Genomic DNA, 56,949 nt, shown 5'->3' on the forward strand with positions numbered 1-56,949 from the left:
TGGCCCGCCAGGCGCATGCCGTCGGTCGCCTGGGTGAGCCCGTAGCCGCAGTCGGCCTTCGTCCAGTCGATGTCCCAGTCGTCCAGCGAGGTGGCGTTGTAGATGTCGCGCCCGTAGTAGTTGCCCATCAGTGGGTTCGCCGGCACGCCGGGCAGCGCGAACTTCGACGCCTGCCACATGTTGGATTCCTGGGTGATGATGCCCAGCATGATCTGCGCCGGCACCCGGCCGCCGTTCGCCAGTGGTGGCGCCGGGAACAGTGTCTGCGGCTCGTACGCCGGCATGCCGTAGCCCTTCCAGTTCGCCGGGCGCGAGGCCGCGTCATTGAGCCGGCCGAAGACCGCCTGGTCGACCGCCCACTCGACGTTGCGCGGCTTCGGCTGCACGGCCTGGTTCGCCGGGTCGTTGCGCGGCACCGAGCAGTAGCGGTCCGCCTCGACCGGTTCGGCCGAGGCGTCGGCCGCGATCCGGAAGCGGGGCGTGGTGGCCGTGGCCGTGGCGCCGAGCTTCGGATGGGTGGCTCGGCCGGCGACCGCCTCGGGTCCGACCACCTCGGGGCTCACCTCGAAGGTGAGCGACTTGCCGGTCTTTGTCACCGTCGCCGTGACGGCGACGTCGCGGGCCACGCTCGGGTCGCCGCCCTGGGTTCGCGGGTCGCCCGCGCCGGCCGCCTTGACCTGGGTGAGCGCCAGTTCACCGCGGGTGGACAGCTCACTGTCGCGGGGAACGGCGATCCGGCGCACGGTGGCGGGCAGCGCGGACATGTGCGCCGGCCGGCCGGTGATGAAGGACCGGCCGCCGGCACCGCGGGCCAGGCCGACATCGGCCGCGCGGCCGCGTGCGAGCTCCCGCACGGACCGGCCGACCGCCCGCTTCACCCGGGTCTGCCGGCCGTCGGAGTCCATGAAGACGACGCCGCCGGCTGCGTCGGGCGTCAGCCGGAACGGCACCCCGGTCGCCGCGGCGGACCGGGTCACCTTGCCGGTCCTCGCCACCGAGACCAGCCCGCCGGCGGCCGCCGCGACGATGCCGTCCTTGACGGGTACGGGGGAGCTCAGCTCGGTGTTCAGCAGGATCGGCTTGGACAGCGTGCGTGCCGCCGCGTCCACGGTGAACAGCCGGCTCCGTGGCGCGGTGGACGTCGGGTCCTCGCGGTTCTCGCCACCGAGCTGGGAGAGCACCGCCTGCTCGCCCGCGCCGCAACCGGGGTTGAAGTAGGCGAGCGACGACTGCACCGGCAGCTTGGTCACCTGGCGCGTCTTCAGGTCGACGAGCGCGGTGAACCCGCCACGGTCGAACAGCTCCGCCTTGTTGGTGAAGGTGCGGGGTGCGTACACCACGACCAGCCGGCGACCCGAGCCGGTCACGCAGGCGTTGCCGATCCACAGGTCGACGTCGAAGCCCGGCTCGGCGAGGCTGGCCGCGGTCTCCCAGGTGTAGCCGGTGGCCGCCGTGGCGGTGAGAATGTGGAAGCCGTTGGCGTCGCCGGAGGTCGTCCAGATCCGGTCCGCGGAGCCGCGCCACCCCTTCGGCAGGACCCTGTCCCGGTCGCCGGGTGCGACGCGATCGGCCGGCCCGACCGGGCCGGCCGGGGCCGCCGCTGCCGCCGGCGCGGATGGCGGGGTCTCCGCCGGTTCGGCCCGGGCCACTGCGGACAGTGCCGGGCCGGAAAGCAGCGCAACAGCGGCCACGGCGGCAATCATCGCCTTGCCAGGCGTCGATAACGTTCCTATCTTCACGGGTCTCCGTCCATGACGAGCGTGGTGAAAACAATGGAGGGACCATGTTCTGGCCGTACGCCGACGGCGGACCACACCTTTAACCCGAGCGCGAAAGGTATGCCCGGCGGGTCTCGGATGTGTCAGACGGCAAGGCTGATCGCATTCTCGAGTAACTGCGGGTCACGGAGGTGGTCGTGATCGGCGGTTGGCTTGTCGGGTGGCGCGGGCGATGTCCGACCTGGGAGGTCACGACCGCTGTCGCGGCGTACCGGGCAGCGCTCACCATCAGTGATCGCAGCGGGTGGGAGAACGGCGTGGGGTGTCGTGACGGCCGGCGAGGTCCTCGGGGCTTTTTGTGGCGTAGAAATTTTATGGTCACGATGGGATCTCACCCGCTACTTCGGCCTCCACATGGTCCGGCTGCATTTCCGCTCGCTTAAGCCTTGGCTAAAACCTCTTGCCGCTGCCGTGTGCCAGTACCGAGGATCTGCACGTGCCGACCGGTGAAGGCATTTTTCTTCCGCCGACCTGAAGGTTGCATCCGCGCGAGTGGCATTCCACCTCGCACTACGAAACGGAGTCAGTTCATGCGCGACACGACCCGCCGCTGGATCGGCCTTGTGGCCGCTGCCATCACCGCGACCACCGGGCTGGTGGCGATCACCACCGCACCGGCCCAGGCCATCACGTTCTACGAGGGGCACTCGCCCGAGGATTACTTCACCGGCAACAACGGGATCAGGTACCGGTGCACCGACGACGCGAGGACGGTCCGGGAGGCGTACCTGCCGGGCGGCGGGCCACTGATCGCCGAGTTGCGCTACAGCCCGCGCTGCCGCACGGCGTGGGCCCGCGGCAAAGCGAACTACGACGTCCGGGTCGACGGCTTCTACTCGAACGGGCAGTACCGCACATACGCCGCCGCGGGCCGCAATCCCGGTGCGCCCTCCACCGACGTGCACTGGACCGTGATGCTCGACGACGCTGGCCTGCTGGCCCGCGCCTGTACCGCCTGGGGCTACAACAACGAGTACGAGGAGTACTGCACCAGCCGGTACTGAGATCCACCGGACAACGGCGGCGGCCCGCACACCGACTACCGGGTGCGGGCCGCGTCGGGGATACCTGTTTCGCAGCCGGGCGGTGCCGGCACCGCCCGGCGACGGACGTCCAGGCCCGGTGACCGGCGGGGCGGAGCCTACGTCGCAGGACGCGCGGCGACGTCGATCGGAGCGCGTCGAGGCGGAGCGTCGCCGAGCATCGCCGCGCCGAGTGGGGTGATCGTGTGCAGCACCGCCTTGCCGATGCGGGTGGTCCTGATCAGCCGGGCGTCGCGCAGCACGGCGGTGTGCTGGCTGATCGACGCCGCGCTCACTCCGACGCGTCCGGCCAGCTCCGAGGTGGTACGGCCATCGCCGATGGCCTCCAGCACGTCCGCCCGGGTCGGCCCGACGAGGGCGGCGAGGGCGCCCGGTCCGGAGGGCCGCGCCGCGTCCAGGTGCCGGGTCAGGTCGTGTTCGACCGGATATACCAGCACCGGCGTGAGGTCCGGGTCCCGCAGCGTGTCGGGCGTCTTCCAGGACAGGTAGGACGGCACGAGCAGCAGCCCGCGGCCGTTGAGGTGGATCGACTGGGTGGACGGCACATCGACCACGAGCGCCGGAGGCTCCCAGCGCATCATCGGCCGGAAGCTCTTCAGCAACCCCTCACCGCCGTGCTCCAGCAGCACCCGTGCCCGCCGTGCCCGGTCGGCGTCCACGTGCGCCCGTGCCTCCGCCCAGAACGGGGCGACAGCGACCGCGAACTGTGACCGCATCGCGCCGGCCAGGCGGCCCAGCACGTCGCCGTCGCCGTCGGCGAGGCGCCGCATCCAGGACGGCAGTGGCCCGCCGAGGCGGGCGAGCTGCTCCATTTCGGCGCGGAGCCGGGCCGTCGGAGTGCGTAGCAGGGCCTCGATCGCGTCCGGCAGACCGAGCCCACCCTCGGCCGGCGTCAGGAAATCCGGATAGTAGGCACCGTTCACCAAGGGCCGGAGCATTTCCAGATCGGCGGGCCGCATGGCCGGCACGGCCCGCCGGCGCCAGCGCCCGAAGACCGCCGCCGGCCCCGGGCGGCCGAGGCGGAAAACGCTGAAGACCGTCTCCCACATCGGATCGGGTGCTGCGGCCACGCGAACCCGCCCGAGATCCTCCGCCGTGAAGTAGATGCGCAACGAGGCTCCCGAAGACGCATGTGAATGGCGTGAGCTCGCGGCAGTCTAGCCTTGGAATATCGGAGCGCGCCACTCTCTTACGCGGGTGCGAATCGAGCTTCATCACCTTCGAGGTGATTGTGTCGATACCGTGCCCCGAAACGTCAGCTCGGGCGCGTCTCCGCTTCGCCGACGTTGCCGTACGGCGGTCGCTGCGACCGCCGTCAGCCGACGAACGCGGAGCGACGCGGGTCGGCCAGCACGGCCGCGATCTCCTGTCGCAGGTCGCCCAGCATCCCGCTGAGCACCCCACCCGGGCACTCCGTCGGCCCCCAGTCTTGATGGCCCGCGATCGTGGGTACGCCGCGGCGGAGGCCGCTTATCGGATTGACGTAGGTCACGCTGGCCAGCGGATCGACGTGGCACCAACCGGTCAGGGCGGCGAGCAACAGAGTGAGGCTGCGCCGCGCAGCCGCCGTCGGTTCGCGTGTCACGAAGGTTCCGAGCAGGACGACACCCACGTTCCCCGCGTTGTAGCCGCCCACGTGCGAGCCGTTCACCATCCAACCGGCCGGGTCGAAACCGGGCAGCACGTCCCCGCCGGAGCGCCGGCCCTCGTAGACCCGGCCTGCCTCGTCGATCAGGAAGTGGTAGCCGAAGTCGCCGTAGCCGAGGTCGATCGCCTGGTAGCGGTAGATGGCGCGCATCCGCGCGGCCGGATCAGGATCGTCGTTGCCGGTGGCGGTGTGGTGAACGGTGAACGTCTGCACCGGCCAGAACGTGGGTGGGTACTTTTCCACGCCGGCGGCGTCGAACCGCAGGGACTCGTCGGCGCCCCAGGCGGCACGGCTCAGGAAGGGCAGCCCCGCCAGCCGGGAGCGTTCCGACACCTCGGCGGACGCGGGCCGCAGGGCCGGGCCGTCGGTGCCGTTGAGGACGACCGCCCGGCTGCCGGTCGGCAGGTCGAGGTCGACTGCCGGAGCGTTGGGTACGGTGACGAAGGCCAGTTGCTCGGTCGCGGGCGCGGCGTCGCCCGCGCCGGCCGGGCAGCCGCCGGGCGCCGGGGCCCACCGGCTCCACGCCCCCGACCGGTCGGCGGAGCGCCACCGTGCCGGGGCCGAGCCGGCCGGCGACCGCAGGGCAACGACCTGGGCGTCGAATCCAGGCCGAACGGTCCCGCTCCGCAACGGCCTGGTAGCCAACGTCCGTGGAGCCGGGGCACGGCCGGACGTCGGGGTGCCAGCCCGTGCCGGTCGTGGCGTGGCCAGGACGGTTGCCGCCCCCACACCGGCACCGAGCGCGCCGAGGAGGGTTCGCCGGTCGAGGCCACCGACTGCCGGCGTCTCGACGTCAGGACGATCGGTATGCACGATTCCTTCCCTTCGCCCGCAGTGCACATGCGTACGACAGGCATCGTGAATTCCGTCTATGCGCCGCGGCAATTCCTTTCAGCACAGCCTTCAAGGATCGGGACGTGCCGCCCGAACCGGTGCCTGAGGTCAACCCGTAACGATCTCGACGGCCAAGCGTGGGAATGCCAGGCCGAGTGCGCGTTGGTCGGCAACGACCAAACGCCGGTTACGTCTGGGGTGCCGGCAGCGGCAAGACCGAGAGCGACGCGGTCAAGAGCGCCAAGGAGGACGCGTCAAGCCAAGCGCCGCGAGGCTGTCGCGCCCAGCGCTGTCGGGCGGTGGACTGAACGAAGAGTCGGACCGCCAATTCTTCGACGGCAACTTCACGCCACGCGTCATTCACCAGCGCAACCCACCGGACTGGATGAGCCGCTGGAACCGGTGCGGATGCGGGCCCTGATCGGCCTCTCCGTCTAGACTGGCCCGCCTCCACGCCCAACATTTGGAGATGTCACGTATGACCAGTCCTGAGGCAGATGGCGTCCGGGCTCAACTATGGCGGATCACCATCCCTGTAATCGCCTCCGTCAGTGAGGTCGATGCCCTCACTGACCGTATGGTCGAGACGCTCTGTCCGGACACCGCCCACGAAGCCCCCTGCCCAACACCGTGGGCGCTACACGTCACCGACGGCAGTTCGCTGAGCAAGGCCGAGCAGCGCCGCCTCCGCGAAGAGATCGCAGACACCAACTGCTGAGCACCTGAAGGCCAGGCTGGGCCAGACGGGCGAGGTGAAGCACTACGCAGAAAGCCACCCTCGTGAGAGGGTGGCTTTTGCTGATTCCATTGTCAGTTGTCGGTGGGAGTCAGCGGATCGTCAGCGAGCGCTCCCGGAAGCGTTGACCCCGGCCGTCCGACCGGTGGGTGTAGAGATGAGGCAACCCCTGCTGCCGCTTCCGGATGACCTCGGCCGTAGGTCCGCCATGGTCCCGTTCCGGCAGCGCGGCCTGGCCGAGTACGCGGTGACGGAGTTCGGTCCCTCTCGCGCCGCCGCAGGCCTCGAACACCTCGTTCCCTGGCCCGGACCGCTCGGAGGGCACCCGCGCGACGCGGACACCCTCCGAGGGCTGGCAGTGCCGGCTCGCCCTCAGCCCGTGGGGCCGGACACCGCCCCACCGAGGGTCACCTTGAGGATCTTCTCGTTGCTGTTGTTCGGGGTGCTGTCCTTGTCTCCGCCGGTGCTCGTGGTCAGCCACAGGTTGCCGTCGAGGGTCGGTTCGACGGTACGCAGCCGGAAGTACGTCCCGACGAAGTACTGCTGGACGTTGGTGAGCGTGTTGCCGCTGATCTCCGCGCGGTACATCCGGTTACCACGCAGGCAGGCGAGGTAGAGCACGTCCCGGACGATCGCGATGCCGCTGCACGAGGCCTCGGCCACCGGGTACGTCCGGATCGGGGCCCTGAAGTTCGGGCTGGCGCAGTCGCCGGAGGTGCCCTCGCAGGCAGGCCAGCCGTAGTTGCCGCCCTTGACGATGATGTTGGTCTCGTCCATGACGTTGTTGCCGAACTCCTGCTCGAAGAGGCGGCCCTGGGAGTCGAAGGCGAGTCCCTGGGGGTTGCGGTGGCCGTAGCTCCAGACGTAGTTGCCGAAGGGGTTGTCCGCCGGCACGGTGCCGTCGGGGTTGAGCCGCAGCACCTTGCCGCCCAGGTTGTTGGTGTTCTGGGCCACGTCCGGGTTCTGTCCGTCGCCCGTGGCGGCGTAGAGCTTGCCGTCGGGGCCGAAGCGCAGCCGGCCGCCGTTGTGGTACTTGTTGCGCGGGATTCCCGTGACGAGCACCTGCTCGGTGCCGGTTTGCAGCGTGCCGTCGTAGCGGATCCGCACGATCCGGTTGTCGGTCGTGGTGGTGTGGTAGATGTACAGCCAGCGGTCGGTGGTGAAGCTGGCCGAGACGGCCAGCCCGAGCACGCCGCCCTCGCCGTTGGTGCCGGCCACGTTCGGCACGGTGCCGATGCTGTGCTTGTCGGTGCCGTCCGGGTTCATGGCGACGATGTCGAACAGGTCGCGCCGGCCGTAGAGGACCGTGCCGTCGGGCAGTTGCACCAGGCCCCAGGGCAGGTCCTTCTCGGTGGTGATGACCGTGGAGCCGCAGACCGGGCTCGTGCAGCCCGAGCCCGTGTGCGCGGTGACCGCGGCGCTCGCCCCCGAGACGTTGCCCTGGGCGTCCCGGGCGGTCACCGTGTACCGGTAGTCGGTGCCGGGCGTCAGCCCGGTGTCGGTGAACGTGGTCGCCGGCGGGTTGCCGGCGGTGCCGCTGGTGGAGCCGACCGCCGTACCGTTGCGCAGGATCGTGTAGCCGGTGACCGCGACGTTGTCGGTGGAGGCCGACCAGGTGAGGGTCACGTCCGTGCCGTTGACCGTCGCGGCCAGGTTGGTCGGCGGGCTGGGCGGCGACGTGTCCTGCTGGCAGAACGGCGGGGTGACCGAGAGCGTGGAGCTGGCCTGCGAGACGTTGCCGGCGGCGTCGCGGGCGTTGACGTACCAGCCCCAGGTGACACCCTGCACGACGCTGAGCGTGGCGGTCAGCGTCCGTCCCGGGACCGAGGTGACGAGCTGGCCGTCGTGGTAGATGTCGTAGAAGGCGACGCCGATGTTGTCCCGGGAGGCGTACCAGGAGAGCGTGACGGACTGGCAGGTCAGCCGGGTGCTGCGCAGGCCGGTCGGCCGGGTGGGCGGGCTGGTGTCGGCGGCGAGCTGGGCCACTTGCCGGCTCCCGGTCGCCGGTGCGGCCGGCGCGGCGTTGGCGGGTACGCCGGTCAGGATGGTGCCGGCGCAGATCAGCAGGGCGAGCGGGACGCGGTGTCGGAGCTGGTGGGGACTAATCCGCACGGTGGTTTCCTTCCCGGGGTTCTTGGTCAGTACGGGTAGCCGGGGACGTTGAGTCGCACGCTGTACAGGCCGGAGTCGTTCGTTCGGCCGGAGGTGATGTAGAGGGTCTGCCGGTCGGGTCCGCCGAACGCCGCGTTGGTGGTGCCGGTGCCGCCGGAGCGGATCGTGCCGAGCTGCGCGCCGGCTGGTGAGTAGACGTGGACCAGCCCGTCCGAGCCGGAGGCCCAGTACACGTTGCCGGCGCAGTCGACGGTCACCCCGTCGGGACCGCCGAGGTAGTTCACGAAGACGCTGCGGGCGCCGGTGCTGCCGTCGGGCTGGACGACGTACTTGTAGATCTTGTTCTCGGCGTAGGCGCCCACGTAGAGCGTGCTGCCGTCCGGGGAGAGCGCGATGCCGTTGGGTTGCCGCAGCCGGTCGTCCACCAGCGACACCTGGCCGCCGGAGACGCGGAAGACGCTGGTACGTCCGCTCATCTGGTCGGGTCGGTTGCCGCGCTGGAAGGTGGGGTCGGTGAAGTAGGCGACGCCGTCGGAACGGACCGTGACGTCGTTTGGTGAGTTGAACGCCCGGCCCTGGTAGCCGGCGGCGACAGTGCTGCGGGCCTTGTCGCTCAGCCGGTACGCGGAGACGTTCCGCTGATCGTGGGTGGCGGCGATGATCTGCTGGGCGTCGGGGCTGAGCGTCAGGCCGTTGCTTCCGGCGTCGGCGATGAAGGTGTCGAAGGTCGCCGGCGGGGTGAACCGGCGGATCGTGGAGGGCTGCACGTTGTTCGGCCCGGTGCCCGCGGCCATGTCGGACATCAGCAGGTAGCCGCCGTCGGCGATCCAGACCGGTCCTTCGAGGAACGAGAACCCGCTCTGGATCTTCGTCGCGGACACGGAGGTGGCCGGCAGGGGCGGGCCGTATCCGGTGCCGCCCGGGCAGACCCCCGGGGGCGCGCCGGGTGGGCCGTAGAGCGGGACGCCTCTAATGTGAGCGTTAACATGAGTGGCGTCCCGAGGTGCCGGGGGTGCGGCGCCGGCGGGGCCGGGTGCGGTGGCGAGTGCGAGGCACAGGCCGGTGAGCGTGGCGATGGTTGGACGCCGGGTCATCGGGTACTCCAATCGAAGCCGGTGAATGCGAAGCCGGTGGTTGCCGGTGGGCCGACCCCGGTCGCCGGCATCTGCTATTGATTAGTGTCGATGCGTATGTGACGCAGCTTAGGCGAGGAAGCAGCGCCCCGCATCAGTTCCCCACGATCACCTTCGGAGCGTGCGCGGAGGCTCCGTCCGTCCCCTGTACCGCGCCGGCCCCACCACCTCCCGGGTGCTGACGACCCACGCGGAGTGCCGGCAACTACCGACAGCAACCGTTCAGGGCGAGGGCAGCCGGGACGACCAGCGATGGACGGTGGGTTGCGGACACCCGACACCCTGAACCGATGGGATCCCGAGGACGTAACAGCCGCCAGAAAGGCGCACGGAAGCGACGCCCGCCGACCCCGCGCCACGCGCACATTCAACCCGCACAACGGGCCACGACGGTCCCCGCGGAGCCGGCGAATCAGGTCCCGGCGGCCGGGCCGGCCCCCACGATGTCACCGGTGCGGACGCAGCAGTGGGATCCTCTGCCGTCGATCGGCAGGTTCATCGCCCGGTTCGCCGCCGGCAGGCTGGTGGGTTTTCTCGCCGGGCTGTTCCTGCTGCCGATTCTGGTCGCCGCGGCACGTGCGACAAATGGGTGGCCGCACCTCGTACTCGGGCTTTGCGTGTTCTCCGTCTTCATGGGACTTTCTCAGTCAGCGGGGGCTCTGCTCGCGTCGCGGGGAAGAGCGGCGGTGGCTCCGCTTGCGTTGACAGCTAAGTTCTGGCTGGTCCTACCGTTCCTCGCACTATGGCCCCTGCTGAGTGCGGCCGGCATCTCGGACGACGACAAGCAGCCGATGCTGACCGGCGTGGCGGCCGGCTTGGCCGTGGTCGTCGTGGCGTGGACAGGCTGGTTCCTGGTCGCGCACCGGATGCACGCCCTCACGTACCACCCGGGCCGGCTCAAGGGATGGCAGTGGTACCTGCGCTTGACCATGCACGCGGGCGGATTGCTGGGCGGTCTCGCGGCGATCGGCATCGCCAACAGATAGCGACGGAACGGCTGGGGAACCTGCCGAAGGGCATCGCCGGACGCCCGGCGTCACCTCCGGCTCAGGCCGAGCGCCTCGTCCACCCGGTCCAGCACCGTCACGTCGTCGTGGCCGACGCCGCGCAGCAGGTCGATCGCGGTCGCCCGGATCTGCCCGACGATCATGGTGACCGGCAGCGGCGGATCGGTCCGCAGCAGGCCGGCGGCGATCCGGACCGCCTCCAGGGCCGCCGCGTCGGCCCGCTGCGCGTGCCGGTCGGCGTCGGCGCCGGTGAGGTCGTGGGCCATGGCCTCACCAGCCGACCGTACGGCAGAGGTCAGCGCGCCGATCGCGGCGGCCAGCTCCGGCGGGGTGGCGGTGTGCCGGCGGGTCAGGGTCACGCCGGCGCGGGCCAGCACGCGGATGTTGCGGGCGGCGTAGTCGAGCTGCCGCAGTGTGGCCTCCACCTCGACGAGCTTGCCCAGGTGCCGGCGGCGCAGTCCCAGTCGCAGCGTCTCACCGGTGGCGAGCATCGCGGCCTGCATCTCGGCGACGCAGTCGTCCACCTGGCGCGCCCGCTCCAGGGCGGCGCGGGCGGCGTCCTCGTCGCAGCCCCGCAGCGCCGCGTTTACCTGGTCGAGCAGGTCGGCCAGGTCGGTGTAGCTGCGGCGGGCCTGGGCAACAAGTGGTGCCAGCGGGTCGCGGGCGGCCATCAGCTGGCTGGCGGCGAGCGCCACGGCGCCGCCGATGAGCGCGTCGACGAAGCGAAACGGCATGAGCGTCCCGTTCGGCGCGGACACCACGACCAGGTACATGGCCGAGACGGTCGCCTGCACGACCAGGGCGCGGCGGGCTCCGATCACCACGAGCGTCGTGGTGGTCAGCAGCAGCACCAGCAGGACCGTGTCGGTGCCCGGGCCCAACGCGTACACCAGTAGTTCCGCGACGAGCACGGCGGCGGCGACGGCGAGCAGGATCTCGACGGTCTGCCGTAGTCTCCGCCCGCGGGACTCGCCGAGCACGACCAGCGCGGCCGTCGGTGCGAAGAACGGGTCCGGGTGGCGGATCACCACCGCCGCCACGATCCAGGCGACCACGGCGGCGGCGGTCAGCTCGACCACTGTCATCCCGTCGCTGCGCAGCCGCGCGGCGGCGCCGCGTACCCAGGTCCGCACCGGTGGTGCCCCTCTCGCCGGGCGGACCGGGACCGGCCGCCGATCGATCTCCGCGAGGAGGGCCACTACCCCGGCTGTGACCTGCTCAATCGCTCGGTTGGCAGGCAGCGTGACGAGGATTCCTCGAGAGGAGTGGCGAGGCACCTCGGCGACGGCTTCCCATTTCTGATGCCCGTGACCGACGCCCGTGACGACCCGCACGTGCCCGGGTCAGCGGCGGATGAGGCCGAGTTGGGTGGCGGTGGCGACGGCGGCGGTGCGCGACTCGACGCCGAGCTTGGCGTAGACGCGGGCCAGGTGGGACTTGACGGTGCCTTCGGTCAGGTGGAGGCGGGTGCCGATGCTGTGGTTGGACAGACCGTCGGCGACCAGGGCGATGACCTCGGTCTCGCGTCGGGTCAGGGCGGTGCCCGGCGTACGCAGGCGGCTCATCAGCCGGTTCGCGACGGTGGGCGCCAGCGTGGTGCGTCCGGCGGCGGCAGTACGGACGGCGGCGGCCAGGTCCTCGGGTGGCGCGTCCTTGAGGAGGTAGCCGGTGGCGCCGGCCTCGATGGCGGGCAGGGTGTCGGCGTCGGAGTCGTAGGTGGTGACGATCAGCACGCGCGGCGCTTCCGGGCGGGCGGTGATCCGGGCGGTGGCTTCGGCACCGCCCATGCCCTTCCCGAACTGGAGGTCCATCAGCACGACGTCGATGTCGCCCGCGTCGGCGCGGGTGACGGCCTCCTCGGCGGTGGCGGCTTCGGCCACGACGACGAGGCCGGGTTCGGTTTCCAGCACGGCGCGCAGTCCGGCCCGTACGACGGGGTGGTCGTCGGCCAGGAGGAGGCGGATGGCGGCGTCGTCGGTCACGGGCGGCCCTCGGGCTCGGTCCTGGTGGGCGGGGTGAGGGGAAGCTCGGCGGTCAGGGCGGTGCCGTGGCCGGGCGCGGATTCGACGGTGAGGGCGCCGCCGAGGGCGTTCATGCGGGCGCGCATGGCCGCCAGGCCGAAGCCGCCGCTGTCGACGTCGGGGACGGGCAGCTGTTCCGGGTCGAAGCCGCGCCCGTTGTCGACGACGTGAAGGGCGACGCGGTCGCCGAGATGGCTGAGGGTGACGTCGGTCGTGGTGGCCTGGGCGTGGCGGACCGTGTTCGCGACTGTGGACTGGGCGATACGCAGGAGAGCCACCTCATGGGCGGTCGGCAGCGACACTGGGTCGCCGACGAGGTGAAAGCGGGCGCTGAGGCGATGGCGGGCGCTGGTGGTGGTGCACAGGCGTTCCAGGGCCCCGGCCAGGGTGGTGCCTTCCAGGGTGGGCGGGGTGAGCGCGGCGACGAAGCGGCGGGCCTCGGCGAGGTTGTCCACGGCGACCTGACGGGCCGCGTCGACGTGACCCGAGGCGGCACCGGGCCGGCCGGGCAGGGCGCGCTCGGCGGCGCGCAGCAGCAACTGGATGCTGGACAGGCCCTGGGCGAGGGTGTCGTGGATCTCGCGGGCCAGACGCTCCCGCTCGGCGAGCACGCCGGCGGTGTGCTCGGCCCGGGCCAGGTCCGCCCGGGTGGCGGTGAGTTCCTCGATCAGCTGCCGGCGCTGCTCGCTCTCCCGATACAGGGCCTGGTATCCCCAGACCACCCCGACGGCGACGGCGGCGCCGAGCGCGGGACCGATCACCGTGGCGGGGGTGAAGGAGCCGGTGTGGGCGCCGAACCCGACGATGGCCGCCACGGCGGTCACGATCACGGCGGCCAGGCCGGCGCGGCGCGGCAGCAGGTGGAGCTGGAGGAAGTACAGCGGGAACGCCACCCAGATCGCGTCGGGGGACAGGCCCAGCAACACCAGCCACACCGCGCCGACGGCGGCCAGCCACCAGGCCGCGGCCCGCCGCGAGCGCCGGATGCGGGGAAGGAGCGGCCCGATGGCGTACGCCAGACCGCACGCCACCGCCACGCCGACGATCGATCCGGCGTGGGGTCGGTCGTCGGCCACCGCCCGGCCTGCGGCCAGGACGAGCAGGCCGATGATCAGCAGGTGCAGGCACCAGGCCAGGGCTCGGGTGGTCGGGGTCAGGGCAGGGGCAGCGGTGCTCACAGTGCGTCCCACGTTACCGGCGCCGGCGCACCCGGGGCCTCTATCGAAAGTTGGAACCCGGGCGCCGTCTTTCGGCCTCTGAAGTGCCGGCCTACGCCAGACGCGGACGCCGGCACCGGCCGCGATGGTGGAGTCGTACCGCTTCACCGCCGAGAGGACGGGCCACTGCCGTGTTTGTCGCCTGGAGAGATCTGAAGTTCGCCAAGGGACGCTTTGCCCTGATGGGGGCCGTCATCGTGCTGATCACCCTGCTGGTCGGGCTGCTGTCCGGGTTGACGGCCGGACTGGGCCAGCAGAACATCTCCGCCATCACCGGCCTGCCCGCCGACAGGATCGCCTTCCAGGCGCCCGGCGAGGGCCAGGACGTGTCGTACTCCAACTCGACAGTCACCCAGAAGCAGTGGCAGCAGTGGGCCGAGGCCCCCGGAGTCACCGGCGCCGAACCGCTGGGCATCACCACGACCAGGGCCACCGCCGGAAACAGGAGCGTCGGGGTCTCCGCCTTCGGCGTCCAGCCCGGCTCCCGTCTGGCCCCCGACAGCGGCCGGATCGACGACCGCTCGGCAGTGCTGTCCACCAAGGCCGCCGACGACCTCGGTGTGCGGGCCGGCGACTCCGTCACCCTGGCCGGGCAGCAACTCACCGTGGCGGCCGTACGGGGCGACGCCTCCTTCAGCCACACCCCTGTGGTGTGGATCAGCCTGGGCGTGTGGCAGAGGAGCGCGCCTCCCACCGGCACCGGTGACGGCAGCCCGACGGCCACCGTTGTCGCCCTGACCACCACCTCGGGGGCCGATCTGGCGGCCACCGACCGGCAGGCGGGCACCAGGACGGTCTCCGTCGCCGACTCGCTGTCCGCGATCGGCTCCTACACCTCCGAGAACGGCTCCCTGCAGCTGATGCGCGGCTTCCTGTTCGCCATCTCCGCCCTCGTCATCGGGGCCTTCTTCACCGTCTGGACCATCCAGCGCAGCGGCGACGTCGCAGTGCTCAAGGCCCTCGGCGCCCCCACCGCCAACCTTCTCAAGGACGCCCTCGGGCAGGCCGTCGTCCTGCTCGCGGGCGGCACCCTGCTCGGCACCGGCCTCGCCGCCGTACTCGGTGCCCTCGTCGCCGGGTCGACGGTGCCGTTCCTCCTCACCCCGGTAACCGTCGTCCTTCCCGCGGCCGTGACAGTCGTCCTCGGCGCCCTCGGCGCCGCTCTGGCGATCCGCCGCATCACCTCCGTCGACCCGCTGACCGCCCTGGGGAGCGCCCGATGAGCCTGAACCTGACCGACATCACCCTCACCTACCCCGACGGCGAGGGACGGCTGACCGCCCTCGACCGCGTCACCCTGGACGTACCCAAGGGCAGCCTGACTGCCGTGATCGGCCCCTCCGGCTCCGGCAAGTCCAGCCTCCTGGCGGTCGCCGCAACCCTCATCACCCCCGACTCCGGCACCGTCACCATCGACGACACCCCCACCGCCGGAATGACCCGGGGCGAACTCGCCGACCTGCGCCGCCACAAGATCGGCATCGTCTTCCAGCAGCCCAACCTGCTGCCCTCCCTCACCGCCGCCGAGCAACTCCAGGTGATGGCCCAGATCGACGGCCGCCCACCGGCCAGAGCCCGTACCCGCGCCGTGGAACTCCTCGACGCGGTCGGCCTCGCCGGCCAGGCCGACCGCCGGCCGCACCAGCTCTCCGGCGGTCAGCGCCAGCGCGTCAACATCGCCCGCGCCCTGATGAACGACCCCACCGTCCTGCTCGTCGACGAACCCACCAGCGCTCTCGACCACGAACGCGGCGCCGCCGTCATCGAGCTGATCACCCGCCTCACCCACCAGCAGGCCACCGCCACCGTCCTGGTCACCCACGACCGCACCCACCTCACCGCCGTCGACCAGGTCGCCGAGGTCCACGACGGCCGCCTGCACCTGCCGGCACCGGCCCGTTGAGGCTCGGAACTCATGGTCCGCCGATCCCGCGACGACGAGCTGCGTGGACAGTCCCAGTCATACCGGGCCGGGCGACCGAGGGTTTCCGGCTGGGGATGGTCAAAAAGGTAACGGGCAGGAAGCTGGCCCGACGCCATCGATGGGACCCATCGGCGACTGCACAATCGACGCGTCTCCGAGAAGCCGGGGAATATCAAGGTCTCTACAATATCCCGGGCGTTTCACAGTGCGATACGGGCGGCGAGGAGTCGTCATGCATCGATCATCACGACCCCTGCCGCCCGCGTCGAGCACAAGCCAGCGTGTACCGGGCCATCCGTCGCACAAATCTGGCGGACGCGCCCAGGACTGACTAGGCGGGAATCTCGGTCCGGCCCTTGTAACTAGCGGTGGTGCCCGACGGGCAGTAGCCGAACGAGCCGCGCCGGTCTCCAGCCCATCGAGTGACGCCGTTGTACGTCTTGCCGTTTGAGCAAATCACGAAGAAGCGGTAGCTGTCCGGGCCGTTGCCGTCGACCCAACCCCCATAGCTGGTTGGGGTGTTCAGCGTCACATGGACGTCGCCGAACCATTCCGCCTTAGCGGAGCCAGCCGAGGCCGGAGCGGCCATGACGGTTGCTGCGGTAGCGGCGCTCGCGGCCAAAAGGGCTGCGTTGACTGCCAGCTTACGAATCACTTTCGCCTCCTGGAAGTTGCTGCTCTGGTTAGGCTCGGCGTCCGCCTGCGGTAACTGCCCAGAGCCCGGACGGGCACCACACGGAGGCGCCCCGACGATCCCCGAACCAAGGCTTGGAGGCGCTTACATAGGTCTTGCCGTTTTCACACTTGATCCAGATTTCGTAGCGCTGAGGACCAGTGCCGTCGCACCATCCCCAGGCGTTGCCGGTGACTCCGGGTTCGGTAATCTGGACCTGACACGGCTTGCCGTTCCAGTCTGCCGAGGCAGGCGAGCCGACAAGCGCGGACCCGCCGATTGCGGCGAGAACGGCAGTCGCCATTCCTAGAGTTCGCATCCACTTCATCCCCCGTGCACTCCTTTACGCATCGCGTGGCAACTGAGGCCACTCGTTTATCGGTCATCCGCCCTTAAGAAAGCGTCTGACGCTGTGAGCGTATAGGCGATTCTCTCCGTCGTGGGGGCCGTTTTGGCGGGCGCCATTGATGCGGCGCTATGCGGTTCGCTACGCAGCGTTGCCTTGGTGTCTGGTTAGACTTGTTGCTCCGTATATGTTGCGAAGGCGGATGTGAAGCATCCTCACTCAGCGCGAAAGGTAACGGTCAGGTAACGCTGCGGGTGGCCGGGTACCTGACAACCGCACGAGCACTCCCGGCCGGGTTCAGCTCGGGGTAGCCACCCGCCGCGATGAGCTGGTTCTTGATCACCGATCCGAGCCCGAGCGCGAGGAAGCCGACGATCAGCAGGGCGTACCAGCGGTCACGGCGCACCTCGACGGTCATGCCTGCGATCCTCTGCATCCGGTAGCGGCGCCGCTGGCCCGGTGCGCACGCCCAGGTGGCGGCCGTCGGCAGGGAAGGGGCGTCCAGCCGGCAGGAGCGGGCCGCCGCCGCGCGGCTACCTCGTCCCGGCCATCACGGATGCTGCCAGGCGAGCGCCCGGGTCGGTGGTAGCGCCTGCTGTACCGGGATCGGGCAGTCCGCTGGATGGTTGTCGTTCCTCCAGGTCAATAGCGTTTCTGGTGCGTGCAGCTGCCGCCGATGACACGGAGAGAGGCCACCAGAATGGGACAGACCATCGAACCGGCGGTACGCGTCGAACAACTCACCCGCGTGTACGGCACCGGCCGCAACCAGGTGACCGCGCTCGCGGGCGTCGATGTCGGCTTCGGCCGGGGGACCTTCACCGCCGTGATGGGGCCCTCGGGCTCCGGCAAGAGCACGCTGTTGCAGATCGCGGCCGGGCTCGACCGCCCCACGAACGGCCGGGTGGTCCTCGGTGGCACCGACCTGTCCGGGCTGTCCGAGACGCGCCTGACCGAGCTGCGGCGTACCCGGATCGGGTTCGTCTTCCAGGCGTTCAACCTGATCGGCGCGCTCACCGTCGAGGAGAACATCGTGCTGCCCCTGCGTCTGGCCGGTGTGCGCCCGGACCGGGCGTGGCTGACCCACGTCGTGGAGCGGGTCGGCCTCGCCGACCGGCTGCACCACCGGCCGGCGGCGTTGTCCGGCGGTCAGCAGCAGCGGGTGGCAATCGCCCGGGCACTGGCCACCCGCCCCGAGGTGATCTTCTCGGACGAGCCCACGGGCGCCCTCGACTCGCGGACCGCCGCCGAGGTGCTGACGCTGTTGCGCGCGGTGGTGGACGAACACGGGCAGACGGTGGTGATGGTGACCCACGATCCGATCGCCGCCTCGTACGCGGATCGGGTGCTCGTGCTGGCCGACGGCGCGATCGTCGCCGACCTTCCGCAGCTCGGCGCCGTCCGGATCGCCGAGCAGCTCGCGTCGCTGGACGGGCGGGTCCTCCGATGACCGCCCTCGCCGCCCGCCTGCTGCGGCACCGCGCCGGACCCGCCGCCGCGACCCTGGTGGCCCTGATCGTCGGCGTGCTGATCCTGGTGGCGATGGGCACGCTCGTCGAATCGGGGCTGCGGTTCCGCCCGGAGCCGCGGCTCTGGGCGAGCGCCGACGCGGTGGTCGCCAACCGCACGATCAGCCACACGTCCCGGGAGTTCGACGGCGACACCACCACGAGCACCGTGACGCTGCCCGAGGGTGGCACTGTAGACGCCGGCCTAGTGGACCGGATCCGCCGGGTGCCGGGCGTCACCGCCGTCGCCGGCGACCACGCGGTGCCGATCGGCTCGCCCGCCGCCGTGGGCCACAGCTGGCAGACGTACGCCTTCACCGGCCGTCCCGTCACCGCCGGAGCCGAGCCACGGCTCGACGACGAGGTGGTCGTCGACGCCCGGCTCGGCATGGCGCCCGGCGACCGCGTCGACCTGGTCGTCGGCGGGGTCAGCCGGTCGTACCGGGTGAGCGGCACCGCCGAGACCGGTTCGGCGGCGGTGTTCTTCACCGACGCGCAGGCCGCCCGCCTCTCCGCCCACCCGGGCCGGGTGGACGCGATCGGCGTACGCATGGCGCCCGGCGCCGACCTCGACGCGGTGCGTGAGATCGCGTCGGCGGCCGGCGCCACGACGTACGCCGGGAAGGACCGCGGAAAGGCCGAGCAGCCGGAGAGCCAGGCCGCCCGGGGCTTGCTGGTCGAGGTCGGGTCGGCCTTCGGCGGGTACGTCGTCCTGCTGATCGTGTTCGTGGTGGCCGGCACCATCGGGCTGTCCGTCCGGCACCGTCGCCGTGACCTGGCGTTGCTGCGCGCGGTCGCCGCCACACCGGGACAGGTGCGCCGCATGCTGGTTGCCGAGGCCACGCTGCTCGCCCTGGCCGGCTCCGCGGTCGGCGGCCCGGCCGGCCTGCTGGCGGCCCGCTGGGTGCACGGCGAACTCATCGGTCGGGGGTTCGTGCCGGCCGGCTTCCCGATGGCGGGCGGCCTGTTCGCGGTGCCCGCCGCCATCGGTACGGCGATCCTCGTGGCGGTCCTCGCCGCGCTGGTCGCCGCCCGCCGGGTCACCGCCATCAAGCCGGTCGAGGCGCTCGGCGAGATCGCCGTCGAACCTCGGCGCAGCGGCCCGGTACGGCCGATCGCCGGCGTGCTGACGCTGACGGCGGCCGGCAGCTCCGGGGCGTTCGCGCTCGGCGCCGGCGGGTCGGCCGGGGCACTGGCCGGCGCGGTCGGCATGCTCTACCTGTTCGTCATCGCGGTGGCGCTGCTCGCGCCGATGATCAACGCGTACGCGGCACGCCTGCTCACCCCGGTGCTGCCGCGCATCTGGCGGGCCGGCGGCTACCTGGCCGCCGCCAACCTGCGGGCCAACGCGCAGGGCATGGCGACCGTCCTGACCGCCCTGGTGCTGTCCGTGGGATTCGGTGGCTCGGTCTGGTTCCTGCAGAACAACCTGGAACGGCAGACCACCACGCAGAGCAGCGCCGGAACCCTCGCCGAGCGGGTGATCACCGCTCCGGGCGGGCTGCCCGCCGACGCGGCGCGGGACATCGGCGAGCTGCCCGGGGTGCGGGCGGCCACCGGGGTACGCCGCACCCAGGTCGTCGTGCGGGCGCTCGGCGGCATCGAGCCGGTCGGCGCGCAGTCCGTCGACCCGGCGGACGTCACGTCGACGATGGACCTCGCCGTGCGCGAGGGCAACCTGGCCGACCTGCGCGCCGGCACCGTCGCCCTGGCCGCGACACAGGCGTCCTCGTCCGGCTGGGACGTCGGCGACAAGGCGGAACTCTGGCTGGGCGACGGCACTCCGGTCACGTTGGAGATCGTCGCGATCTACGAGCGTGGCCTCGGCTTCGGCGACGTCACCCTGGCCGCCGAGACGGTCGCCGGGCACACGGCGGGGAACACCGTCGACGAGGTGCTGGTCCGAGGCGGGGCGGACGCCGACGCCGCGCTGGCCACGTGGGCGGCCGGGCGGCCCGGTGCCGAGGTTCTCGACGCCGCCACCCGTACCCGCCTGCTCAGCACCGATCTGGCGCTCAGCGCCTGGCTGAACCGGCTGCTGATCGGCGTGATGGTCGGGTACGCGGCGCTGGCCGCGTCGACCACGATGGTGCTGGCGGCGCTGGCCCGCCGCCGCGAGCTGGCGTTGCTGCGACTGGTCGGGGTCACCCGCCGTCAGATTCGCGGCATGGTCCAGGCCGAACAGGCCGGGCTGCTCGGCACCGCGGTGCTGATCGGCGCGACGATCGCGCTGCTGACGCTGGCCGCGATCGTCAACGGACTGACCGGCAGCCCGATCCCGTACGTCCCGCCGCTCGGATGGGCGGCGGTGCTCGGCGGTACGACGCTGCTGGCGCTGGTGAGCACGGTGTGGCCGGTCCGGCGGCTGCTCAGCACTCCGCCGATCGACGACATCGGCCTGAAGGAGTAGGCGTGTCGTCGTCGCCCATCAAGCCGACCGGCACCATCAGGAGCAACCCGAGCGTCATGCAGATCAGGAACGGCACGATCGGCAGGCCGGTTCCCACCGAGGGCCGCCACCAGATGAGGACGCCGGCCAGCACGCACAACGGCAGGCTCGCCAGGGCACCCCTGGCCAGGTGCGGAGCGCGTACGCCTCGCGCCACCGGCCCGCGCCCCCACCGGCCGCCGACGGCCCCGCCGACTGCCAGGAGAGCGCAGAACGTGACGCCGAACCACCGTCCGGCGCCATTGCCGGCGCTGAGCAGCATCAACAGGGCCACACCGACCGCGACGCAGGCCAGGAAGAACAGCACTCGCCGCAACGCCTGCCCTCGCCGCCGGCGGTCACCCGCGAGCGCATCCGGCGCCCCCGAGGACAGCTCGAACTCGAACCGCTCCTGGCGACCGGACTTTCGATCCTCCGCCTGGACGGCGCGCAGCAGGTCGCAGATCTTCTCGAACTGCTGCGCGCCGAGGTTCCGCCTGCTGACCCGCCAGTGGGTCCAGACGACTCGTACCGGGCGGGGGACGTCCCTGCTCAGCCGGTCCCACAGGGCATCGAGGTTCGATCCGTGGTGCGGGCCGAAGTCGAGGGCGTGGGCGAGGAGCCGGTGCAGGTCGCCTTCGCTTCGTACCTCGCGGCCGTCAATCTCGACCAGTACCGCGTTCCTCTCCGGACCGTGCGGCGCCGTGCAGCCACCCGTCGGGTAGCGGCAGAGGCAGGCTGTCGAACGCACCGCGTGGCAGGTCACGCACGTCGGGCGCCTCGCGGAGGGGCCTGCCATCACCGAAGCGCTCGGTTGCCTGGGCGGCCCGCCAGGTTCAACCGGCTGCCCGCCAGGCCTCGGTAGCTGACGATCCGGCCGCCGCGAACGACGCCGACGCAGCGTTCCCACTCGTCGTCGGCACCGCTGCGCCTGGCGTCGAAGTGCACCACCGCGTCGACCGCCGGCCACGGCTCCAGCACGGTTGCGTTGCCGTGGTCGTCCCGGCCCAGGCGCACCCCGCGCGAGTCGATCGCGACGATGCTGCGTCGATGCCGGATCGCCCGGACGCGCGGGGCGCCGGCGATGGCGAGCGGGACACAGCTGAGCGAGCCGACGAGCACCATGGCGCTCTGCTGCGGCCAGGTGAGGACGCCCACGACGACGAGGAGCACCGGCAGGAGGAAGAACAGGAGCAGGGTGAGGGCCGACCGTACGCCGAGGCGGACCTCGTACGAACCCGGCTCCCTCGTCGTACCCACGGACGACACCTTACGGGAGGGCCACGCCCCGATCAGTGTCTGCCGTGGACTGACTCGATCCCCATGCCGTGTAACTCGGGGCCGCAGCCGTTCTCCAAGGCTCGACGCCGGCGGGGACGTGGCGACCGGCAGGCGTCATCAACCCGGTGGGGACAGCACGGCTGTGAGCAGGGCGGTCAGAGCCGGAGCCGCATCGGGCCGGCCAGGGAGCAGGCCGGCAATCTGAGCGGCCATTCGATTGCGTTCGTCAACGTCGGCTTGCGCGGCCAACGCGGACAGGCCCTCGGGTAGGTCGGTGAGCTGATCGGCAAGGATGGCGGCTATCGCTTGATGGGCGAGGCTGGAGAGGGGCAGATCGTAGAGCAGTGCTTCGAGCCAGGCGCAGGCTTGCAGGAGCGTCGCCGACTGGGCCTCCAGTGCCGCGCGGACCTGCGTGTCCAGGTGCTGATGGTCGGTCAAGCATCGGTACGCTTCGGGCACGCCGATGGCTTGGGCGAGGGTGACGATCGCGGAGTGCGCGAGCACGGTGGCGTCGGCTTCGCCGGCAACAAGGCCATGCAGGATTGCCCTGGCATCGACCTCGTCGAGGATCTGGGGATGAGCCGTGAGGAAGGCTTGTGATTCCTCCCAGGTGCTGGTGTTCATCCACTCTCTGAGGGTGTCGTCCAGGATGAGCCGTCGGTAGGCGGTGTCGATGTTCGCCTCTGTGGCCTCGCGCAGGATCGTTCGGTGCAGATCGATGAAACCCTCATTGCCGAGCAGTGCGAGCTCGTCGAGCACGGGCTTGATGGCGTCGGTAAGTAGCTCTGGGTGGAGACGCAGGTAGTCCCGGGATTCCGTCCAGGTCGCGGTGTCGAGCCAGCCGACCACGAGCTGCTGGCTCTGGTCAGTGATGAGGAGCCAGGCGGGACGATCCGGGTAGGCCTGCTGCACCAGGTCGGGCGCGCGGTGCTGGAGACGGCGTAGTAGCTCGCGGGCCCGGACGAGTACCGGCGGTGGGACATCGTCTGCCTGGACGATGTCGACGAGGTGAATGATCGCCTCTTCCGGATGCTCGTCGACCAGGCCCGCCGCCCACTCGGCGCGGAGGCGGTGCACCACGTCGGTCCGGTCCGGGAAATCCCGCAAAACCTCGCTGAAGTTGTTTCGCGCCGCCACTGGGTCCGTGGTGATTCGTCGGAGGTTGTTCAGTGACGTGGCGAGGTCGGGTAGCCAGGCGTCGGGGTTGTTCTGGGCCAGCCGCCGCCGGATGGTGACGGCTTCCTCGGTGGGGGCGAGGGCTTCCTCGCGTCGCCCGGCCTCGGCGAGGCTGACGCCGAGGTTGTTCAGGGAGGCGGCGAGGTTGGGCAGCCAGGCGTCGGGGTTGTTCTGGGCCAGCCGACGGTAGATGGTGACGGCTTCCTCGGTGGGGGCGAGAGCTTCCTCGCGTCGCCCGGCCTCGGCGAGCCTGACGCCGAGGTTGTTCAGGGACGAGGCGAGGTCGGGCAGCCAGGCGTCGGGGTTGTTCTGGGCCAGCCGCCGCCGGATGGTGACGGCTTCCTCGGTGGGGGCGAGGGCTTCCTCGCGTCGCCCGGCCTCGGCGAGCCTGTTGCCGAGGTTGTTCAGGGACGAGGCGAGGTCGGGTAGCCAGGCGTCGGGGTTGGCCTCGGCCAGCCGCCGCAGCGGGGCGAGACCCTGCGCGCCGGCCTGCACGGCGTAGGCGGAGAGGTAGCGTCGCAGGTAGGGATCGGCCTGATCGGGCCGTCGCCCGTCGTCTGTCTGCTCGAGCAGCAGCCGGAGGACCGCTTCCGCGGCCACCTCCGCCGTGGGGCGGCCCGCCACCGTTTGTGTCACCGAACGGAGATGGGTGACGAACTCCCTGTGGTAGAGCCGGTAGACGGCTCGTCCGTCCTGCTCGTCCTCGACGATGTAGCGGCCGTAGCGCTCGAGGACCGCGTCCACCACGTCCGGCCCGTACGCGACGCCTGTCGTTCCCAGAGTCGTGGCCATGCGCTGCCAGAGCTCGCCCGCCGGCAGTCCACGCCCCTGCGCCCAGGCCAGCGCCCGCAGCAGGTCCTCGCCGGCCGCGGGGACCGGCCTGCCCTCGATCTCGATCGGGTCGACGGTGGCGAGGTCGGCGGCGAACGCCTCGGTGATCGACCCGCCGAGCAGCGTGGCCCAGCCCTGCCGGGTGGGGTTCAGCATGCGCCGGGCAAGGGTGCCGGTGACGATACGCGCGTAGAGGAACCCGCCGGCGTCGCCGACCGCGCGCCGGGCGATCTCCGCAGCCACCAGGTCGACCTGCTCGTCGGGGTGACCACCGCCGGCCAGGCGTCGCCGTGCGTAGTCGGCGATGTCCTGCTCGGCGTGAGACTCCGCCGCCAGGTCGAAGACCCTGCTGCTCTGCGGGACCATCGTCAACGCCGCGTCACCCTGCTCGGTGGTCTCCCGCCCGTCGGCGATTCGGGCTTCGTAGGCTCGGGCCCGGGTGGCCAGCAGGATCTTGGCCACCCGGCCCAGTGGCTCGATCAGATCCATACGCAACTGGCCGGCCTGAGCTGGTGCCGCCTCGTCCAGACCGTCCAGGACGATGACCGGGGGCACGTCCAGCCGGGACACCTCGGCGACGAGTTCGGCGGGTGTGGCCGGCTGCGCCAGGCCGAGGTCGTGAGCCAGGCTGGTGATGGTGGCTGACACGTCCAGTCCACGCAGGTGCACGGCGGCATCGACGCTGCCGGTGCCCGGGTCGGCGTCTTCAGCGTCGAGAGGCGCGTGTCGAAACAGGTCCGCTCGCCGCGTCGGGTCGGACAGGGCGGCTATGCGTCCCACCACGGCTGACTTGCCGCAGCCGGCCGGGCCGGTGACCGTGTAGATGCCGGGCTGTGGCTGCCTGAGCCAGCCGACGATGTCGGTCAGGACGGCGTGGCGGCCGGTGAAGAACCAGCCCTCGTCGAGCCGGTCACCGCCCTGGGCCGCTCGGACCAGATGCTCCACCAGCTCCGGCCGGCTGGTGGGCCGCCATCGGGGGTTGTGGAACACGGGCAGTGCGTCACCAGTCTGCACATCCACCAGACGTTGGCCGCAGTCGTCCGGCCATTCCCGCAGTGCGGCCTGAATCAGGTCACTTCCGGTGATGCCTCTGGTACGCACTGCCCACTGGGCGCGGTAGGCGCCCGTCGGCCCGTCGGTGAGCAACCGGGTGAGCTGATCGACGAGCAGGCCCTGCCCGTCGGCTTCTTCGTCGGGTTGCGCGGCGGCCAGCACCCCCAGCCAGGCTCGGCGCCCCGGCGGCAGTGACTGGCGGGCCCACGCGGCGATGGTCTTTCGGGCCACCTCGACCGTCCCGGCGCCCGCGTAGCAGGTGTCCAGCACGATCAGGGCCTGGTCGGCGACGGCTCGGGCGTGTTCGGCCAGCTTCCGCGGCTCGTAACTGGTGTCGGAGAAGGCCGGGTCACTCTCGATGGCCAGCAGATGCAGCTGGCCGTCGTCGTCCTTCCTCGCGTGGCTCGACCAGGCCACCAACGCCGCTGCCGGCTGGCCCGCGGCAACGCTGGCTGCCCGCCAGGCAGCGAGCTGGCCCGGCAGGCTCTCGTGGCGCGGGTCATCGATCCGGGTGGTCCGGAAACCGAACTCGCCCAGCCTGTCGGCCAGTGCGTCCATCTGGTCCCGCGCCCCGTCCAGCGGCTGCTGCCCCGACACCGGGAGGTAGTCCTCCACCGCGACACCGAGGAAGTAGCGTGCCGGCCCCTGGTCATCCATCCTGGCCGTCCCACACCATCACGTGCCTGGTCACCGGCTGCCCGCCGCCTCGGGGTGCCACAGCCACCTCGTACAGACCGGGTGGGAGACCTCCGACGGCGCGGGTGTAACGGCCCTGGCCGCGGTTGGCCATGGTCACCGCTGGCGGTGCTGCGGTGGCGTACGCATCGGTGATCGTCACCGCCAGCGCCAGCTCGTCACTGTCGGCGGTAACGGTCACCGTGAGGGGTTCACCCGGCGACACCATCTCCGGCACCCGCACCCCGAAGGCTCGCGGGTCACTCGGGCCGCGATGGAACCGGCGGATCTGGGTGAGGGCGAACTCGATCCCCTCACGTACGCCCCGGTCGTCCGGGAGGGCGCCGTGGGCCTGCAGGTGGGCCCGCTCCCGTGGCCCCTTGCCCTGAAGCTCGGGCGGCACGGCGGACAGGAACGGCACCCGGCCGTCGCCGCCCTCGTCCTGCCCGTCGATCTCATTCGACCACACATATCCGTCGCCGTCGGGAAGCATGACGGTCGGCGTGGGCTGGGCGAAACCGATGATCGGGTGAATCTCGTACGGGGATGTGTCACAGCGATCGCGAACGCCGTCCGCGATCTCACGATGAAAGGCTTCCGCATCGGCCAGCAGGGCCTTGTCCGGACCTTCGACGGGAACATCCCGCACGTACTGCAGCCCGTCCGGTTGGGCCACGCAGGCATAGGTCGGCACCAACTGATGCAGCGAGGGCAGGCTTCGCGCCAGGGCGGTGAGCCTCGCGAGTTCCCGATCCCGCACCCTCAGCCCGTCCACCAGATACCGCAGTGCCGGAAGTGAACCCCGGTACGGAGTGCCCATGGTCACCAGCGATCGGCACATCGCCGCCCCGCCCAGCACCTCCAGGAAGTACCGGACCACCAGGCCGCCCATGGAGTGGCAGATGAACACCAGCCGGGCCTGTGGATGCCCGGCCCCGCGCCAGCGCTCCAGCGCCGGCACCACCACCCGCTCCAGTTCTGTGGCGTTGTACCGGTTGGACAGGCGCCAGTCGTAGGGGAAGACGACGAGGTTGCCCGTACGGCCTGCCTCCGTCGGGTCCAGGGTGAACCGCTGCCGCAGCCAACGCACCAACCGCCGGTAACCGACCACCGGAGACCACACGCCGGGGATGACGTGCACCCCACCCAGAACGTCGACGGCAACCACCCCGTCTCCCGGATGCTCGTCGCCGATGTCGCTGGGCAGACGCAGCGCGGCGACTGAGCCGAGAGCGCTCACCAGTCCTCGCCAACCGGCGGCCGGCGACACGTCCCATACCGGATCGCCATTTCTGGCCAGAGCGCTGCCCATGATGCCCGGAACCACCACGACGAGATCCGTAACGGGGTGTCGCTGCAAGTGTCTGCCCTTCCGCCTCGATGATCGAGATTGACGGCGGTCCGATCAGTGACGTGAAGTGTATTTGCGTGGCAGTGGCGATGATCCGGGAGAACGAGTCGTGGTTCCGACACGGGGACCGCCTGCCGTGCCTCACTACGTACCCCTGCCGTCAGGCCGAACAGGCGGCGGGCCGGTCGATTCCGACCGGCCCGCCACCCCCGGGGGTTCAGCTCTGCGTGACCGCCTTCCCGCTGACCCGCAGCTGGTCGATCACCGCGGCGACCTCGGGCAGCCGCTCCCGGTAGACGTTCGCGGCGAGGCGCTGCGAGTACGTCTCGTAGATCGCCGCCAGCTCACCGGCCCGCTCGATGGCGACCGCGTGGATGCAGTTGCCCAGATACTCGTTGGGGGAGCCGGGGCTGTCCGCGCCGGAGCAGGACGGTCCGAAGATGGGCGCCTGCCCGACCCGGGGGTCGATCTCCGACATGGTGTCGGGGCAGGGGTCGCCGGGCGTCGCCTGCGTGCAGGGCGCGTAGTCGGACTCGGCGATGGTGTACGCCCGGCTGATGTGGGTGTCCGGCAGTTCCCGCCCCACCGGCGCGCCGGGGTGGCGGTAGTCGCTCGGCAGCAGGTTGCCGCCGAGCAGGTACGCGCTGAGCGACGCGTCGGAGTCCAGCGCCACCGGGAAACCGAGCTTGGTGTACGCCTGCAGCAGCCGGAACGCCTTCGTGACGTCCTTGGCGGCCGAGCGGAGATCCGAGGTCGGGTCCGCGAACTTCCGGTTGACCACCTGGTAGTACTCCTTCTGCTTGCCCCACAGCATCCGGTCGGCCAGGTGGCGCGCGATGGTCAGCCGCTCGGGGTTGTCGGCGAAGCCGGCACCCGCCTCGAACGCCGGCAGGTGCACCGACTCGTCGTCGTAGGTCATGTAGTAGACCTCGTCGTAGCAGTATCCGGTGGGCGGGTTGTCCCGGGTGCTCCACGAGCAGACGATGCCGGCGCTCTTCGTGTTGCGCCACGTCCGTACGTCCATCCAGAAGTTGCCCTGGTTGACGCTCATCTGGGCGTGCACAGTCAGTTGAAGGTCCGCCCTGGTGGTCTCGAGGCGCGGCCCGGTGGTGGTCCGGTGGTTGACGAGCTCCGCGTCGTAGCAGATCCGGAAGTGCGGCTCGAACTGCTCCTTCGTGCCGTGGGCGAGCAACTGGAACGCGCTCGGCAGGTCGGCGAGCCGCACGTTGGCGGGGATGCGTACGGCCGGCAGCGGACTGAACGGCGCGCACCCGGCCATCGTGCCGTTCCCGTTGTAGGCACGCGGCTGCTGGCCGGTCCAGTACGAGCGGGTGTTCGTCAACCGGGTCGGCGGCATCTGGTCCGGCCCGTACCACGGGTTGTATCCCCCCTTGGTGACCGAGTCGCGCAGCTTGCGCAGCTCGGTGGACTGGGCGTTGACGGCCGTCCTGTAGTTGTCCACCAGCCCGGTGAACAACGCGTTGCGGTGCCCGTCCGGGGTGGGCCGGCTGAACCGGCTGGAGGCGTCCACGATCTGCTGACCGGAACGGCCGATCCGGGCGGCGAAGGAGTCGTCGCCGGTCATGTCGCCGGCCAGCGCCGGGTTCTCCAGCGCCAGGGCGGTGAAGGGCCGCGTCGACATCGTCCAGACCCCGGCGTGCGGTGTCTTCGTGGTGGCCGGGTACGACGGATCCCAGGTGCGGGCCAGGTAGGACAGGTAGTCGATGGCGCCGTAGGGGCTCTTCTCGTCGAGCACCCGCACCGGATCGACAGTCGACTGCGACCATTCCGCCGGCGTGAGGACGAAGGGCGCTCCCGCGGCCGTGGAGGTCGCGGAGGTGAACAGCCGGCCCTCCGTCTCGTCGTACTGGGCCACCGAGAGGGGACGCCCGGTGCGCGCCTTGTATCCGACGTAGGTGTTGATGACGAACTCGGTGTCGTTCAGCGCGCTCTTCTTCAGCGCCTCCTGCATGGAGAGGCTGAGCTGGTCGACCTTCGTCTCCAGGCCGTAGATCTGCTGCTTGATCGCGTCGATGTCGCGGATCACGCCGCTCAGGTCGTCGCGCATCCGCAGCAGGACCGACATGATGTCGTCGTAGATCGCGGAGAGCATCGCCTCGACCCGGTCGAACCGCTCGTGCATCTCGGTACGCAGCTCGCCGACCTGCTCGCGCAGCTTGCCGATCTCCTGCATCACCAGTTCGTGCTCGCTCGGGCCGGAGCCCATGAACATCGGCAGCAGGGTCATCACGGCGCCGAGCACGTTACCGGTCAGCACCACTGTGCTCAGCGACCCGATCGCGTCGCTGAGGCTGAGACCGGCCACAGTGGGCAGGTACTTGTTGATGGCGGTGGCGATGCCGACCGCCGCCTTGCCGATCGCCAGCACCTCCTTGCCGGCTTTCTCGTCGGCGAACCCGGCGAGCGTGGCCAGGATGGTCACCGCGGACTCGGCGGCGTCGATCGCCACCTGCCGGCCGGCGGCCTCGGCCAGCGCGGCCGTGTAGTCCTGCGGCGTCGGCTTGGGGCCGGGCCCGATCGGATACTTCAGGTCCGCGGCGGCCAGCTTCTTGATGACCTCCGCGTTCTGCTCGGCGACCTTCTCCAACGCGCCGCGCAGCTCCGTGCGCAGCTCCGCGAGGTACGCCTGCTCGTTGCCCAGGTGCTCCAGGATCGCCTCGGTGTTGACGTAGGAGGCGAGCAGCGGGTCGGCGAGCAGTTGCTCGGTGGTCGCGGTGGAGCGCACGTTGAGCTGCGCGCCGATCTCCCCGTCCCAGGCCGCCGCGAGGTCGGCGTCCTGCGCCGCCGCCCGGGTGAGCTGCCCCCACGCGCGTTCCTGCTGCGCGTAGAGCGCATCCATCCACCGGTAGTTCTGGTACGCGCTGGTCACCGCGTCCTCGACCTCGGCCGAGGCGGTGATGGTGCCGCCGACGGTGGCGTCCAGCAGCCCCTTGACCATCGGCGCTCCGATGCTGACACCGGGGACGCCGGAGAGCGCGTCGATCAGCTTGATCACCGTGGCGTACGTGGTGCGGGCGGTGGTGTCGGAGATGCCCGCCGCGTTGACCGCCTGCCGCGTGGCGACCAGGTGCCGCACCACGTCGTCGCGGGACGCGCCGGCGTTGCGGCCCCGCCAGTCGAGCAGTTCCGCGGTGACCACCAGGTTCTTCAGGCCCGCCACGCCGCCGTTGTGCGCCCGCAGGTACGCGGCGAACACCCCGTCGTGGAACTTCGCCGCCTCGTAGTCCACCGCCTCAGCCGCCACCGCCGGCGTCGGGGACACGACCACCACCGCCGCCACGACCGCGGCGACAAGTGCTCTCCATCGCCGTCGGCGGCGGGGAGCCCACACCATCACACCCACTGGGATTCCTCCGGATCACTCCGCGCCACCGGGCGGTGAGCGCAGAGCGCAGCCTGTGGCCGCGTGCGTCCCGCCGGCCAGGGGTGGATGTCCCGCACCCGCCGGACGCCGCCGCTCAACCGCGCGGTGGGGTGTCGCCGTCCCGCGTCGCCCGGGACCGGTGCCCCTGGCGGGCCGGGACGGCATGCCGGTTGACTGCCCGGCATGACCGACACCTCGCCGGACCACATCCCGGCCCATGTGAAGAACTCCTATCCGACCTGCTCCGAGTACACCCGGACGCCCCGCCTCACCCCACCGCCGGCCGTCGCCCCGGGCGCGCTGGCCGATTCGGCGAGTGCCCGGAGGTGTCCGAGTGAACCGGGGCTGACGTGACCCCGCCCGTCCGGTGCGTCAACTTGGTTGTGTGCCGCCGCCCGGCCTGGCAGCCTGGTTGCCTCGGTCTGAGGAGAGGCGGCCATGACGCGTAGGTTCCTGCGGCCGGATGACCTGCACGGCCTGGTGTCGGAACAGTTCGGCTCCGATCGGCGGCTCGCTGCCCTGGACCGGCTCACCGGCGGCACCAAGAAGGGCGTCTACCGGCTTCGGCTTGACGACCGGACAACAGTGATGCTGTACGTGTGGGCCACGGACGAGAACTACTGGCCACCGTCGCCGGCCGTCCCGGACGACCCGTTCACCGATGCCTCGGGCGCGGATCTCTTCGCCGCCGGCCACGCGGCGCTCACCGCTGCGGGAGTGCGCGTACCGCACCTGCTGATGATCGACCGGGAGCGCCGGCACCTCGACGCCGACATCGCGCTCGTCGAGGACGCCGGCGCGCTGCGGCTGGAGGCGCTACTGGAGCACGACCGGGCCGCCGCCGCCACGCCGCTGTCCGCGCTCGGTGACGCCCTGCGTCGCATGCACACCGCCTTCGGCCCGCGTTACGGCAAGGTCGCGGACGTCGGCCGGGGTGAGGCGTCCCAGGCTCGACGCCCGGAGGACGTGATCGTCGACCGCGCGCTCGGCCATCTCGACGTGGCCGCGGCCCGCGACGCCCGGCTGGCCGACGCCCATCACCGGGTCGCCGCCCACGTACGCCACCTCAGGGGCGCGGTCACCGCACGCGAGGAGTACGGGCTGGTGCACGGTGAGCTCGGCCCGGATCACGTGCTCGTCACACCGGCTGGTGAGGCCGTCATGATCGATTTCGAAGGGCTGGCGTATTTCGATGTCGAATGGGATCACGCCTGGCTGCAGATGCGCTTCGGTGAGACGTATCCGGCGCTTCGGCCGGTCGATCTCGATCCCCACCGGCTGGAGTTGTACCGGTACGCGCAGACGTTGTCCTTGATCGAAGGGCCACTGCGGATCGCGGACACCGACTTCCCGGATCGGAAGTGGATGCTGGACCTGGCCGAGTGGAACATCAACAAGGCGCTCGCCGCGATCTGACGGCGACCTCAGTCGGCCGGACCGACGTGTGCCGCGAGCAGGCGCCACCCCTCGTCCTCGTCGAGGATCCATGTGCGCGTGTAGCGGACCCGGGCGAGGAACGGCTCGCCGGCAAGGGTGCCTTCCAGCGTGCCGAGGAACCATGTCACCCCGGTGCCGCCGACCACGAGCGCCGCCAGGTCCTCCTCGTGGACCCGGGTCATCGTCTGCTGGCCGGACCGGTGCGCGTGCAGGTCGTCCTGCTTGGAGTAGAGCCGGCCGTCCGGCCCGGTGAACACGAGGCGGTCGTCGATCAACCGATCCAGCGCCGCAACGTCGGAGGACAGCTGGGCTTGTTGAAGACGCCGTTCAGCGGTGCGTAAGTCCTCGACCGTGGTGCTGTCCGCGTCGCCGTTCCCAACGGGAAAACCATCGTCCTTCACTGTAGATAAGTTAACAGCGATCTCCGGGGAGCGGTATCGGGCAGATGACCGGCTGTGCAGGTCATCTGCGGTGGCTAGGTTCGCCCGGTGCCTAACGTAATCACTGCGGCGTCCGCAGGTACCTGGACTCTCGGCGACCTGACCGTCAACCGGATCGGATTCGGCGCGATGCGCCTGACCGGCAGGGGCGGTGTGGCGAGCGACCGCGAGCGCGTCATCGGCGTGCTGCGCCGGGCGGTCGAACTCGGGGTGAACCACATCGACACGGCGGCGTTCTACTTCTCGCCGCTGCGTTCGGCCAACGAGCTGATCAATACGGCGCTCTCGCCGTACGCCGACGACCTGGTCATCACCACGAAGGTCGGGCCGGGCCGCGACCCGTCCGGAGAGTGGCTGCCGCTGGCCCGCCCCGACCAACTGCGCGGACAGGTCGAGGAGAACCTGCGCCAGCTCGGCCGGGACCACCTGGACGTGGTCAACCTGCGCCAGCACGGGCTGGAGTCGGTCGCGGAACACTTCGGCGCGCTGGCCGACCTGCGCGACGCCGGCCTCATCCGGCATCTCGGCCTGTCGAACATCCGCCCGCAGCACCTCGCGCAGGCACAGGCGATCGCCCCGGTGGTCTGCGTGCAGAACCCGTACGGCGTCGACACCCGGCGCGTGCACGACCAGCTCGTGCGCACCTGCGGGGAGCAGGGCGTCGCCTTCGTGCCGTTCTTCGCGATCGCCGGCGACGGACGTGAGGCCGGCGGGGTGGCCACGAACGAGGCGGTGGCGGCCGTCGCCCGGGCCCACGGGGCGACGCCGGCACAGGTGCGGATCGCGTGGACCCTCAGCCGCGGACCGCACATGCTGGCCATCCCCGGCACGGGCGACCCCGACCATCTGGTCGAGAACCTAGCCGCCGGGGCGCTGCGCCTGTCGCCGGAGGAACTGGCCGGCCTCGACTAGCGGCGCCCCGCCAGGAGTCCACGACCCTCGACGGAAGGTTTCCCCCTTTGCGGGCAGCGGTCACGTCCCACTCCACTCCTCCGCCGCGCGGCTCCTGGCTGGCGGCTCGAGGACTCGTCCCCGAGCGCGGCCCTCGGCGCGTCCTGGCCGTCGCGACCTTCGTCAACATGGTGGGAATCGGCGTCTTCATGACGAGCGCCGTGCTCTTCTTCACCCGCGCCGTCGGGCTTCCCCTCGCGCAGGTGGCCCTGGGGATGGGCATCGCGGCGCTCGTCGGGATGCTCGCCGGGATCCCGACGGGGCATCTCGCCGATCGGCGGGGCCCGCGCGAGATCTATCTGCTGACGCTTGTCGTCCGAGCCACCGCCACGGCCGCCCTCGTCTTCGTCCACACGTTCTGGCCGTTCGTCGTCCTGGTCTGCCTCAACCAGCTCGCCCAGTCAGCCGGCGGGGCGTCACGCGGCCCGCTGGTGCGCGGCTTCGGCGGCGCGAACCTGACCCAGTTCCGCGCCTACCTCCGTTCGGTTGCCAACCTCGCCGGAGCCTGCGGTGCCCTCGTCGCCGGCGCCGCGGTGCAACTGGACACCCGCGCCGCCTACCTGACCCTGGTCGTCGGCAACGCCGTCAGCTTCGTGGCGTGCGCCGCCGTCATCACCCGGCTGCCCTCACTGCCGCCCATCGCGGTACCCCGCACGAGCGGACGCTGGATAGCACTGAAGGACAAGCCGTACATGGCCGTCACCGTGCTCGACGCGGTCATGGGAATTCAGGGCCAGGTGCTGGTCTTCGCGCTGCCGGTGTGGATCATCTCGCGTACCGACGCTCCGCGCTGGTTCGTCGGGGCGGCCGTGCTCGTCAACACCGCTCTCGTGGCGGCGCTCCAGGTCAGGGCGAGCAGGGGGATCGACACCGGTCCGGCGGCCGGGCGGGCCATCCGTCGCTCCGGGTTGGCGTTCCTGGTGGGGATGGCCCTGATCGCCGCCACGTCGACGATGCCCGGATGGCTCGCCGTGGCATTGATGACGCTGGGAGTCGCCGCGCACACGGTGGGCGAGCTGTGGCACACGGCGGGCTCGCTCGAGTTGCAGTTCCTCCTCGCGCCCGCACACGCGCAGGGGCAGTACACGGGAGTCGCCGGTCTCGGCGCGGGGCTGGCCAACGTCGCCGCCCCTTCCGTCCTGGGCCTGCTCTGCATCGCCTGGGGCGCCCCCGGTTGGCTGCTGATGGGCGCCGTCTTCGTCGCGGTCGGTCTGGTCGCCCCGGCGGTCGTCCGATGGGGTGAACGGACGCGTCCGGAGCCGGTCGTGGCCGGCTAGCCCGGCGGCTTCGGCGCTGCGTCGCGGTCCGTCCCGCGCCACTGCCCACCATCGGTCGGGGCCAGGATGGCGGCGCTGACCCCGTGCACGAAGTCCCGGACGTCGTCGGCCCGGCCGGGGTCGGTGTCCTGGCCGGAGTCGTACCACCAGTCGCGGGCCCAGACGGCGAGGTCGGCCCAGCGGGGGCAGGCGGTGGCGGTCTGGTCGGCGGCCTGCCGTTTGGACAGTTGCCGGCCGTTGCGCAGACGTTGGTAGGCGCGGCAGAGGGTGAGTACCGCGTACGCCTGGGCTCCGGGCGTGGTCATCTGGGTCACCCAGGTGGGCCAGTCACGGACGTGGTCCAGCAGGGCGGCGCGGACGCGGTCGGGTTCGACGGCGGGCAGCAGTTCGTCGGCAGGGGGTCCCAGCAGCGTACGGCCGTAGTCGTGTACGGCGGCCCAGGTCACGACGCGGTGGGTGGTGGCGGGTAGCAGGTGCAGCGACTCCCCGGGGCTGATCCGGGCGATCAGGTGGTCCCGGCCGCCGACGTCGCGGACCGCGTCCAGTGACACGTACTCCACTTCGATCCGGCCCGCCCACTGCGGGTGCCGCCGGTCGAGGTCCGCGTGCAGCCCGGCGAGTACGCCGAGGAGCTTCTCGTCCGGGTCGCTCGCGAGTACCGCGAGCAGGTCGAGGTCGCTGCGGTCGGCGGCGAAGTCCCCTGCCACGAGCGAGCCGTGCAGGTAGAGGCCGCGCAGCCGGTCGGCAAGCGCACGGCACCACGCCTCGCGGAGGTCGGCCAGAACCATTTCGGGTAGGACCACCAGGCGATCCTGCGCCACGCACCGCCGGTGCCGCCACCGAGTAGACCGATCCGGCACGCTTTGCCGCGCGGATCATCCGCGGGCCGCGCCTACACGCTCGGCGAATTGCGGTGCCGCTCCGCGATGCCCGCCCCGGCCTGACGCTGTGCATCGTGCCGGTGCTGGTCGGCGCCGGCCCGGCGGACCGCAGCCGAATCCTCGTCCGACGGGCGCCTCGTCCGGTCGCGCCGGGCGACGAAGACGACGAGTGCCAGCACCGTCACCACGACCACCGCGAGCGACACCAGCATCGTTCTCATGCTCGTTGACGCTACGGCATACGCGCCACCTTCGGCGTGCTGGCGGTCGCGGGGCTGCCCCCTCCGCCGCCGGATGGCAAGCTCAGGTGTCGTGATCGATGACTTCGCGAAGATCCGTCAGCGCCGGCGGCTCAGGTCGGCACGTCACGCGCCGGTCGGGAAGGGTGATGGGGACGCGGTGCGGAACCCGGATCTCGCGGAGGCCCGCCGGTGAGGGCGGTCATCGTCGCGGCCGCTGTCGCCTTCGTCATCTCCCTTTTCGGTACGCCGGTGGCGGTGCGCGTCTTCAGCGCGCTGAAGGCAGGTCAGCCGATCCGGTCCATCGGGCTGGCCAGCAACGAGGGCAAGGTGGGCACGCCCACGATGGGCGGCGTCGTCTTCATCGTGGCGACGGTCCTCGCGTACGTCGCCGGGCACCTCGCCCTGACCACCCTGCCCGAACGGCAGATCGCGCAGGAGGGGCCCACCATGACGGCCCTGGTGCTGCTCGGGTTGTTCGTCTTCTGCGGCGCGGTCGGCTTCTTCGACGACTTCCTCAAGGTGCGCCGGCGCAACTCCGACGGGCTGTCCGCAAAGGGCAAGCTGCTCGGGCAGGCCCTCGTCGGCGGCGGGTTCGGGGTGGCCGCGCTGTACGTGCCGAGCACGAACGGCCAGACCGTGGCCAGTGAGCACATCTCGCTCATCCGCGACATCAGCTGGCTGGATGTCGGCAAGGTCGGCGCGGTCCTGGTCTTCATCTTCGTGATCACGGCGATGTCCAACGGTGTGAATCTCACCGACGGCCTCGACGGCCTGGCCACCGGCGCGTCGATCCTGGTGCTCGGCGCGTACTCGCTGGTCGGCTTCTGGCAGTACCGGCACTGGTGCGCCGACGACGGGTACGCCCGCGTGAACGAGTACTGCTACCAGGTCCGCGATCCGCTGGAGATCGCCATGATCGCGGCCGCGGCGGCCGGCGCCTGCGTGGGCTTCCTGTGGTGGAACACGTCCCCGGCGCGGATTTTCATGGGGGACGTGGGCGCGCTCGGGCTGGGCGGCCTGATCGGCGGGCTCGCGGTGGTGACCCGTACGACGCTGCTCTCGATCCTGATCGGCGGGCTGTTCGTCATCATCACCACGACCTGGGTGATCCAGATCGTCTCGTACCGGACCACCGGCAAGCGGGTCTTCCGGATGGTGCCGCTGCACCACCACTTCGAGCTGGCCGGATGGAGCGAGTCCACCATCGTGGTCCGATTCTGGATCGTGGCCGGAGTCTGCGTCGCGGCCGGCCTGGGCCTGTTCTACTCGGACTTCCTGGCGGCTGTGGGATAGCGGCGGAGCGACAGGAGACGCCGGCTCAGGCGGACCACTGCGCGGTGTCGCCGTCGCGGAGGTGGTCCAACTCCGCGAGGTACATCGCCTGGAGGCGGTCGTGGTGCCGGACCAGCAATCTGACCTCATCGGCGCTGTAGCCCTCGACGAGCCGTTCCGCCCGCTCGGCGAAACGCTCGTACGGCCGCTCCAGGTCGGCGACCCGCTCCGGGCGCACCGTGACGACGACTCGCCGCCGGTCCGCCGGGTCGCGCTCGGCGGTCACGTAGCCGGCCCGCTGGAGCCGGCGGAGCATGCTGGTGACCGCCCCGGTGGTGAGGTTGGTCCGTTCGGCGATCTGCCCCGCCGTGGCGGATCCGATGTCGGCCAGGTAGTCGAGGCATTCCAGGTCGCTCACGGTGAGGCCCAACCGCTCCGCGACGGCGTACCGGAACACCATGGACAGCCGCGACGTCTCCCGCCCGGCGCGCATCAGGTCGGCGATCGCGGAGGCGCGGGCCGGATCGTGGGACATGCGGGCAATCATGCCTCCGGCACGGTGACCCGGTGCAGCCGAGGTAACACGCGGGTCAGCACCCAGTGCGGCGCCGCCGCGCCGCCGGTGAGACGGTGCATCAGCTTCCCGGCGGTGTCGACGGCGCGGAAGGCGTACGGCACCATCTCGTCCTGGTATCCGGCGATCGCCTCCTCCACGGGTGTGCCGTTGTCCCGGGCGTCGACCAGTCGCCGGCCGAGCAGGGCGGCGTCGCGGAGCGCGGTGTTGCCGCCGTGCGCGCCGAACGGCGGCATGACGTGCACGGCGTCGCCCATCATCGTCGCCCGGGGGACGGCCCACCGGATCGGCCGCCGCCCGGTGGCGAAGAGGTTCAGCACCGTGGCGTCCAGTTCGGCCGTGTCGACCAGCCGCCGGGCGAGCGGGTGGAAGTCCCTGCTCCGGCTGGCCGCCAGGTGCCACAGTGCCCGCAGATCTCCGCGTACGCCGCCGGGCAGCTCGTCGCGCCGCAGCAGCAGCGCCCACATGACGTAGTCGTCGCCGGTGGGGGCGTAGCTGCCCGGGGCCAGGCGCGTGAACGCCTCCCGTGGGCTCTCGCCGAACCGCATGGAGGTGAAGAAGAAGGCGCTGCCCGGCCGGTCGGCGATGGCCAGGACCCCGCTGGTACGCAGTGCGTCCGGGATGACGCTCGCGCCGTCGCGCCACAGCGGTGACCGGCCGTAGATGCCCGCCATCGGGGTGTCCGCCGGGTCGGCGTCCGGCACCAGCTGCGCGCGTAGCGCCGAGCCGACGCCGTCCGCGCCCACCACGACCGTCGCGGCTGCGGCCCCGCCGTCGGAGAACCGCAGCCGCAGCCCGGCCGGGCCGCCGCTGTCCACCGCGACGGCGGTCTTGCCGTAGTGGATGCGCCCGTCCAGCCCGGACTGCAGGATCGACCGCAGGGTCAGCCGGTCCACCTGACGGGTCTCGTGCGGGTCGTCCTTGAAGGTGACGGTGAAGGCGTCCCGCAGCCGCCTGTCGGTGAAGCGCAGCTGCCCGCCGGGCTCGTCGCCGGTGGCCAGCGCCAGGCGGTACAGCGGGCGCGGCAGGCTCTCGCGCAGTGCCGCCAGCCCGTACCGGTCGAGAATGATCCGGTAGCCCTGCCGCCGGATGAAGGGGCCCGGGTCCCGCTCGTAGACGTGCACGTCGATGCCGGCGCGCATCAGGTACTGGGCGAGGCAGAGGCCGGAGAGGCCGGCGCCGGCGATCGCCACTGAGAAGCCTGTCGATGCACTCATGGCGGTTATCTTAATTATTAAGATGATTCGGGCAAGGTCGTCGCAGGACGCGCCACTGTGCATGGTCACTCTGGACTGATACTCAAGTTGCTTGTATATTCGGCTCATGGGATCAGCTTCGCGTCCCGCGCTACGGGAACCGTCTTACTTCGTCCTTGCTGCTCTGCTCGGCGGACCGCTCCACGGTTATGCCGTGATCAAGCGGGTCAATGAGCTGTCCGACGGGCGGGTGACCCTCGCCGCCGGATCGCTGTACTCCGTGATCGACCGGCTGCTCGGCGAAGGACTCGTCACCACCGACGGTGAGGAGATCGTCAACGGGCGTGCCCGTCGCTACTACCGGCTCACCGACGAGGGCTGTCGCGTACTCACCGAAGAGGCCGACCGGCTCGCCCAGGCCGCCCGGGTGGTCATGGACCGCCTGCCACGCCGGGTCGCATCGCAGGCAATCGCCCGTCAACCTTCTACCGCGAGGATCAGACCAGCATGAGTTCCGATGTCTTGGAAAAGCGCTACCGGATGCTGCTGCGGGCCTACCCCGCCGACTACCGCCGCGAACGCGCCGACGAGCTGATCGACACGCTGATCGGCGACGAACCGACCACCCGCCGCTGGCCCAGCCTCCGGCAGGCGGCATCGCTGATCCGCGGCGCCCTACGGGTACACGGTGGCAGCACCGCGCCCCGGCCCACCGCCGTGCTGTTCTGGCAGGGCATCCACCTGGGCGCCATGGCGGTGCTGGCGTTGGGTGTGCTCATCGGCCTGGACGACATCATCGAGGCATTCCAGTTCGGCGGACTCTCGGACCCCCTGACCGTCGTCAAGAATCAGGGCGTCCACGAGATCGTGCTGATCGCCGCGCTGGTGGCGCTCGTCGCGGGCCGCGCCCGTACCGCTGCCGCCCTGGCGGTGGCTGCGGCGGTGGTGCCGACCGTGATCTCCACGTACCTGTTCTCCAACGGCCTGCCACAGTGGTGGGCGCCGATCGTCGCCGCGCCTCTGATCATTCTGGGCCTGCGGCGTCCGGCGGACGTGCCGCCGGCGCCGCGGGCGAACGCAGTTCTGGTCACCGCCGGCATACTCGCCCTGCACCTGATCCCCGCGGGCGGCTTCCGCATGGCCGACCCGGGCGTGCGGGCGGCAGCCGCCGCCATGGTGATCGTCGGCGTGGCGGCCTTCCTGTGGGTGGCGACGGCCGATCAGCGGCTGCTGATCGCCGTCGTCCCCACCCTTCTCCTGGGTACGCTCTACCAGCTGGACAACAGCGGGTTGACGGGGGAACTGCTGCGCCGGCCCGACGCGCTGCCGTCCCTGGTGGTCGCGGTCCTCATGGCGGTTGTCGCTGTCGTGTCCACCCGGCTGCGACAGCGCACCCGCGCCTGACCGACATAGGGGCGGTCCGGTCATGACCGGCGTCAGCTGATGCGTGCTCGGGCCAGTGGAGGACCTGTTGCCGAGTCCGCCTCTACGAGATCAAGCGCGTTCCGCTCGGTGCGGGTCGAGGCGCGGCAAGCCGGGCAGACCAGGGCCAGGCGGACAAGGTCTTACGTCCGGTAGGGCGCTCCACCTTGTCACCCTGGCCCTGGCCCGCTCACGGAGCAGCGTGGGCATCCGCGTACGGAGAGTCGGGGTACCGTCGATGGGTGGCGGCCGGCTGATTCGCCTGGCCTCTTGAGCTTGGAGCGGCGTTATGGCCTCGTCCGTCGATCCGCGCTTTGGGGTAGCTCTGCGGGAGTTTCGGGAGCGGCGTGGCCTGTCGCTTCGGTCTCTCGGGCAACTCGCTCATCGGAGTAAGAGCCATCTGCACGAGTTGGAGGCAGGGCTCAAGGCTCCGACGGTCGACACAGCGCGTCACCTGGACCGGATTCTCGACGCCGGGGGAGTGCTTGCTCGGCTGGTCGATGCGCCGATCGACCATGCGGCCGAGGCCGGCGAGTTGCGGGCGAGAGTCGCCGCGAGTGATGTCAGCAACGACATGCTCGAGCGGATCGAGCAGGGCGTTGACGACCTTGCCAGCTCCTATCCGACGATGGCGCCGGCGGATCTGTTGCCGTTGGTGCGGCGGCACCTCTCCTATGTGGTGCGGCTGCTGGACGGGCGGGTGACGCTTGCTCAACAGCGTCGGCTGTTGGTTGCCGGCGGTTGGTTGGCGGTGCTGCGGGCCACGGTCCACATCGATTTGCGGCAGCGGAATGCTGCGGCTGCTCATCTGCGAGCTGCTCGTGACCTTGCTGAACATGCTGAGCATCCCGAGATTCGGGCGTGGTGTCTGGAGACGCGGGCTTGGGACGTGCTGACGCAAGGTGACTACCGTTCGGCACTCGATCTTTCCCAGCAGGCTCAACGGGTCGCGCCTCAGGGCAGCTCGGCCAGGATCCAGGCTACTGCTCAGGAGGCCCGTGCATGGGCTCGCATTGGGGACGTTGCTGCCACCCGGCGAACGCTGGATCGGGTAGAGAGGTTGGCGGCGAACTTGCCCGTTCCCGAGCGAGCCGAGCATCACTATCGCTACGACCCTGCCAAGGCCGCCGCCTATACGGCCACGACTTTGGCGTGGGCCGGTGACCCGGGCGCCGAGCAGGTGGCTCGGGCCGTACTGGCCGATCTGGATCCGCACGGCGACGGGGGAGCGCGGCCACGCCGGTCGGCATCGGCGCGTCTCGACCTCGGGCTTGCTCTCGTCGCCGCCGGTCAGTCGGACGAAGCGGTTGCGCTCGGGGCGCAGGCCGTGGCATCCGGGCGAGTGGTGCCGTCGAACTGGTGGCGAGCCGCGGAACTGCTGGCCAAGGTCGAGGATCTCGGAGTGCCCGAGGCCGCGATGCTCCGTGAACTGTGCGTCGAGTACGCCCCGGTCCGACGATCAACAGCGGACAGCACGCCTGGTTAGCGGACAGTCACCTTCTGGATCGTAGGCGCACGCGGCGCGACGCTGGACCTCACTGAACCGGGCGCGGATCGAGGCACATCAGCAGTGCCTCTTCGTGCTCTCATCACGGAGGGCCAGTAGATGACGGTGCCTGTCGGGCCCCTGCGGCGACTCGTGGGCCGGTACCTCCCGTCGATTCCGACGGCGTACGGCGTCGGGCAGCGCATCCAGATGATGGAGCAGGACATTGCCCGGCGGCGGTTGCTGGACCAGGCGCGAGGCGGGCAACAGGCCCCGGCGGGAGCCGGGGACACATCGATGTCGCGGGAGCGGCGCGTCTCGTATGACGAATACCTGTCTGCCACCGCGCTGACTCTTGCTCGCAGGCACCGGCCGGTGTGGTCGTGGCGGCTCTGGCGGCGCGTCTGCCGCTGTGGGTCCGACCTGCCGTGTCGCGCCCGGCACCGGATTCCGATCGATCGGGGCCACTGGCCGTCGGAGGGTGAGCAGTGAGCAGCGAGCAGGAACAGGCGATCCTCGCGGTTCATGTCCGAGGGCTCGACGGCATGTGTGCCGGGTGCCGGGCGTGGTGGGCGCGGCTCACGCCGTACCCGTGCTGGCAGGTGAAATGGGCGACGAGCCGGCAGGCGCGGGCGATCACCGCGCGGTTCCTGGAGGGTGCGCGGTGACCACCCACGGGCCGGTCATGCCGGTGTGGAGCTGTGGCGGCTGCGACCTGCCCTGGCCGTGCCCTACGCGCAAGCGCGAGCTGCGCGCGGAGTTCATGGATGCGCCGGTGTCGCTGGCGCTGTACCTCGGCGCCTATCTCGTCCAGGCCACCGAGGACATGCCCTGGACGCCGGCGGGCGTGTTGCACCGCCGGTTCCTCGGCTGGACCAGGGAGACCGGCCCGCCCATGCCAGCCGAATCGGAGCCGGGTGTTCGACCGGGTACGGACGACCGGGCGCCACCCGCGTGGAACTGGCGGCCTACCCGCTGGATCAATGGAGCACGCTGAAGAACGCGCGCAGGTCGGCAGCGAGCAGGTCGGGCTCTTCCTGGGCGAGGAAGTGGCCGCCGACGGTGGGCTCGCGCCAGTGGGTGAGGTTGGCGTAGGTGCGTTCGGCGAACGACCGGGGCAGGCCGGCGTCCTCCACGCTGACAGTGATTCCGGCGGGCACGGCGACCATTGGCAGGTGGGGGGCCAGGCGGTCGTCACGGTAGGGCCGGAAGGACGTGCCGATGCAGTTGGTGACCCAGTACAGCATCACGATGGTCAGCAGCTCGTCGAAGCCGAACCGGCGGGTGATGTCGCCGCCGCAGTCGCTCCAGCGCTGGTACTTCTCGATGATCCATGCGGCCAGTCCGGACGGCGAGTCGCTCAGCGCGGCCGCAAGGGTGTCGGGCCGTGTCTCCTGGATGATTCCGTAGCCCCAGTCGTCTTGGGCCTTCGCGTCGAGCATGGCGATGAACGCCTCCTCGGCCGGGCTGAGGTCGCCCCTGCGGTCCGCCGGGGGGAACTTGATGTGCTGCGAGAAGACCCCGATGACCCGATCTGCGTGGCGGGCGCCGAGCCACGTCGACACGCCGGAGCCGATGTCGCCACCGTAGGCGCCGAAGCGGTCGTAGCCCAGACGGGTCATCAGCTCGGCCCACACGTCCGCGACAGCTGCCTCGGTCGTCGGGCCCTCGGCGAGTGGCCCGGAGAAGACGAAGCCGGGCAGGCTCGGTATGACGAGGTCGAAGTCTGCGAGCCGGGACACCAGGGGCAGCATCTCCGTGTACGCGCTGGGCCAGCCGTGGGTCAGGATCAGCGCCGTGGCGTCGGGCGATGCCGAGCGGACATGAACGAAGTGGACCGGCGTGCCTCGGACCGTGGTGACGAACTGGGGGTACCGGTTGAGGGCACGCTCGGCCGCACGCCAGTCGAATCCGTCGAGCCAGTACCGCACCAGATCTGCCAGGTACGCAGGGTCGGTGCCGGCGGCCCACGGCTCTCCCGGTGCGGCCGGCGCGGGCCTCGTCCGCGAAAGCCGAGCCCGCAGGTCCTCCAAGACGGCTTCGGGCACATCGATGTGGAAGGGCGTCACCCGATCATGGTCTCATCGCCAGGAGCGATCTCCGATCCCCCGAGGAGCGTGATTCAGGCCGGAACCGCTGCGAGGTGGCACTATCGTGTCCACGTGCCTTCAGACGTACATCCGGCCTTGGATGTCTTGATGCCCGCGGCGTTCCTGGGCCACGGCAACCCCATGAACGCCCTTGAGGTCAACCGGTACACCTCCGCGTGGAGAGCCTTCGGCGCTGCGGTGCCGCGTCCCCGCACGATCCTGGTGGTCAGTGCCCATTGGTACATAAACGCCACGGCCGTCACCGCGATGCCCCGGCCGAGGACCATCCACGACTTCTACGGGTTTCCTCAGGAGCTGTTCGAGGTGCAGTACCCGGCGCCGGGGCTGCCCGAACTGGCTGAGGAGGTCAGTGACGTCGTCCATCCGACCTGGGTCGGGGCGGACGTCGACAGCTGGGGCATCGACCATGGCACCTGGTCGGTGCTGACGCATGCCTTTCCGGACGCGACGATTCCCGTCGTCCAGCTCAGCATCAACGCCGACAAGCCGATGGACTACCACCTTCAACTCGGCGCCCGGCTCGCTCCACTGCGTCGGCGCGGAGTGCTGATCGTGGCGAGCGGCAATGTCGTGCACAACCTGCGCGGCATGGACTGGGCGCTGGCCGACGACGGCTTCGACTGGGCGCGACGCTTCGACGAGGACGCCAAAACCCGGATGCTGACCGACCCGGGCGAGTACGCGACCCTCGACGCGCACGGGGACTTCCGCCGTGCGGTACCGACACCGGATCACTTCATCCCCGCGTTGTATCTCGCCGGTCTGGCCGCCGCCATGGACACCCCCGACACCGAGGTCCTGGTCGACGGCTACGCCTACGGCTCGTTGTCCATGACGGCCTACACCCTGGGCATGTCCTGTCCACCGGCTGCCGGCCGGGGCGGATCCCCGCAGCCACCGCCCGGGCTGCCGCCGGACGGCTCCAACATCTGAGCAGGTGCGGGCTGGTCAACCGCTTCGGTGCCCGGGCGGCCGCACTCAGGTCGCCCGGGCATCGCGGGCTACGCCGTCGGCCTGCCTTCGTGCAGGATCTGGGCCAGCTCGACCGGTCGGCTGAGCATCGGCCAGTGCCACGTCGGCAGTTCCTCGTACCGCCACGGATCGCCGGCCATGTGCCGGCACAGCGGCACGGTGGCGGCCATCTGGCGTGCCTGCTCGACGGTGAAGCTCGACAGCACGCCGAGGCGGGGCACCTTCTCCCACGCCCCGGTGAGCCGCACCGGGGTGGTGGCAGTCGACCACGGCTGGGCCACCGACCGCTCAGCGAGCAACGCGACGACCGATTCATCAACGTCTGCCGCGCCCGCCGCCAGCTCGGCCCACGGCGGGGGTGGCAGCCGCCAGCCGTCGCCGTGTTCGGCGACCACCGCCGCGTTGCGTTCACGCTCCTGGGGCGGGCTGAAATCGGCGTTCGCCGCGCCGTCGGGTAGCGGGCCGGTGTCGACGTAAACCAGTTGGGCGATGCGGTCGGTCATGCGGTCGGCAACGGCGGTCGTCACGACCGCGCCGGCGTAGCTGTGCCCGACGAGAACCACGTCGTGCAGGTCCTCGTAGCGCAGCAGGTTGACCACGTCGGTGACGTGGACGTCGAGGTCGGTGTCCGGGCGGGCCAGGTGGGCGCGCTCGCCCAGGCCGGTCAGGCTCAGCGGGTGCACCTCGTGGCCGTGCCCGCGCAGGGCGGCGGTGACCGGCCGCCAGGCCCATGCGCCGAGCCAGAACCCGGGAACCAGTACGAAGGTCGTCATGCATGCCACGCTACGATCAATACCGGACATGTTCCGCCCGGATGAGAAATGGGGATTCTTGACCCGGCCGACCGCGCGCGTACTGGCGTTGCTGGAGATCCTCCAGGCCGGCGGCGGCTTCACCGTCGCGGACCTGGCGGGTCGGCTGGGCGTCGACGAGCGCACGGTCCGCCGATACGCCGCGCACCTCGCCGACCTGGGCATCCCGGTCGAGGCCCGGCGCGGTCGCTACGGCGGATACCGGCTCGCGCCTGGATACAAGCTGCCGCCGCTCATGCTCACCGACGAGGAGGCGGTCGCCGTCATGCTCGGGCTCGTCGCCGCTACCCGGGCCGGGCTGGTCACCATCGAAGGCGCGGCCGCCGAGAGCGCGACCGCGAAGATTCGCCGGGTGCTGCCGGCCGTTCTCGCCCGGCGAATCGATTCGCTGCTGGAGACCGTGGACTTCACCGCACGGGTCCGGAAGTCGGCCCCGCCCGGCATCGAGGTGCTGCTGGTGCTCGCCGAAGCGGCCCGGCATCAGCAACCGGTGAGCATCACCTACACCACCTGGCGCGGCCAGTCCGGCGAGCGCCGGCTCGACCCGTACGGGCTGGTCTTCCACGCCGGCCGCTGGTACGTCACCGGTCACGACCACCACCGCCAGGCCGTACGGACGTTCCGCCTCGACCGCATCGGGACAGCCCACCCCCTTCAGGGCAGGTTCGACATCCCGGCCGGCTTCGATCCCACCACGCAGGTACTCACCGGTCTGGCAGCCGTGCCGTACGCGCACGACATCTCCGTGGTGCTGCACACCAGCCTGGAGCAGGCGCAGCGACGAATCCCGCCCTCGGTCGGCACGCTCACCGAGGTGCCCGGCGGAGTGCGTCTCACCGCCCGAGCCGAACGGCTCGACGGTGCGGCACAGATGCTCGCCGGGCTCGGCTGGCCGTTCACGATCGACCGACCGGACGAACTCAAGGACGAGGTGCGGGCCCTGGCCGCCCGACTGCTCGCCGACGCCACCGCTTGAGGCTCGGAAAAGGTGGTCAGACCCGCCTCGGCCCACGTGCGGACGGCGCGCGGCCGGGTCAGGCCGGCGGATCGTCCCGGAAGAGAGCTTCCCGCACGCCTCGGCCGCCCCAGCGGGTGGCGACGAGTTCGGGACGAGGACGGGTCGGCTCGGGCACCCCACGGTGCCGTCTGGTGTCGGGCGCAGGACGGTCCCAGTCGGCGATCAGCGCGAAAGGATCGGTCACGCGGTCCGGCCCGTCGTCACACCGCTCCCGGACAACCATCGCGGGAAAGAAGCGCAGTTCCTGCGCCGTCCCGCAGTCGTCGGTCCGCGAGGCGATCACGGCCCCGCAGCCTTGACAGGCGACGCAGGGGATCCAGCCCACCATCGACCAGCAACCCGTGCGGACGCGGTCATGGACGAAGCGTGTCCCGCGTACGTCGCCGGGCGAGAGGACGAAGGTGTCGGTGACCTGATCACGGCCGTAGGCGGCCTCGTCGATCGCGTAGGTGCCGGGGCCAAGGAGCGGCGGGTTCACCTGGTGGCAGTCCAGGACCGACCAGTGCGGCGCCGCCGGCAGTTCCACCAACCGGACCGGGACGCTCAGCGGCTTCCCGCAGCCCGCACACCGAAAGCGCTCCACTGCCGCAGTGTGACATCGCCGCCGAGCGGCGGCACGCGCTGCTGTCAAAGCCTCTCCCGGCAGTCCGGGTACGCCTTCACGACCCCGGCTCGGGGGCCGGCGCCCCGTCGAGCAGGGCGCCCAGTCGAGCGGCGGATTCGTCGGTGAGCCGATAGACGCCCTGACGGCTGACGGCGCGTTCGAGACGGCCGTTGACGCCCCGGCACGGTTGCCGGCCTCCCGGGGCCGGACCGTCAGCGCTTGGCGACGGTGAGCAGCACCGCTGAGTCTTCGAGCGCCTCCAGATTGTGCCGGCGGTCCGGCACGATCAGCAGGTCGCCGGCAGCACCGTCCCAGGAGGTCTCGCCGGCGCCGAGCCGGACCCGGCCGTGCAGGACGTGGACGGTGGCCTCGCCGGGGTTCTCGTGTTCGCCGAGCATCTGCCCGGCGGTCAGCGCGATCAGCGTCTGCCGGAGCGTGTGCTCGTGGCCGCCGTAGACGGTGGAGCTGCTGCGGCCGCTGGAGGAGGTGTGCGCGAGTTCCAGCTGCTCGCGGGCCAGTGCGGTGAGGGATGACTTCTGCATGAGGTCTCCTGTCTGCTCGTCGCGCCGGGCAGGGTGCTCCTCCGCGAACCGTAGCGTGCGCGTCCCGTCGCCGCACCACCGGCCTTCGGCGTGCTCAGCCGCTCACCGCATGGTGGCCTTCGGGGCGCCCTTGCCCGGGTTGATGCGGGTCGGACCGGCGGCCGAGGGGCGGATGTCGAAGTCGAAGATCTCGGTGGGCAGGTAGACGGTCGCGCAGGAGTTGGGGATGTCCACCACGCCGGAGAGCCGGCCCTCGATGGGTGCGGCGCCGAGCAGCAGGTACGCCTGTTCCGGCTGGTAGCCGAAGCGGGTCAGGTAGTCGATGGCGTGCAGGCAGGCGCGCTGGTAGGCGAGCTGCGAGTCGAGGTACCGCTGTTCGCCGTCGAGGGTGACCGAGAGCCCGGAGAAGGCCAGCCACTGGCTGAACTGCGGCGGGTTGTCGCCCGGGATGAAGATCGTGTTCTCGGCGACGCCGTACGTCTGCATGCCGTTCTTGATCAGGTCTACGTGCAGGTCGACGAAGCCGCCCATCTCGATGGCGCCGCAGAAGGTGATCTCTCCGTCGCCCTGGGAGAAGTGCAGGTCGCCCAGCGACAGGTTGGCGCCCGGCACGAACACCGGGTAGAAGACCCGGCTGCCGACTGTGAAGTTCTTGATGTCCTGGTTCCCGCCGTTCTCCCGGGGCGGGGCGGTACGCGCCGCCTCCCCGGCCACCCGGTCGAAGTCGGCGCCGGTGAGGCTGCCTAGGATCGCGTCCTGCGGCTCGGGGGGCAGGGCCAGGGGCGGCACCCGGTCGGGCGCGGTCGCGATCAGCGCCCCCTCCCGCTGGTTCCAGGTCGCCAGCAGCGACGCGGACGGGGCGGTGCCCATCAGCCCCGGGTGGGCGATCCCGGTGAACGACACCCCGGGGATGTGCCGGGAGGTGGCCTTGCGGCCGCTGAAGTCCCAGACCGCCTTGTAGGCGTCGGGGAACTGCTCGGTCAGGAAGCCGCCGCCGTTGCCGGTGGGGAAGATGCCCGTGTAGCCCCAGCCCTGGCCGGCCAGCGGACCGGACTCCTGCGGGATGGGGCCCATGTCGAGGATGTCGACCATGAGCAGGTCGCCCGGCTCGGCGCCCTCGACGGCGAACGGGCCGCTGAGAGCGTGGACCCGGGTCAGCGGAGCATCCCGGATGTCCTCGGCGGAGTCGTCGTTGTGGATCGCGCCGTCGAACCACTCGCGGCAGTGGACGCGGAACGACTGTCCGGGCCGTACCGTCGCCACGGGCGGGATGTCGGGATGCCAGCGGTTGTGCCCGACCTTCTCCTGGTCGGTGAACCTCTTCGTCGAGTCTAGAGGGAACAGCAGTTCAGGCACGGTGTCGAGCCCTTCTCGTGCGTCCCGCCGCGGCGGGTCAGGTGGACTGCCCGAGCCCGGTCACCATCGGGGCAGACGGGCGTGGGCCGGGTTCGTCGAGCGGCGTGCCGGACGACGGCCGGGCACCCGCCCGACCACCTCCGGCTGCTCCGCGCTGCGCTCGGTCCGGTCCATGGCGTCGCGCAGCGCCGCCGGCATGCGGGCGAGCCGGGGCGCGGAGAACACCCGGGCCGCCGGCAACCCGCACCGGGGGCACCCCGTCGACGGGTCCGCGGTGCCGACCGGCGTCACGACGTCGAAGCTGCCGTCCTGCGGGCAGCGGTACTCGAAGGTGGCCATCGCCGCGTCCCGTCCAGCCTTTCGTGCGTGCGGTGGGCCGTTCCGCAGCGGCTCACCCTGTCTCTCCGATTGTGGCCTATTGCTGACATAAGCGGCGCGAAACGACGAATGAGGCGGAGTTCGTCGCGCCGGCCGAGGCGTGGGACACGTTGGCGATCATCGATGCATTGCGGGCATCGTCTACCCATGGCCGCCGTCTCCTCGTCCTCACTTCTGCGCCGCCTGCGGCCGGGTCTGCCGGTCGCCGTCGCGCTGTCCACCGCCGTACTCGTCACCGCCCTGAGCGCCGCCCCGCCGGCGGACGCCGGCACCGCGTACCCCGCTGCCGCTCCGGCGCCCGGCGGGTCCGCGACGCCCGTCGCGGACCCGACCGGGACCGTGACGCCGACGTCGACGCCCAAGCCGCCCGACCCGCCCAGCACCACGCCGTTCCCGCCGAGCGCGCCCACGAACCTGACCGCCACCCAGGTACGGAGCACGTCCGTCACGCTCACCTGGACGGCCGCCACGCGCGGCTGCTGCCCCGTCGTCGGGTACGACATCGTCTACCTCAGCCCGTTCGACGACGTGGTCTACAGCCTCAGCCTCGGCGACGTCACCACCGCGACGGTCACCAACTACATCCAGCCGGGCCGGCAGTACACGTTCCGGGTGTCGGCCCGGGACGGGGACAACCGTCGCTCGCCCGCCAGCGACCCGCTGACAGTGGTCACGCCGGTGACGGACACCGGCCCGGACACCACCCCGCCCAGCGCACCGGGGAACCTCACGGTCGGCGAGGTGACCGACTCGACCGCCAGGCTGTCGTGGTCACCGTCGACAGACGACGTCGGCGTGCTCGCCTACGACGTCTACCGGTTCGACGGCTGGTTCACCTCCACGCGCGTCGCCACCGTGCCGGGCACCACGTACACGATGTCGCTGCCGGCGCCGACGCCGCTGCGCACGCTGTACTACGTGCGGGCCCGCGACGCCGCCGGCAACGTGTCGATCGCCTCCAACACGGTCACCGTGCCCACGACGCCCACGCCACCGCCGCCGTCGACCTGCCGGGTCACCTACCGGAACCAGTCCGAGTGGCCGGGTGGCTTCGTGACGGCGGTGACGGTCCAGAACACCGGCACGGCGCCCGTCGACGGCTGGACCCTCACCTTCGGCTTCCCGGGGGACCAGCAGGTCACCACCGCGTGGAACGCCACAGTCAGCCAGACCGGCGCCGCGGTGACCGCCCGCAACGCCGACTGGAACCGCCTCATCGCGCCGAACGGCTCCGCGACGTTCGGCTTCCAGGGGCGGTGGAGCGCGAGCGACGCGCCGCCGACCGCCTTCTCGCTCAACGGGGCCCCCTGCGCGGTGGGCTGAGCACCGTCCGCGACCGGCTGAGAGGAGCATCGTGAGCACATCGCACCGCCACCGCACCCTGGTCGGGGCCGTCACGGCCGTCGTCCTCGCCGTCACCACCACATTCGGGGGTACGCCCGCGCCGGTCGCCGCCGCCAACACGCTCACCATGCGCGGCGCCGACGTCTCCTCCTTGCAGCGCAGCCTGGACCTGGGCGCTCAGTACTACGACGCCAACGGGGTGGCCCGCGACCCGCTGGACATCCTCCGGTCCGTCGGCGTCAACTACGTCCGGCTGCGCGTCTGGAACAACCCGCGCAGCGGCTACAACAACAAGAGCAAGGTGCTCGTCCAGGCGCGTACGGCGAAGGCCAAGGGCCTCAAGGTGCTGATCGACTTCCACTACTCCGACACCTGGGCCGACCCGGGCAAGCAGTACAAGCCGGCCGCCTGGGCCGGCCACAGCCTCAGCCAGTTGCGCGACGACGTGTACGCCTTCACGTACGACGTCTGCACCGCCCTGCGGGGGCAGGGCACGCCGCCGGACAGCGTGCAGATCGGCAACGAGATCAACGTCGGGATGCTGTGGAACGAGGGCAGGGTCGTCAACAACGACTTCGCCCCGCTGGCCTGGCTGCTCAAGCAGGGCTACAACGCGGTCAAGACCTGCGGCAGCAGCATCCCGGTGATGATCCACACCGCGAACGCCGACAGCAACGCCAACGCACGGTGGTTCTACGACGGCATCCGGGCGCAGGGCGTGCAGTGGGACATGACCGCCCTGTCGTACTACTGCATGTGGCACGGCAGCCTGGCCAACCTCTACAACAACATCGTCGACCTGCGCGGCCGCTACGGGAAGCCGGTGGTGATCGTGGAGACCGCGTACCCCTTCACCCGCGACAACGCCGACGGCGAGCCGAACGCCATCGGCGACGCGACCTGCGACGGCATCAGCGCGACCTGGGCCGGGCAGGCCCAGGAGTTCGACTGGGTGCAGAACACCGCCCGCAACGCCGGCGCGATCGGTGTCTTCTACTGGGAGCCGACCTGGTACGCGGTCAGCGGCAACGGCTGGGACCCGGCGAACATCAACGGCACCGGGAACCAGTGGGACAACATGGCCGTCTTCGACTGGTTCGGGCGGGTGAACCCGGGGGTGCACTGGTGGCCCTGACGGGCCGGCCGGCGCACCCCCGGCTCAGCGCCGCAGGAGCCGGCCGATCGAGTGGCGGCGGCCCCACGCGATGAACACGAACAGCGCGAACAGCACCACCGGGGTGAGCACCAGCGCGCCGCCGTCCAGGATGAACGCCTGGGTGACGGCGGCGCCGAGCATGAGCAGCGCGAGCCCGACGGCGGCCAGGCCGGCCAGTCGCGGCACGAGCAGCCCGATGCCACCGGCCAGCTCCACGAGGCCGATGAAGTAGCGGAACCAGGGCGCGGCGCCCATGTCCTCGAAGGACTGGACCGCGTTCGTCTCGCCGAACAGCTTGGGGCCGGCCGAGGCGACGATGAAGAAGACGCCGAGGAGGATCTGGAGCACCCAAAGCGTCCGGTGCAGCCCGCGGGCGACGGGCGGGGGAGTGGTGTCGGCAACGGTCGTGGTCATCGTTCCTCCTGCGGTCGGCTGGTGTTCCGCATCCGATCGGACGCACCAGTTCAGACCGGCCAGGGCGGGCGAACTCATCGCTGACAGCCGCGCCACGCAGTGGGGCCACGCCGCCCGTCACCCGGCCGTACCCTCTTCCGGTGAAGCTCCGCCGCCGGCTGGTCGCCGTGTCACTCCTCCTGGCGGTGGAGTCGGCGGCGTTCGCGCTGCTCGTCACCGAGTCCGTCCCGGGTGCGATGGCCGCCGCCGGCCTCACCTGCGTGTCGTTGTGGCCGCACCTCGTCCTGCACGAGTGCGGACACCTCGTCGTGGCGAAGCTGCTGCGCCTGCCGGTCGTCGCGGTACGCATCGCGCCCTTCAACGGTTGGCGCAACGAGGTGTCGGTAGGGCCTTCGCCGTCGATGACGGCATTGCCGCTGCGAATGGTGCTGTTCTATCTCGGTGGCCCGTCGGCCAATCTGTGCGCCGCGGCGGCGCTGGTCGTCGCGTCGGCGTCCACCGGTACGGCGTGGACGCGGCCGGCGATGCTCGGCGCCGCGTTCGTCGGGGCGATGCTCGGCCTGACCAACCTCGTTCCGGGGCGGTCGACGAACAGTGACGGCCACCACGTGCTCCGCTGGCTTCGGGCTCCGGCAGCCGCCCGTGCAGGGCTGCGGGTGGGCCCGGCCCGCCCGCAGCCGACCCGGTCAGTCCCCGAAGCCGCTCGGGTGGGCGTCCGCGACCGCGTTCAGCAGCACACCCTGCTCGAGCAGCGCTTTGCAGGCGCAGAGGACCATGGTGAACCCGCCCATCGAGTCGATCGCCCTGCCCACGGCCTGGTCGGCGGTGCCGGCGAAGCCGCTCTCGGTGATCCGGACCAGCGTGGTGTCGCCCTCGCCCGGCAGGAACCGCCACTCGACCTGGGTGGGTGACTCCGGATCCCACTCGACCAGGATGCGGCGGTTCTCCTCCACGTCCTTGACGGTGACGACGGTGGAGACGCCGTACATCTCCCACTCCCAGGTGACAGTGGCGCCGGGTTCCAGCCGGCCGCTGCTCCTGGTGAACCAGAACCTCGTGGTCACCGCCGGGTCGGCGAACGCCTGGAAGACCTCGGCGGCGGGCCGGCGGACGAGCATCTGCGCGGTGATGACGGGGGGTCGGGTCAAGCGGTCACTGTCCACGGTCAGCGGTGTTCCCTTCTCTCCCTCGGGCACGGCGAACGCGGTCACTATATGGCCGGAATTCGCTTGAGCGATGCCGCGCCGTGAGTCAGAGTCGGGCCATGATCTCCTACCTGAAGGGCGGCGACGCCCCGGCGCGATGAGCGCCCGCACGCGGCGCGACGGCGCCGCGACGATCCCGCAGGCCGTTCGCGGCGGTGACCCCGGCGGCCTGTGGCAGCAGGCGGTCCGGATCCGCCAGGAATGGCTCGACCACGCCCTGAACACGCAGCCGGCCGACCGGCCGGCCGCCGAGCGCTGCCTGACCGCCGTCTACGCGAGGGCGTCGCGGCCGCGACCCCGGTTCGAGTGGGTCGACTCGCCGGCCAAGGCGATTCCCCTGGTCGCCGGCTGGCCCACACTCGACTCGCTCCACGACCGCATCCGGGCGGCACGGCCGCCCAGGACGCCGCTGGTGGCGAGCGACATCGCCATGATCGTGTCCCAGCTCCGGGGTGCCCTCAGCGCGGGCGTGGCGCACACCGATCCCGAGCTGTCACCCGCCCGCACCGGTAAGGCCAGGGAGCCGTGGCCCGAGCTGCCGCCGCAGCGGGCCCTCGACAGCGGCGTACCGCTCGCCGTCGTGCTGCACCAGGGGGTACGCGCGGCGCTGCACCGCAGCCTCGCGCACGGGCTCTACCTGCCGGTGCGTGCGGCGCTGGCGAGCGGCGGCCCGGTGCCCGTGTGCTGGTACGGGCAGCAGGACGCGTCATGGATCGCGTACTACGACGTGCTGCGCCGGCTCGGCCTCGCCCGGTACGGGCCGGACGAGGACGGGCACCTCGACACCTGGGCCGGCCTGGCCCGCTCCGGCGGCTGGTGGTGGCCGGGGGAGGACGTCTGCGTCGTCGTGGACCGGCCGGCGGTCATCCGGACCGAGCCCGTCGCGGGAACGGCGCACGACCGGATCCGGCTGCGGCCCGGCGGCGTGCGCTATCGGGACGGCTGGCAACCACCGCTGAGCGGCGCGGGCGCAGACATTGATTTGATAGGCGGCGATAAATAGATTGGACTCGGGCGCCGCCGAGGTCCGCGGACCTCGGCGGCTTGACCGGGCCGCCTTCGAGCCGGGCACATCGGTCGTACGCATCGACCACTCACCCTGGCGCATCGCCGCGCCGCATCCTCGCGCGCCGCCGCGTCCGATCCGGGACGCGTGCCGCCGCGCCCTGCCCGACGTCGAAGGACTCTCCATGACGATTCTCCGTGCCCGACCCGCACCGCTCGTGGCGGCCGTCGCCGCGCTGGCCGCCGTCACCGCGGCCGGTACGGCCCTGCTCACCGGCCCGGCCGCGGCCGCGCAGGGCTGCCGGGTCGACTACACACCCAACCAGTGGCCCGGCGGGTTCACCGCGAACATCAAGGTGTCACCGGGTGACACAGCCGTCTCCGGCTGGACCGTAACCTGGACGTACGCCGGGGACGAGCGCGTGACGAACGGCTGGAACGCCACAGTCAGCCAGTCCGGGTCGACGGTGACCGCCCGCAACGTGTCGTACAACGGCAGCATCTCGGCCGGCGGCTCGACCGAGTTCGGCGTGCAGGGCACATTCGGCGCCGCAGGCGGCACGCCGACCGGGTTCAGCCTGAACGGCGTACCGTGCAACGGCGCCGGCCCGACCACACCGCCGCCCACCACGGCGCCGCCGACCTCAGCCCCGCCCACGACCGCCCCGCCCACGACGGCGCCGCCGACCACGGCGCCGCCGACGACCGCGCCGCCGACCACGGCACCTCCCACGACGGCGCCGCCGACCACCCCACCGCCGAGCGGGTGCGCGGGGGCGGTGCTCTGCGACGGTTTCGAGAACCAGACCGGTTCGACGCCGTCGGGTGACTGGAGCGTGGTGAGCCCGGACTGTTCCGGCGCCGGCACGGCCACCATCGACACGTCCACCACGCACAGCGGCAGCCGCGCGGTCCGCATCAACGGCGCGGCCGGGTACTGCAACCACGTGTTCGTCCGGACCACGAAGAACCTCAGCGGCCTGGGCAGCGTCAGGTACGCCCGGATCTGGGTGCGGCACACCACCGCCCAGCCCACCGACCACACCACGATGATCACCATGGCCGACGCCGCCGACGGCAACCGGGACCTGCGGCTGGGCGGCCAGAACGGCGCGCTCCAGTGGAACCGCGCCTCCGACGACGCCACGCTGCCCGAGCAGAGCCCGGCCGGGGTGGCGCAGAGCGTGCCGCTGCCCACCAACCGCTGGGCCTGCCTCGAGTTCATGGTGGACGGTTCGGCCGGTCAACTGCGTACCTGGCTGGACGGCGTCGCGGTGACCGGGCTGACCGCCGACGGCGTGCCGACGCACGACATCGACGGCCAGTGGTACAACCGCACCTGGCGACCGCAGCTCACCGACCTGAAGCTGGGCTGGGAGAGCTACGGCGGCGGCGCCGACACCCTCTGGTACGACGACGCCGCCGTCGGGTCCAGCCGGATCGGCTGCTGACGTGCCGTCGCCGGGTGGCTCAGTGCTCCACCGTCATGCGCTGCGTGCCGATCACGGAGAGCAGCCGCAGCGCCTCCTCCGACGGTGAGCCGGGGGTGGCGGTGTAGATGACCACCTGCTGGTCGCGGTCGGTGATGTCGAGGACGTCGCAGTTGACAGTCACCGGCCCGACCAGCGGGTGCCGGAACGTCTTGCACAGCGTCCGTGCGCCGCCCACCTCGTGCGAGGCCCACAGGCGGGCGAACTCCTCGCTCCCGGCGAGCAGCTCCGCGATCAGCGCGGCCATCTCCGGATCGTCCGGATAGCGGGCCGCGGCGGCGCGCAGCCGTCCGACCGAGTGGCGGGCGAACTCGCTCGCGTCCGACACGCCGTACATCAGGTGCGGGCCGAGGAAGGCACGGCGGACCAGGTTGCGGTCCCGCCGGGACACCGCGGAGAAGTCCTCCATGAGCGCCGCCGCGAGGTCGTTCCAGGCGATCACCTCGAACGCCGCCGAGGTCACGAACGCCGCCGCCTGCGGCAGCCGGTGCAGCAGGTCCAGCACGCTCTGGCGTACCTCCCGGGGTGGCCCGGGCGGCGGCGCGGGCGGCTCCCCGGCCAGGTGGTGGAGGTGGTCGCGTTCGGCGTCGGAGAGCCGCAGCGCGCGGGCCAGCCCGGCCAGCACCTCCCGCGACGGACGCGGACCCCGGCCCTGCTCCAGCCGCGTGTAGTACTCGGTCGAGATGAACGCCAGCCGCGCCACCTCCTCGCGACGCAACCCGGGGGTGCGGCGCCGCCGTCCGGCGGGCAGGCCCACGTCGGCCGGTGCGATCTGTTCCCGCCTGCTGCGCAGGAACACTGCCAGCTCACGTCGGTCCACGACCCCAGTGTGCCCGTGCGCGGCGGCGCGTAACCAGGTACCGGCCGTACCTGGATGGGCTCCGCGACCGGACGCAGGCTTGCCGGCATGGACACCACACGAACCGACACGACCGTCCACCCCACCACCGGCCTGCTGGCCGGCAAGGTCGCCTTCATCACCGGCGCCGGGCGCGGCATCGGCGCCGCGGCGGCCCGGCTGTTCGCCGCCGAGGGCGCCCGGGTGCTGCTCGCCGCCCGGACCGAGGAACAGCTGAAGGCGGTCACCGAGCAGATCCGGGCCACGGGCGGCACCGCCGAGTACGTCGTCTGCGACCTGGCCGAAGCGGCGAGCGTGCGTGCCGCCGTCGACCGCGCCGTCGAGGTGTACGGCCGCCTCGACGTC

51 protein-coding genes (2 of these 51 running past the window's edge) are annotated in these 56,949 nt (G+C 71.2%); 22 read left to right on the top strand and 29 right to left on the bottom strand.

The window, feature by feature from the left end:
* Positions 1–1,691 carry the 5' portion of a hypothetical protein gene (locus tag AB0D28_RS14140; protein ID WP_357385685.1) on the bottom strand. The gene continues 3,061 nt to the left of window position 1, outside the view, so only the first 1,691 of its 4,752 coding nucleotides appear in the window; the start codon lies at positions 1,689–1,691; its stop codon lies beyond the left edge, outside the window.
* A gap of 617 nt (positions 1,692–2,308) precedes the next feature.
* On the opposite strand from AB0D28_RS14140, the gene AB0D28_RS14145 reads away from it, so the two are divergent.
* Entirely contained in the window at positions 2,309–2,782 is a 474-nt protein-coding gene (locus AB0D28_RS14145) for a DUF2690 domain-containing protein (protein WP_357385687.1), read from the top strand.
* A 137-nt stretch (positions 2,783–2,919) separates the two neighbouring features.
* Here AB0D28_RS14145 and AB0D28_RS14150 read toward each other — a convergent pair whose 3' ends face one another.
* Together AB0D28_RS14150 and AB0D28_RS14155 are read right to left on the bottom strand one after the other, a co-directional pair.
* Entirely contained in the window at positions 2,920–3,933 is a 1,014-nt protein-coding gene (locus AB0D28_RS14150) for a winged helix-turn-helix domain-containing protein (RefSeq protein WP_357385689.1), read from the bottom strand.
* 203 nt (positions 3,934–4,136) lie between these two features.
* Entirely contained in the window at positions 4,137–5,099 is a 963-nt protein-coding gene (locus AB0D28_RS14155; RefSeq protein ID WP_357385691.1) for an N-acetylmuramoyl-L-alanine amidase, read from the bottom strand.
* 682 nt (positions 5,100–5,781) lie between these two features.
* Between AB0D28_RS14155 and AB0D28_RS14160 the strand changes: the two genes are divergently transcribed.
* Positions 5,782–6,021, top strand: coding sequence for a hypothetical protein (locus tag AB0D28_RS14160; protein WP_357385693.1), 240 nt, complete (start codon positions 5,782–5,784; stop codon positions 6,019–6,021).
* A 390-nt stretch (positions 6,022–6,411) separates the two neighbouring features.
* Here the strand turns inward: AB0D28_RS14160 and AB0D28_RS14165 are convergent, their stop codons facing one another.
* Both AB0D28_RS14165 and AB0D28_RS14170 read right to left on the bottom strand, forming a co-directional pair.
* The gene (locus AB0D28_RS14165; RefSeq protein WP_357385695.1) at positions 6,412–8,151 is read right to left on the bottom strand and encodes a PQQ-dependent sugar dehydrogenase; all 1,740 of its coding nucleotides are present in this window, start codon (positions 8,149–8,151) and stop codon (positions 6,412–6,414) included.
* 26 nt (positions 8,152–8,177) lie between these two features.
* Positions 8,178–9,245: an SMP-30/gluconolactonase/LRE family protein gene (locus AB0D28_RS14170; RefSeq protein ID WP_357385697.1), complete on the bottom strand. Its 1,068-nt coding sequence runs from the start codon at positions 9,243–9,245 to the stop codon at positions 8,178–8,180.
* Between the two features lie 491 nt (positions 9,246–9,736).
* Between AB0D28_RS14170 and AB0D28_RS14175 the strand changes: the two genes are divergently transcribed.
* The gene (locus AB0D28_RS14175) at positions 9,737–10,270 is read left to right on the top strand and encodes a hypothetical protein (RefSeq protein ID WP_357385699.1); all 534 of its coding nucleotides are present in this window, start codon (positions 9,737–9,739) and stop codon (positions 10,268–10,270) included.
* A 50-nt stretch (positions 10,271–10,320) separates the two neighbouring features.
* Here the strand turns inward: AB0D28_RS14175 and AB0D28_RS14180 are convergent, their stop codons facing one another.
* From AB0D28_RS14180 to AB0D28_RS14190, 3 genes are all read right to left on the bottom strand, one after another.
* Positions 10,321–11,424, bottom strand: coding sequence for an FUSC family protein (locus tag AB0D28_RS14180; RefSeq protein ID WP_357385701.1), 1,104 nt, complete (start codon positions 11,422–11,424; stop codon positions 10,321–10,323).
* Between the two features lie 210 nt (positions 11,425–11,634).
* Complete coding sequence (locus AB0D28_RS14185; protein ID WP_357385703.1) at positions 11,635–12,273, bottom strand: response regulator transcription factor; 639 nt, start codon at positions 12,271–12,273, stop codon at positions 11,635–11,637.
* On the bottom strand, positions 12,270–13,490 hold the full coding sequence (locus tag AB0D28_RS14190; RefSeq protein WP_357385705.1) for a sensor histidine kinase: 1,221 nt from the start codon (positions 13,488–13,490) through the stop codon (positions 12,270–12,272). Before AB0D28_RS14190 ends, AB0D28_RS14185 begins: the two co-directional genes overlap by 4 nt.
* 221 nt (positions 13,491–13,711) lie before the next feature.
* Here AB0D28_RS14190 and AB0D28_RS14195 point away from each other — a divergent pair, with 221 nt between their 5' ends.
* Entirely contained in the window at positions 13,712–14,752 is a 1,041-nt protein-coding gene (locus AB0D28_RS14195) for an ABC transporter permease (protein WP_357385707.1), read from the top strand.
* Entirely contained in the window at positions 14,749–15,432 is a 684-nt protein-coding gene (locus tag AB0D28_RS14200) for an ABC transporter ATP-binding protein (RefSeq protein WP_357385709.1), read from the top strand. Before AB0D28_RS14195 ends, AB0D28_RS14200 begins: the two co-directional genes overlap by 4 nt.
* Positions 15,433–15,784: 352 nt before the next feature.
* On the opposite strand, the gene AB0D28_RS14205 is transcribed toward AB0D28_RS14200, so the two are convergent.
* Complete coding sequence (locus AB0D28_RS14205; RefSeq protein ID WP_357385711.1) at positions 15,785–16,108, bottom strand: hypothetical protein; 324 nt, start codon at positions 16,106–16,108, stop codon at positions 15,785–15,787.
* Positions 16,109–16,710: 602 nt separating this feature from the next.
* Positions 16,711–16,890 carry a hypothetical protein gene (locus tag AB0D28_RS14210; RefSeq protein WP_357385713.1) on the bottom strand — a complete coding sequence of 60 codons (180 nt, stop codon included), beginning with the start codon at positions 16,888–16,890 and terminating at the stop codon, positions 16,711–16,713.
* A gap of 282 nt (positions 16,891–17,172) precedes the next feature.
* On the opposite strand from AB0D28_RS14210, the gene AB0D28_RS14215 reads away from it, so the two are divergent.
* Together AB0D28_RS14215 and AB0D28_RS14220 are read left to right on the top strand one after the other, a co-directional pair.
* A complete protein-coding gene (locus AB0D28_RS14215; protein WP_357385715.1) occupies positions 17,173–17,922 on the top strand; it encodes an ABC transporter ATP-binding protein in 750 nt (249 codons plus the stop codon).
* Positions 17,919–20,390, top strand: coding sequence for an FtsX-like permease family protein (locus AB0D28_RS14220; RefSeq protein WP_357385717.1), 2,472 nt, complete (start codon positions 17,919–17,921; stop codon positions 20,388–20,390). The genes AB0D28_RS14215 and AB0D28_RS14220 overlap by 4 nt, the downstream gene beginning before the upstream one ends.
* Here AB0D28_RS14220 and AB0D28_RS14225 read toward each other — a convergent pair.
* From AB0D28_RS14225 to AB0D28_RS14245, 5 genes are all read right to left on the bottom strand, one after another.
* The gene (locus AB0D28_RS14225) at positions 20,350–21,159 is read right to left on the bottom strand and encodes a barstar family protein (protein ID WP_357385719.1); all 810 of its coding nucleotides are present in this window, start codon (positions 21,157–21,159) and stop codon (positions 20,350–20,352) included. The two genes, AB0D28_RS14220 and AB0D28_RS14225, sit on opposite strands and share 41 nt — an antisense overlap.
* A gap of 47 nt (positions 21,160–21,206) precedes the next feature.
* Positions 21,207–21,668: a hypothetical protein gene (locus AB0D28_RS14230; protein ID WP_357385721.1), complete on the bottom strand. Its 462-nt coding sequence runs from the start codon at positions 21,666–21,668 to the stop codon at positions 21,207–21,209.
* Between the two features lie 138 nt (positions 21,669–21,806).
* Entirely contained in the window at positions 21,807–25,406 is a 3,600-nt protein-coding gene (locus AB0D28_RS14235) for a tetratricopeptide repeat protein (protein ID WP_357385723.1), read from the bottom strand.
* Positions 25,399–26,736, bottom strand: coding sequence for a hypothetical protein (locus AB0D28_RS14240; protein WP_357385725.1), 1,338 nt, complete (start codon positions 26,734–26,736; stop codon positions 25,399–25,401). Before AB0D28_RS14240 ends, AB0D28_RS14235 begins: the two co-directional genes overlap by 8 nt.
* 256 nt (positions 26,737–26,992) lie before the next feature.
* Complete coding sequence (locus tag AB0D28_RS14245) at positions 26,993–30,058, bottom strand: hypothetical protein (protein WP_357385727.1); 3,066 nt, start codon at positions 30,056–30,058, stop codon at positions 26,993–26,995.
* Between the two features lie 540 nt (positions 30,059–30,598).
* Between AB0D28_RS14245 and AB0D28_RS14250 the strand changes: the two genes are divergently transcribed.
* Positions 30,599–31,576, top strand: coding sequence for an aminoglycoside phosphotransferase (locus AB0D28_RS14250; protein ID WP_357385729.1), 978 nt, complete (start codon positions 30,599–30,601; stop codon positions 31,574–31,576).
* 8 nt (positions 31,577–31,584) lie between these two features.
* On the opposite strand, the gene AB0D28_RS14255 is transcribed toward AB0D28_RS14250, so the two are convergent.
* Positions 31,585–31,998 (bottom strand): nuclear transport factor 2 family protein, encoded by a 414-nt coding sequence (locus AB0D28_RS14255; RefSeq protein WP_357385731.1) that lies wholly within the window; start codon positions 31,996–31,998, stop codon positions 31,585–31,587.
* An 87-nt stretch (positions 31,999–32,085) separates the two neighbouring features.
* Between AB0D28_RS14255 and AB0D28_RS14260 the strand changes: the two genes are divergently transcribed.
* On the top strand, positions 32,086–32,949 hold the full coding sequence (locus AB0D28_RS14260; protein WP_357385733.1) for an aldo/keto reductase: 864 nt from the start codon (positions 32,086–32,088) through the stop codon (positions 32,947–32,949).
* A gap of 47 nt (positions 32,950–32,996) precedes the next feature.
* Positions 32,997–34,265, top strand: coding sequence for an MFS transporter (locus tag AB0D28_RS14265; RefSeq protein ID WP_357385735.1), 1,269 nt, complete (start codon positions 32,997–32,999; stop codon positions 34,263–34,265).
* Here AB0D28_RS14265 and AB0D28_RS14270 read toward each other — a convergent pair.
* Positions 34,262–35,068: an aminoglycoside adenylyltransferase domain-containing protein gene (locus tag AB0D28_RS14270; protein ID WP_357385737.1), complete on the bottom strand. Its 807-nt coding sequence runs from the start codon at positions 35,066–35,068 to the stop codon at positions 34,262–34,264. The two genes, AB0D28_RS14265 and AB0D28_RS14270, sit on opposite strands and share 4 nt — an antisense overlap.
* An 89-nt stretch (positions 35,069–35,157) precedes the next feature.
* Positions 35,158–35,367: a hypothetical protein gene (locus AB0D28_RS14275; RefSeq protein WP_357385739.1), complete on the bottom strand. Its 210-nt coding sequence runs from the start codon at positions 35,365–35,367 to the stop codon at positions 35,158–35,160.
* Positions 35,368–35,577: 210 nt separating this feature from the next.
* Between AB0D28_RS14275 and mraY the strand changes: the two genes are divergently transcribed.
* Positions 35,578–36,681 carry a phospho-N-acetylmuramoyl-pentapeptide-transferase gene (gene mraY / locus AB0D28_RS14280; protein WP_357385741.1) on the top strand — a complete coding sequence of 368 codons (1,104 nt, stop codon included), beginning with the start codon at positions 35,578–35,580 and terminating at the stop codon, positions 36,679–36,681.
* 25 nt (positions 36,682–36,706) lie between these two features.
* Here mraY and AB0D28_RS14285 read toward each other — a convergent pair whose 3' ends face one another.
* On the bottom strand, positions 36,707–37,195 hold the full coding sequence (locus tag AB0D28_RS14285) for a MarR family transcriptional regulator (RefSeq protein ID WP_357385743.1): 489 nt from the start codon (positions 37,193–37,195) through the stop codon (positions 36,707–36,709).
* An 8-nt stretch (positions 37,196–37,203) separates the two neighbouring features.
* Entirely contained in the window at positions 37,204–38,451 is a 1,248-nt protein-coding gene (locus tag AB0D28_RS14290) for an NAD(P)/FAD-dependent oxidoreductase (protein WP_357385745.1), read from the bottom strand.
* 106 nt (positions 38,452–38,557) lie between these two features.
* On the opposite strand from AB0D28_RS14290, the gene AB0D28_RS14295 reads away from it, so the two are divergent.
* The 4 genes from AB0D28_RS14295 to AB0D28_RS14310 all read left to right on the top strand — a co-directional run bounded on the left by AB0D28_RS14295 (position 38,558) and on the right by AB0D28_RS14310 (position 42,335).
* Complete coding sequence (locus AB0D28_RS14295; RefSeq protein WP_357385747.1) at positions 38,558–38,941, top strand: PadR family transcriptional regulator; 384 nt, start codon at positions 38,558–38,560, stop codon at positions 38,939–38,941.
* Between the two features lie 1,200 nt (positions 38,942–40,141).
* Positions 40,142–41,338, top strand: a complete 1,197-nt coding sequence (locus AB0D28_RS14300; protein WP_357385749.1) for a helix-turn-helix transcriptional regulator — start codon at positions 40,142–40,144, stop codon at positions 41,336–41,338.
* Positions 41,339–41,826: 488 nt separating this feature from the next.
* On the top strand, positions 41,827–42,006 hold the full coding sequence (locus tag AB0D28_RS14305) for a hypothetical protein (protein WP_357385751.1): 180 nt from the start codon (positions 41,827–41,829) through the stop codon (positions 42,004–42,006).
* The gene (locus AB0D28_RS14310; RefSeq protein WP_357385753.1) at positions 42,003–42,335 is read left to right on the top strand and encodes a hypothetical protein; all 333 of its coding nucleotides are present in this window, start codon (positions 42,003–42,005) and stop codon (positions 42,333–42,335) included. The genes AB0D28_RS14305 and AB0D28_RS14310 overlap by 4 nt, the downstream gene beginning before the upstream one ends.
* Here AB0D28_RS14310 and AB0D28_RS14315 read toward each other — a convergent pair.
* The gene (locus tag AB0D28_RS14315) at positions 42,319–43,407 is read right to left on the bottom strand and encodes an epoxide hydrolase family protein (protein WP_357385755.1); all 1,089 of its coding nucleotides are present in this window, start codon (positions 43,405–43,407) and stop codon (positions 42,319–42,321) included. The two genes, AB0D28_RS14310 and AB0D28_RS14315, sit on opposite strands and share 17 nt — an antisense overlap.
* Positions 43,408–43,455: 48 nt before the next feature.
* Here AB0D28_RS14315 and ygiD point away from each other — a divergent pair, with 48 nt between their 5' ends.
* Positions 43,456–44,382, top strand: a complete 927-nt coding sequence (gene ygiD / locus AB0D28_RS14320; protein ID WP_357385757.1) for a 4,5-DOPA dioxygenase extradiol — start codon at positions 43,456–43,458, stop codon at positions 44,380–44,382.
* Positions 44,383–44,450: 68 nt separating this feature from the next.
* Here the strand turns inward: ygiD and AB0D28_RS14325 are convergent, their stop codons facing one another.
* The gene (locus tag AB0D28_RS14325) at positions 44,451–45,194 is read right to left on the bottom strand and encodes an alpha/beta fold hydrolase (RefSeq protein ID WP_357385759.1); all 744 of its coding nucleotides are present in this window, start codon (positions 45,192–45,194) and stop codon (positions 44,451–44,453) included.
* A gap of 58 nt (positions 45,195–45,252) precedes the next feature.
* Between AB0D28_RS14325 and AB0D28_RS14330 the strand changes: the two genes are divergently transcribed.
* Positions 45,253–46,209 (top strand): YafY family protein, encoded by a 957-nt coding sequence (locus AB0D28_RS14330; protein WP_357385761.1) that lies wholly within the window; start codon positions 45,253–45,255, stop codon positions 46,207–46,209.
* Positions 46,210–46,267: 58 nt separating this feature from the next.
* Here AB0D28_RS14330 and AB0D28_RS14335 read toward each other — a convergent pair whose 3' ends face one another.
* From AB0D28_RS14335 to AB0D28_RS14350, 4 genes are all read right to left on the bottom strand, one after another.
* A complete protein-coding gene (locus AB0D28_RS14335) occupies positions 46,268–46,777 on the bottom strand; it encodes a hypothetical protein (RefSeq protein WP_357385763.1) in 510 nt (169 codons plus the stop codon).
* Between the two features lie 290 nt (positions 46,778–47,067).
* Entirely contained in the window at positions 47,068–47,397 is a 330-nt protein-coding gene (locus tag AB0D28_RS14340; protein WP_357385765.1) for a cupin domain-containing protein, read from the bottom strand.
* A gap of 102 nt (positions 47,398–47,499) precedes the next feature.
* Positions 47,500–48,753: a formamidase gene (gene fmdA, locus AB0D28_RS14345; protein WP_357385767.1), complete on the bottom strand. Its 1,254-nt coding sequence runs from the start codon at positions 48,751–48,753 to the stop codon at positions 47,500–47,502.
* Positions 48,754–48,813: 60 nt separating this feature from the next.
* Entirely contained in the window at positions 48,814–49,092 is a 279-nt protein-coding gene (locus tag AB0D28_RS14350) for an FmdB family zinc ribbon protein (protein WP_357385769.1), read from the bottom strand.
* Between the two features lie 186 nt (positions 49,093–49,278).
* Between AB0D28_RS14350 and AB0D28_RS14355 the strand changes: the two genes are divergently transcribed.
* On the top strand, positions 49,279–50,454 hold the full coding sequence (locus AB0D28_RS14355) for a cellulose binding domain-containing protein (protein WP_357385771.1): 1,176 nt from the start codon (positions 49,279–49,281) through the stop codon (positions 50,452–50,454).
* Between the two features lie 31 nt (positions 50,455–50,485).
* A complete protein-coding gene (locus AB0D28_RS14360) occupies positions 50,486–51,610 on the top strand; it encodes a glycosyl hydrolase 53 family protein (protein WP_357385773.1) in 1,125 nt (374 codons plus the stop codon).
* 24 nt (positions 51,611–51,634) lie between these two features.
* Here AB0D28_RS14360 and AB0D28_RS14365 read toward each other — a convergent pair whose 3' ends face one another.
* Both AB0D28_RS14365 and AB0D28_RS14370 read right to left on the bottom strand, forming a co-directional pair.
* Positions 51,635–52,045, bottom strand: a complete 411-nt coding sequence (locus AB0D28_RS14365; protein ID WP_357385775.1) for a DoxX family protein — start codon at positions 52,043–52,045, stop codon at positions 51,635–51,637.
* Positions 52,046–52,731: 686 nt separating this feature from the next.
* Positions 52,732–53,193, bottom strand: a complete 462-nt coding sequence (locus tag AB0D28_RS14370; RefSeq protein ID WP_357385777.1) for an SRPBCC family protein — start codon at positions 53,191–53,193, stop codon at positions 52,732–52,734.
* A gap of 154 nt (positions 53,194–53,347) precedes the next feature.
* Between AB0D28_RS14370 and AB0D28_RS14375 the strand changes: the two genes are divergently transcribed.
* Together AB0D28_RS14375 and AB0D28_RS14380 are read left to right on the top strand one after the other, a co-directional pair.
* Complete coding sequence (locus AB0D28_RS14375) at positions 53,348–54,253, top strand: DUF6745 domain-containing protein (RefSeq protein WP_357385779.1); 906 nt, start codon at positions 53,348–53,350, stop codon at positions 54,251–54,253.
* A 187-nt stretch (positions 54,254–54,440) separates the two neighbouring features.
* Positions 54,441–55,706: a cellulose-binding domain-containing protein gene (locus AB0D28_RS14380; RefSeq protein WP_357385781.1), complete on the top strand. Its 1,266-nt coding sequence runs from the start codon at positions 54,441–54,443 to the stop codon at positions 55,704–55,706.
* 19 nt (positions 55,707–55,725) lie between these two features.
* Here AB0D28_RS14380 and AB0D28_RS14385 read toward each other — a convergent pair whose 3' ends face one another.
* A complete protein-coding gene (locus AB0D28_RS14385; RefSeq protein WP_357385783.1) occupies positions 55,726–56,565 on the bottom strand; it encodes a helix-turn-helix transcriptional regulator in 840 nt (279 codons plus the stop codon).
* An 87-nt stretch (positions 56,566–56,652) separates the two neighbouring features.
* Here AB0D28_RS14385 and AB0D28_RS14390 point away from each other — a divergent pair, with 87 nt between their 5' ends.
* Positions 56,653–56,949 carry the start of a glucose 1-dehydrogenase gene (locus AB0D28_RS14390; RefSeq protein ID WP_357385785.1) on the top strand. Its footprint extends 501 nt past the window's final position, so 297 of the gene's 798 nt are visible here — the first part of the coding sequence; the start codon lies at positions 56,653–56,655; its stop codon lies beyond the right edge, outside the window.

Source organism: Micromonospora sp. NPDC048169, assembly GCF_040652815.1.
Lineage (GTDB): Bacteria > Actinomycetota > Actinomycetes > Mycobacteriales > Micromonosporaceae > Micromonospora.

Bases quoted from the DNA above. Each gene is read 5' to 3' on its own strand.
- AB0D28_RS14200 (WP_357385709.1), top strand. From the start codon at position 14,749: ATGAGCCTGAACCTGACCGACATCACCCTCACCTACCCCGACGGCGAG.
- AB0D28_RS14250 (WP_357385729.1), top strand. From the start codon at position 30,599: ATGACGCGTAGGTTCCTGCGGCCGGATGACCTGCACGGCCTGGTGTCG.
- AB0D28_RS14215 (WP_357385715.1), top strand. From the start codon at position 17,173: ATGGGACAGACCATCGAACCGGCGGTACGCGTCGAACAACTCACCCGC.
- AB0D28_RS14290 (WP_357385745.1), bottom strand. From the start codon at position 38,451: ATGAGTGCATCGACAGGCTTCTCAGTGGCGATCGCCGGCGCCGGCCTC.
- AB0D28_RS14350 (WP_357385769.1), bottom strand. From the start codon at position 49,092: ATGGCCACCTTCGAGTACCGCTGCCCGCAGGACGGCAGCTTCGACGTC.
- AB0D28_RS14195 (WP_357385707.1), top strand. From the start codon at position 13,712: ATGGGGGCCGTCATCGTGCTGATCACCCTGCTGGTCGGGCTGCTGTCC.
- AB0D28_RS14300 (WP_357385749.1), top strand. From the start codon at position 40,142: ATGGCCTCGTCCGTCGATCCGCGCTTTGGGGTAGCTCTGCGGGAGTTT.
- AB0D28_RS14145 (WP_357385687.1), top strand. From the start codon at position 2,309: ATGCGCGACACGACCCGCCGCTGGATCGGCCTTGTGGCCGCTGCCATC.
- AB0D28_RS14170 (WP_357385697.1), bottom strand. From the start codon at position 9,245: ATGACCCGGCGTCCAACCATCGCCACGCTCACCGGCCTGTGCCTCGCA.
- AB0D28_RS14340 (WP_357385765.1), bottom strand. From the start codon at position 47,397: ATGCAGAAGTCATCCCTCACCGCACTGGCCCGCGAGCAGCTGGAACTC.
- AB0D28_RS14325 (WP_357385759.1), bottom strand. From the start codon at position 45,194: ATGACGACCTTCGTACTGGTTCCCGGGTTCTGGCTCGGCGCATGGGCC.
- AB0D28_RS14210 (WP_357385713.1), bottom strand. From the start codon at position 16,890: ATGACCGTCGAGGTGCGCCGTGACCGCTGGTACGCCCTGCTGATCGTC.
- AB0D28_RS14365 (WP_357385775.1), bottom strand. From the start codon at position 52,045: ATGACCACGACCGTTGCCGACACCACTCCCCCGCCCGTCGCCCGCGGG.
- AB0D28_RS14240 (WP_357385725.1), bottom strand. From the start codon at position 26,736: ATGGGCAGCGCTCTGGCCAGAAATGGCGATCCGGTATGGGACGTGTCG.
- AB0D28_RS14375 (WP_357385779.1), top strand. From the start codon at position 53,348: ATGAGCGCCCGCACGCGGCGCGACGGCGCCGCGACGATCCCGCAGGCC.
- AB0D28_RS14380 (WP_357385781.1), top strand. From the start codon at position 54,441: ATGACGATTCTCCGTGCCCGACCCGCACCGCTCGTGGCGGCCGTCGCC.
- AB0D28_RS14275 (WP_357385739.1), bottom strand. From the start codon at position 35,367: ATGAGAACGATGCTGGTGTCGCTCGCGGTGGTCGTGGTGACGGTGCTG.
- AB0D28_RS14220 (WP_357385717.1), top strand. From the start codon at position 17,919: ATGACCGCCCTCGCCGCCCGCCTGCTGCGGCACCGCGCCGGACCCGCC.
- AB0D28_RS14355 (WP_357385771.1), top strand. From the start codon at position 49,279: ATGGCCGCCGTCTCCTCGTCCTCACTTCTGCGCCGCCTGCGGCCGGGT.
- AB0D28_RS14285 (WP_357385743.1), bottom strand. From the start codon at position 37,195: ATGTCCCACGATCCGGCCCGCGCCTCCGCGATCGCCGACCTGATGCGC.
- AB0D28_RS14160 (WP_357385693.1), top strand. From the start codon at position 5,782: ATGACCAGTCCTGAGGCAGATGGCGTCCGGGCTCAACTATGGCGGATC.
- AB0D28_RS14235 (WP_357385723.1), bottom strand. From the start codon at position 25,406: ATGGATGACCAGGGGCCGGCACGCTACTTCCTCGGTGTCGCGGTGGAG.
- AB0D28_RS14295 (WP_357385747.1), top strand. From the start codon at position 38,558: ATGGGATCAGCTTCGCGTCCCGCGCTACGGGAACCGTCTTACTTCGTC.